Below are 54,689 nucleotides of genomic sequence, written 5' to 3' on the forward strand. Positions count from 1 at the left end.
GAGGTTCGACCCCTGGCGCGGGCGGTTCGGGTTGCGGCGGCCGCCGCCACCGCCGAAGAACTCGTTGAAGATGTCGCCCATGCCGCCCATGCCGCCGCCACCGCCGCCGCCGAACGGGTTGCCGCGCCCGGCACCGCCGGGGCCGCCGGGGCCGCCGTCGAAGCCGCCGCGTTTCTCGGCCTGTTCGAAGCGGTCGTGACCCATCTGGTCGTAGGCCTGCCGCTTCTCGTCGTCCGAGAGCACTTCCTTCGCCTTTTTCACCTTCTTGAACTTCTCCTCGGCGTCCGGTTCGTCGCTCACGTCCGGGTGATACTCGGCGGCTTTCTTTCGATACGCCTTCTTGATTTCGTCCTCGTCGGCGTCTCGACTTACACCGAGTACGTCGTAGAAGTCCTCGCTCATCAGTTATCGTTTCTAATGTAGGATGGTATTTGAATCGTCCGTCTACCGGTCGGCGCGCCCGAAAACGACGAGCGTCCGGGGGGTCGATGCGCTACCTTCAGTCTTCGTCGTCCACGTTCACCAGAACGCATCGCGTTCTGGTTAGCTGACGACGACTATTCGTCGTCGTCAACGTCTTCGAAGTCGGCGTCGACGTACTCGTCGGCGTCGTCAGCACCGCCCTCGGCACCGGCGCCTGCGCCTGGGTTCGCGCCGCCGCCCATGCCGCCGCCCATTCCACCGGGGCCCGCGGCACCGGCCTGCTGGGCTTGCTCCTGTTGCTGGTACATCTGCTTGCCGATCTCCTGCAGCGACTTGCTCAGGCTCTCGGTCGCGTCTTCGAGGTCCTCCTTCGACGCGTCGTCGTCTTCGAGCGTCTCCTGAACGACGTCGATTTCGTCGCGGATGTCCGATTCGAGGTCGTCGTCGATGTTCTCCTCGTTCTCTTCGAGGAGCGTCTCGGCGCGCTGAACGGCGCCTTCGGCGGCGTTGCGCGCCTCGATGAGTTCGCGGCGCTCCTTGTCCTCTTCGGCGTGCTGTTCCGCCTCTTCCTGCATCTGCTCTATCTCCTCGTCCGAGAGACCGGCACCGCCTTCGATGGTGATCTCCTCGCTGTTGCCGGAGCCGTGGTCCTCGGCGGAGACGTTGACGATGCCGTTCTCGTCGATGTTGAACGACACCTCGATCTGCGGGGTTCCGGCGGGCGCGGGCGGGATGCCCGCGAGGTGGAACTCGCCGAGCAGTTCGTTCTGGTTGGCGATTTCGCGCTCACCCTGGAAGACGCGGACCTGCACCGAAGTCTGGTTGTCCGCCGCCGTGGTGAACACCTTCGACTCCTCGGTCGGGATGGTCGTGTTCTTGTCGATGAGGCGCTCGAACAGGCCACCCTTCACCTCGATACCGAGGGAAAGCGGCGTCACGTCGAGCAACACGATGTCGTCCACGTCGCCGGAGAGGACGCCGCCCTGAATCGCCGCGCCGAGCGCGACGGCTTCGTCGGGGTTGACGTTCTTCTTCGGCTCCTGTCCGGTGAGCTCCTCGACCTTCTCGGATACCTGCGGCATGCGGGTGGACCCACCGACGAGGATAACCTCGTCGATGTCGCTCTTCTCGTAGCCCGCGTCCGACAGGGCCTGCTCGGTCGGTTCGACCGTGCGGTCGATGAGGTCGCTCGTCAGGGACTCGAACTTGGCGCGGGTCAGGCTGTTTTCCAAGTGCACCGGGCCGTTGTCGGTCGCCGTGATGAACGGGAGGTTGATGTCCGTCTCCTTGCGGCTCGACAGTTCGATCTTCGCCTCTTCAGCCGCGTCCTTCAGGCGCTGGAGCGCCTGTCGGTCGTCGCGGAGGTCGATGCCGTGGTTCGACTCGAAGTCGTCGGCGAGGTAGTCGATGATGGCGTGGTCCCAGTCGTCGCCACCGAGGTCGTTGTCCCCGTTCGTGGCGACCACTTCGTAGACGCCGCCGCCGAGGTCGAGGATGGAAACGTCGAACGTCCCGCCACCGAGGTCGTAGACGAGGACGGTCTGGTCCGTGTCGTCGTCCAGTCCGTACGCCATTGACGCCGCCGTCGGTTCGTTGACGATGCGTTCCACGTCGAAGCCGGCGATTTCACCGGCGTCCTTCGTCGCCTGTCGCTGCTTGTCGTTGAAGTACGCGGGAACGGTGATGACCGCCTTGGCGATGTCGTCGCCGAGATACTCCTCGGCGTCTCGCTTGATCTTCTGGAGGATCATCGCCGAAATCTGCTCCGGCGTGTACTCTTCGTCCTCGATTTCGACGGTGTAATCGTCGTCGCCCATGTGCCGCTTGATGGACTGAATCGTCTTCTCCGGGTTCTGAACCGCCTGGTTCTTCGCCGGTTTTCCGACCAGACGCTCACCGTCGTCGGAGAACGCGACGATGGACGGCGTGGTCCGGTCGCCCTCGCCGTTGACGATGATTTCCGGGTCGCCACCCTCCATGACCGCGAACGCGCTGTTCGTGGTACCGAGGTCGATGCCCAGTATCTTGTTGCTCGTCATTGTTGGGGCAACCTACCCGTTTGCGCCGGTTAAAGGTTACTAGATGTCACGAGGGGACGTCGAACTCCACCCCTCCGCCGTCTGTCGGTTTCTTTTTTCATCGTTTCTCCGCTTCGAGGGCTTTATATCGAACCGATATACTATCCGCCGTGCACGGTCCGTCGAGTGGTTCGGATCCTCGCCATCCCCGCGCCCGGCGCTCGCGCTCGCCGTTTCGTTTTCGAATCGCAGTTGATATTCGAATCGCGGTCGATAGCGGGAAAATCGGTGGGGCGGGTCGTTACTCGTCGTCTCCGCTGCCGTCGCTGACGGTGACTTGCGCGGCTTGCAGAACCTTATCGGCCATCTCGTAGCCGGGTTGGTACACGTCGGCGATGGTGTCCTCCGGGTGGTCGCTCTCGACGCGAAGCATCACCTCGTGGCGTTGCGGGTCCACTTCCTCGCCGGACTCCGGGTGGATTTGCGAGACGTTCTCGTCCTCGAACACGCGGTCGAGTTCGCGCAGGGTGAGTTCGACGCCCTCGCGCAAGCTTTCGACGTCCTCGTGTTCGTCTTCGACCGCCCGGCGGAGGTTGTCCCGGACGTCGATGAGTCGTTCGATGAGGTCCTCGGTCGCGCGCTTTTCGAGCTGTTTCTGGCGCTTTTTCGCGCGCTTCTTGTAGTTCTTGAAGTCTGCACGGTTGCGCCGCAGGCGCGCTTCGAGGTCGTCTACCTCCTCGTCGAGTTCCCGGCGCTCCGATTCGAGTGCTACGAGGCGGTCTTCCACGTCGGCGGCGAGGCTCTCGTCCTCGACGGCGACGCGCGCGACGAGGCTCGTGGTTTCCGGTCCGAGAACGTCCTCGTCCGGCGTCTCGTCCCCTGTCGCGTCTCCGTCGGCCGGGGATTCCTCGTCGGCTGGCTCTTCGTCTACCGTTTGGGCGGCCTCCTCCTCGGTCATATGCGTCGTAAGTCCTTGCTCGCGTTTAAGGGTTCAGAAACGGGACGCGAGTTCGATGCGGGCGAGCCAATCGAGGAGGACGTTTGCGAGCGTGGAATACGAGGGGCGGCCGACCAACCCGCTCAGCGGGTCGAACTCGACCAAGCCACGGTATGAGAGCGTCGGTAGTCGCGTCTGTGACAAGTCTTCGAGGACCGTCTCGAACGCGTCGTCGGAAACTGACGCGGTGGTTTCGTTCCGTTCCCACGCCGCGACATCCCTGACGAGGACTTCCAGTTCTATCGGCGCGGTTTCGGCGTGGCAGGCGAGCGAGTAGAGGACGTACCGGTTGCGACGCTCGGGCAGGCTGGCGAGTACCGAACCGACTGTTCCCCGAGACATCGAACTCGCTTTCCGTATCGTGACGGACGAATCTCAACCCTGCCAACCGTTTCCATCGTTCACCCGGTGTAACGGGAACACAGTTCGGTGATGGTCGGAGTTCTCCTCGGTTGCTCGCGGTCACGCGACGGGGTGTGAACCTTTCGCCGACCGCGACCCGACGGTAACGACGGCTTCACCGGGATAAGCACTCGTTCGACGCGAGCACCGTGTCTGCTCGCCGAACGGCGGCGGGACCACGCCTCGCCAACAGCCTCTTCCACGGGACACAACCCTTTTCGGTCGTGCGACAGAACGGGAGGGTATGGCAGACGAGGAAGCCAACGACAACGGAGACGAGGAAGAAAAGACGTTCCAAGAGCGCGTCGAGGAAATCCGAGAGAAACGCGCGAAAGAGGGCGATGAAGACCGAGACGAGCGCCTGAAGGAGGCGATGGGCGGCGGCGGTCCCGGTGGTATGGGCGGTAACCCGTTCGCACAGATGATGGGCGGCATGATGGGCGGCGGCCCCGGCGGTATGGGTGCCAGTCGTGGAAGCGAGAGCGGAAGCGACGAAGACCTCGTTCGTGAGGTGCGGCAACTTCGGGACGAAGTTCGGGACGCCACGCGACAGCTCCAGCGCATCGCGGACGCGCTCGAAGAGTAATCGTCGTCTACTCTTTCGGCAATTCACCGAACCAAGGCAGAGATTCTTATACCTCGCCCACTATTTCGATTCGTAACCGTGTCGGGAGAGACGAGTGGCGGGTCGCTCCGCCTGTTTCGAAACCGCGAGTTCATCGCATTGGCGGGCACCGCATTCGCCCGGAGTCAGGCGTATTCGACCATTCTCATCGCACTGGCGCTGTACGCCGACATGTTCCACACGACGAGCACCGTCGAAGGGCTGTTCGGAACCGCGTTCGCGGTGGTACAACTCCTCATCGTGCTCCCGCTCGGGCGGTACATCGACATCCGCGACTCCAAGCGCATCCTGCTCATCGGACTGTTCCTCAACGTCCTCGTCTTCGTTGGCTTCAGCTTCGTCGAGACGGTCGAACACGTCATCCTGATGCGCGTGTTGCAGGGCACCGCCGCGAGCATCCTCTGGCTGACCGGGACGACCGTCGTCGGCGAGATCAGCGACGACGGGTCCCGCGGGCTCTGGATCGGGACGTACAATCAGGTCGGCGCGTTCTCCAGCCTGTTCGGCGATATCTTCGGCGGACTGCTGTTGTACCTGTACGGCTTCGAGACCACCTACGCCGCCCTGAGCCTCATCACCATCGGCGCGTTTCTCGCCGTGTTCTTCTTTCTCCGAGACAACCCCGGCGGGCGGACGGACCCGGAGGATGCGAGCAGTCGGGAAACGTTCGAAACCCTCCTCGGGCGGTCGGCCATCAAGGCGCTCGTGTTCTTCCGCCTCTCGTTCAGCGTCGGGAAGATGGCCGTCATCACCTTCCTCCCCATCTACGCCTACACGCAGTTCGACATCAACCCCTTCGTCGTCGGCGGCATCATGGCGGGCGGAAAGCTAACGAAGTCGCTCACACAGGGCAAGGTCGGCGACTGGACCGACCGCGTCGGGGAGAAGTACAAATTCATTCTCGCGGGCGCGCTCGTGTACGCGCTCGGGACGGCACTCATTCCGTTCGCGGGACTGGCAAAGGACTACATACCGGGAATGACCGTCTCCGCGTTCGGCGCCGAGATGGCGCTTCCGGGGGCGTTTTTCGTCCTCTTTGCGGCCTACGCTGTGCTCGGTGTCGGCGACAGTCTCCGTCTCCCGGCGAGCATGGCACTGTTCGTCGAGGAGGGGGAGCAGTTCGAGGCCGTCGGGTCCAGCCTCTCGCTTCGTTCCATCGCCTGGAAGGTCGGGCAGGTCGGCGGTCCCGTGTTCATCGGCGCGATTTGGGACGCGACGAGCGTTTTCGTCGCGTTCTGGGCGGCGTCGGGGTTCATCATCGTCTCGTCGGCCGTCTTCGCGGTCCTCTACAGCACCGAACCCGCGCCCGGCGAACACGTCGATGCCGTGGGCGGGGACTGAGCCGCTGACGACCACGAAGCCGACGACGATAAAGACGCAACCGTGAAAGCACTGAAGCCCGAACCCACGTGCATGGACGAGCAACCGGGACTTTCCGATCAGTACCGAAAATCCAGTCCGTGGCCGCTGTTCGTCGCGTTCGGTCTCGCGCTGTTCGAGACCGGTATCGTGATGGCGAACTTCCTCTTTCCCATCGCCGTCGGTGGCATGTTGATGTTCGTCGGTAGCATCGTCGGCATTCTCCGCGAGTCGGAGTACATCAGCGACCCGTGGAAGGCGCTCGTCGCCGCATCCGTCGTGTCGTTCGTCATCGGTGGCGTCATCTGGCAGACGACACAGGGGTCAGTCCAGCTTCGTGGGACGGCGATTCTCATCGGCGCGGGCGTCCTCCTCCTCGGGGGCATCGCGGGGTCGCTCTGGCAACCGGAACCCATCTGAGACGGGCCGACGGCCGAACACGAACCACTAACCTATTTTACCTCGTGTTCGCTACGTTCAGGTATCATGGCAGAAAGTGTCTTCGACAAAGAAACACTCCTCGACCTCACCGTCAACATAATCCCGCTCGGGATTCTGGCGTTCTTCCTGATACTCTTCGTCGGATTCAGTGCGTGGGGCGGTAGCACCCTCGTCGGAGCCGTCAGCTTGGGTCTCGTCATCGTCCCGTTCGCGCTCCTCGCCCTGTTAACGTATATCGCGGCACTGAAAATCGAGGCCACGGGCGGAACCTAACCTTTCTTTACCTTGTAGTTCACACGCTCCTCTATGGCAGCTACTGGGCAGATAGCTCTCACCGTAGTCATGGGAGTGTTTTTGCTGGCGGTCGCTTCGTTCCTCGCACGGATCGAGGACTGGCGGTCTTATACACCTCTCAGCAGCGGGGGCTACGGGTACGCAGAATCGACCGGGCAGGCGCATAACGAGAAGCCTGCCGGAATCATTCGTTGGTTTACGACGGTAGACCACAAGGACATCGGCATCCTGTACGGGACCTTCGGCCTCATCTCCTTCGCGTGGGGTGGCATCGCGGTGCTCCTCATGCGGACGGAACTGTTGACGCCGAACGCGGACCTATTCAACGCGAACCTGTACAACAGCCTGCTGACGACGCACGGCATCACGATGCTGTTCCTGTTCGGGACGCCCGTCCTGGCGGCGTTCTCGAACTACTTCATCCCGCTCCTCATCGGAGCGGACGACATGGCGTTCCCGCGCATCAACGCCATCGCCTTCTGGCTGCTACCGCCCGCGGCGATACTCATCTGGATCGGCTTCCCGCTCTTCATGTTCGCCGGTATCGAACCGGCCCAGACGAGCTGGACGATGTACACGCCGCTCTCGTCCTGTGGCCCGTCCGCCGCAGCGGCGGGCGCGAGCTGTCAGGCACAGGTCAGTCCGGCGACGGACATGATGCTGCTCGGCCTGCACCTCTCCGGTGTCAGCGCCACCATGGGTGCCATCAACTTCATCGCCACCATCTTCAGCGAGCGCGGCGAGGACGTCGGATGGCCGGACCTCGACATCTTCTCGTGGACCATCCTCACGCAGTCGGGTCTCATCCTGTTCGCGTTCCCGCTTCTCGGCAGCGCGCTCATCATGCTCCTGCTCGACCGTAACTTCGGAACCACGTTCTTCGCGGCGAACGGTGGCGGACCGGTCATGTGGCAACACCTGTTCTGGTTCTTCGGCCACCCGGAGGTGTACATCCTCATCCTGCCGCCGATGGGACTCGTCAGTCTCATCCTGCCGAAGTTCGCGGGCCGGAAGCTGTTCGGGTTCAAGTTCGTCGTCTACTCGACGCTCGCCATCGGCGTCCTCTCGTTCGGTGTGTGGGCCCACCACATGTTCGCAACGGGTATCGACCCGCGCATTCGTGCGAGCTTCATGGCGGTGACGATGGCAATCGCGATACCGAGCGCAGTCAAGACGTTCAACTGGATAACGACGATGTGGAACGGTCGGCTCCGGTTGACCGCGCCGATGCTGTTCTGTATCGGCTTCGTCTCCAACTTCATCATCGGAGGCGTGACGGGCGTCTTCCTCGGGTCGATTCCGCTCGACCTCGTGCTCCACGACACCTACTACGTCGTCGGTCACTTCCACTACATGGTGATGGGTGCCATCGCCGTGGGAGCCTTCGCAGGCTTCTACTACTGGTTCCCGATTTACACCGGTAAGATGTACCAGAAGTCGCTCGCCCACGCACACTTCTGGCTGACGATGATCGGGACGAACGTGACGTTCTTCGCCATGCTGTTCCTCGGCTACGGCGGCATGCCCCGCCGGTACGCGACCTACCTGCCGCAGTTCACGACGTGGCATCAGGTCGCCACGGCAGGCGCGTTCATCCTCGGTATCGGCCAGTTCATCTTCGTCTGGAACATCGCCCAGTCGTGGCTCGAAGGCCCACCGGCCCCCGCCGACCCGTGGAACCTCGGCGAGGACGGAATGCTCACGAAGGAGTGGGACTGGTTCGCAAAGAAGCAGGAAACCGCTCTCACCGACGGCGGCGAAGAACCCTCTGACGAGTAGACTTCTGACGGCGGTCGGTCGACTTTTTTCGGTCGTAGAAAACGAAGTAGCTACGTCGACGCGAGCACGATACCCATTACGAACATCAGAACGACGATGCCGGAGAGGACGAGCAGGAGCAGTTCTTTTTCGGACATACTCGGACTTAGCGCCTGTGGATGAAAAGGCTAATCCTTGCCCTGTCGAAAGGGTTTCTCGTGCCATCTCGACTTCGCGGTCGCTCGCTCGTGGTCGGCCTGTACGTCCTCATCGTGTCGTTCGCGGGGTTCGTGGGCGTCCTCCTCGGCGCGTTCGGTCCGGAGGACATGCGCCCCGTCAAACTGTTCGGCATCATCCAGTTACAGCCGTCGCCGGTTGACCTCGCTATCTTCGGAATGGTGACCATCGGCCTGTTCCTCGGCATCTTGCTCTCGCTGGTCGTGTTCGTCTCCGAGCGATACGATGAGGCGCACCCCAAGGGATAAGACGGTTGCCTTTGACTTGTTACCATGTATCACGTCCTACTCGCGGTGGACGAGACCGAATCGCGCGCGGTGGCGCAGGCGAATGCTATCATCGACCTCTCCGAGGCGAAGGCCGACGTACGGGTCACGCTTCTCCATTCCTTTACCGACAATCCGAGTGGTGCCTCTGCACCACAGGTAACGGGCGTCCGACGAGCGAAGGATGCCCTCGAAGCCGCCAAGATCGAGACCGACATCGTCGAAGCGAGCGGAAACCCGGCGGACACAATCCTCGACGTCGCCGAAGATCGTAACGTCGATTGTATCTGCGTTGGTGGGCGTAAACGCTCACCAGCAGGAAAAGCCCTGTTCGGCAGCGTCGCTCAGTCGGTCATCCTGACCGCGAAGCGTCCCGTACTCGTCGCAGGTGAGGGTCAGCGGTAGACGGCGAGGGCGAGCCGTTACGAAAACAGGTGAACGGTCGAGCGGATGCGTCGTAGACGACCGGCATTCGGAACAGTGACCTCTCAGTCGTACACTTCCCGAAGCGACTCTACCAACGCGTCGGTTCCGATGGCTCCCGTTACCGTCTCCCGGTACTCACCGTCCCGGAAGCAGAGGAACGATGGGGCCTCCGTCACCTCAAATTCGCGTCGGAACGCCACAACGTCGTCTCCGTCGATACCGGCGAACGCTACGTCGTCGGGGATTCCTGCCCGAAGTTCGGGTAGTTTGGCGGCGACGGCCTCGCACGGTTCGCAGTCTCGTTTCCAGACCGAGACGATACAGGCGGGATGCGTTTCCAGGAAGTCCCGATACGTATCGTCGGAGAGGTGGTTCACGCCGTCGGGAACCGGCGACGACGGGCCGACTTCGGCGACCATTTCGGACATCAGTCCCAGCTCCCCTTCCGTGTACTCCCCGTCCAAATGGGCACGGAGCGCGAGGTAGTAGCTGAATCCAGCACGAGTTACGCCGCTATTGAGAGCCTCGTCACGTGAGATGTGGAACGTCTCGGCGATGCTCTCCGCGAACGCCTCGGGCGTGATGCTCGCGTAGGTGTCGTAATATATCGACCAGCGGTGCTCAAAGTCGTCCGTCAGCGCGACGGTGCCGTTCTCGATAACTACGCCCTCATCGACGAGGATGTCGAACAGCGCATCCGAACTGCTGGTTTCAGACACCAAGGTATCGCTCCCTCGTTTCGTCGTCGCCGCGGAGTTCGGCCGCGGTTCCGTCGAAAACGATCTTCCCTTGGTCTACGACGTAGCATCGGTCGGCGAGTTTGATAGCGGCCGCCGCGTTTTGTTCGACCAGCAGGATGGTCGTTCCTGTCTCGCTGATGCGTCGAATGGCGTCTTCCACGTTGGCGATTATCTGCGGCGCCAACCCCTCGTACGGTTCGTCCAACATCAACAGGTCGGTGTTCTGTTTCAGCGCCCGCGCGATGGCGAGCATCTGCTGTTCGCCGCCGGACAGCGTTCCGGCTTTCTGGGTCTGTCGTTCCCGTAGGCGCTCGAACTCGTCGTACACGTCCTCCGTCGTCATGCCGACGTGTTCGACCTGCGGTATCGACCGTCCGACCGTGTTCGACTTGTTGTGAACGACCTCCGCGAGGTGGAGGTTCTCCTCGACGGAGAGGTTGGGGAAGACGCGACGTTCTTCGGGAACGAGCGAGATGCCTCGTGTGGAGATGTCCTCCGGTTCCATCGTGGTGATGTCCTCGTCCCTGAATCGAACCGCCCCGCCGCGCACGTCCGGCGGACGTGCGCCGGCGATACTTCGGAGCGTCGTCGTCTTGCCCGCGCCGTTACGCCCGAGGAGTGCACACACCTCGCCTTCCTCGACTCGCATGGTCACATCCCGCAAGATGTGGCTTTCCCCGTAGTAGGCGTTCACGTCTTCGAGGCTGAGCAGACTCATAGCTCGACACCTCCGAGATACGCCTCCTGAACCTCCGGATGGCCCTGTACCTCGTCGGGCGTCCCTTGCGTGATGACGCGTCCACGGTTCAGCACGATGATACGGTCGGAGACGTTGAACACGATTTCCATGTCGTGTTCGACCAGCAGGATGGTGAGACCGAGTTCCTCCTTGACGCGCTCGATGAGGTCCACGGTGGCGTGTGTCTCCTCGGGCGACATCCCGGCCGTAGGTTCGTCCATCAACAGGAGGTCGGGTTCGCTCGCCAGCGCGATGCCGATTTCGAGGCGGCGTTTGTCCCCGTACGGCAGGTCCGCGGCGGGAGCCTCCCGTTGACCGAGTAACCCGACCGAATCCAGCGTTCGGCGGGTCAGCTTGTCAACCTCGGAATACCGTCGCTGGTGACGGAGGAAATTGAACCTGAACGCCCCGTGTTCGGCGGCGAGTGCGGCGATACGAGCGTTTTCCTCGACGGTCAGGTCGGGGAAGATGGACGCGGTTTGGAACGATTTACTGATTCCGGACTGAACGACGTCGTGGGGTTCGAGTCCGGTTATCGACTCTCCCTTGAATCGAATATCGCCCGCCGTCGGGTCGAGCATCCGCGTGATGAGGTTGATGAGCGTGGACTTTCCCGCTCCGTTCGGGCCGATGACGCTGACGCTCTCGTTTTCGTGAATCTCTAGGTCAACGTCATCGACGGCCACGAGGCCCCCGAATTCCTTGGTGAGACCCTCGGTATCCAAGAGCGACATCAGTTCTCACCTCCCTGTTCGGCGTCGGTTGACGGTGCCGAGAACGTTTCGCGAACCCGCCCTACGATACCCCAGATTCCCTCGGGGAAGAGAGCGATAACGGCGACGAAGATGAGCCCGAGGATGAGGTGCCAGTACGGTTGAATCGCGGGGTCGCCGCTGACGACGTTCTCCACGTAGAGATAAAGCCCGGCACCGAGCATCGGGCCGACCATCGACCCGACCCCGCCGAGGACGGTCATGACGACGATTTCACCGCTCGTCGTCCAGTACAGCGATTCGACGGGAACGTACGAGCCGTGAACGACGAAGAGACTCCCGGCGACACCGGCGAACGCGCCCGAGAGGATGAACGCCATCAGCTTGTAGCGCCAGACGTTCAATCCGACGAACGATGCGCGTTGCTCGTTCTCCCGAATCGCCTTGAACACAAGTCCGTACGGCGAATGGAGGATTCGAACGACGGCGGCGACGCAGAGGACGGTGATGGCCCCGACGAACACGTAGAGCCAGTCGCCGAGCAGTGGGACCGGCGTACCGAGTGGAATCGACTCGAACGCCGAGAACGCATCGAGGAATCCGAAGAGGTTCCCCACGTCCACGTCGGTGAACCCGTTTTCCCCGTTCGTCAATCCTTGAAGCGGCGAAAGGGCAAGATAGTAGGCCATCTGGCCGAACGCGAGCGTCAGGATGGAGAAGTAGATGCCACCGCGCCGCAGCGAGACGAAGCCGAGTATCCACGCCAGTAGCACGGCGAACAGGGTTCCGAACAGCACCATGAGCACCGGACTGCCGCTTACGCTGGCGCTGAAGATTCCGGCGGCGTACGCCGCACCGCCCCAGAAGGCGGCGTGACCGAACGACAGCAGCCCCGTGTAACCGAGGAGCAGGTTGAACCCGAGCGCGAAGATTCCCCAGATGAGGATGAGCGATGCCAGCGACTGATAGCCCCGAAAGAGGCCGCTGATGACCGGCGCACGGACGAACAGCCACGGGAAAACGGCGACGGCGAGCACGGTGAGGCCGACGATGGAGCGTTCGCTGCTGCCGAATCGGTCCAGCGTCGAAGCGACGTCCGATTCGATCAGCGAGGGGCCATCTTCGGTCGTCGGCTCGGACGTTTCGTCGTTCATGGTGCAACCTCCTCGCTACCGAGCAGACCTTGTGGCCGCGCCAGCAGAATGATGGCGGCGAGCACGTAGATGCCGACCTGCGACCACTGCGGTGCGACCGCGACCAACGACGAAAGGGTGAGTCCGATGAGAATTCCGCCGACGACCGCACCCCGAATACTTCCCACGCCGCCGATGACGACGACGAGGAAAGACGGGACGAGCACTTCCATCCCGATGTTCGGGTTCACCGCGTAGAGCGTCCCACCGACCACACCGGCGATGCCCGCGAGTGCCGCACCGACCCCGAACACCATGAGATATGGACGGGTGATTTTCACGCCGAGGAGGCGAACCATCTCGGCGTCACGGGTCCCCGCGCGCACGACGAGGCCGAAGTCGGTGTACTCGATGAGCAAGTACACGAGCGCGACCAGTACGGCGGTGATGGCGATGACGTAGAGACGCCAGATTCCGATGGTTCCCACCAGCGGTAGGTCGATCGGCCCGCTCAACTGGAGTTCGATGGAACCCAAACTAGTCTGGGCGGGGCGAGCGAAGTTGTAGCTCTGACCGCCGAACAGGATTTTGAACGCTTCTTGGACGACGATGGCAAGGCCGAAGGTAAGCAAGATTTGGTCGGTGTCGGGGCGGTCGTAGAACGGTCTTGCGATGAACCGTTCCATCAGGAGACCGACTCCGAAAACGATTATCGGGACGATAACGAGTGCCGGAAGGAATCCCAAATCGAGGCCCACTTGTCCGTACCCCCACTCGGCCAACTTTCCGTCGGAGATGGTGATGTTGAGCGTGATGAGGAGCCCGAGATACGTCCCGATGAGGTACAACGCCCCGTGAGCGAAGTTAACGAACTTCAGCGTGCCGAGAATTATCGACAGTCCGATGGCGACCAACACGTAAATGGCCCCCTGCTGAAGCCCGTTTAGTAAGATCGTCGCTAGTTGTGAAACGATACTCACGTCTACCCCTCCCCGCCGTGTTCAGATATCATGTGTCTGTAGTTTGTATCATCAATGGTAGTCATTCTCTATCAGTGTGGTCACGCGCTACCGAACGGAAACGTCGGTGTGCATCGTGATCGAATCGATTATTTGTAGGAACCTAGCTCACACTTCGAGGCCGGACCCTGTCCGCACTCGTAACCGAGTTGGTCGCGGGAGGTGATCTGGACGATTTCGAAATACTTCCCCGACTTCTGCTCCGATTTCGGCAGTCCCTTCACGACCGGTACCGCGCGCTGGGCCTGGTGATCACACTTGCGCATCGTCTCCTGTTCCATCCCGAGGTCGCTGTACTCGTAGTCTTCGAGCTGCTTGATGACCTCCGGTGGATAGAACGTCTCGGCTCGCTCCGCCGCCGCCGCGTACTGGAGTGTTTGGGCGTAGGCGAGCTGTGCCGGACCCGACGGAACCCGTCCGTTGTACTCCTCCCCGAAGAACTTCGTGAACGAGTTCGAGGGTTCGTTGTCGATTTGTGAGTCCCACGCGACGGTGCCGTAGATGCCATCGATCGCGCCGCCCGCGGCTTGTGCCATCGGCCGGTTGTAGAGAGGCATCACGATTTCCATGTCCTGGTCCAACCCCGCTTGAATCGCCCCTTTGAGGGAGTTCGCACCGTCCAGTCCGTAGTGATTCAAGAACAGGGCGTCGGCTCCGGAATTGGACGCTTCCGAAAGGTACGAGGAGAAATCCTTGGTTCCCAGTGGCGTAGCAACGCTTTTGACTTGCGACCACCCCTCCTCCTCGAAGAATTTCTTCATCGATGCCTGCTGGGTTTTCCCCCAACTGTAGTCGGCGTACAGTTGATAGAACTTGAGGTCCTTCCCGTACTCTTCTGTCACCACGGGTGCGAGTGCCTGCCCCGTCATGTAGGCGTTGAACATTTCACGAAAGCCGTATCGCGCACAGTCCTTTCCTGTCGTATCGTTGGAGTGAGTTAGACAGGCCATGAACATCACCTTCTCCTTCTGACAAAGGCCTTGGACGGCGATGGCCACCGCGCTCGATGAGCCACCGGAGATCATCATGACGTTGTCGCGGCTTATCATTCGTGAAGCTTGCTTACGGGCTCGGTCGGCGTCGGTCCCGGTGTCGCCGGTCACGTAATCGACTTGTTTGCCGAGAACGCCGTCGCCCGACAGATCGTCCCAGCTATCGACCCAGCCGCCGCCGTTGTTCAGATGCTTTACCGCCAACTTGTACGCCCGAAGTTCGTCCTTCCCCTCCGAAGCATAGGAACCGGACTGCGGAACGTTAAATCCGAACGTCACTTTGTCCCCCTCGACGGGATAGTTACCAAGTGCCGGGTAATCCTCATCACCCCCACCGCCACCGCCGTCACCGCTGCCACCGTCGTCGCTCAAGCAGCCGGTCAGACCCGCGATACCAGTTGTTCCAGCCGCTCCCGCGACCTTAACGACATCTCGACGAGTTAGCCCATCTTTGACGTGTGCCATACTAACACCCACCAATCAGTCCATAATAATAGTTAACGTATTATTTCAGCGCAGATAGAACGCATAATAAATGCCGAAAGGGGAGAGCATATATTTCCACCACTACGGTAACAGTTATGTCTGACTTGTATTAGCATCGAATTAATGTTAAAAAATACACACTTCGCAGAATCGCGCTTCGATGTCTCCCGTTCTCTTAAAAGCGAGCTCGAACGCTCAATCCGCGGGCTGTGTCTGCTGACTCGAGCTCGATCCGATGGGTGTGCTCCCTAGCGGCACGACTTCCCTGTCGTACGCCCAGTTGACCACCTCGGCGAAGCTGACGAACATCGCGTCGAGACCGGTAATGATGCCGACCCAGCCACCGGCGACGCCCAGCCAACCGATGCCGAGGTAGTCGCCGAAGCCGAGCAGGTAGAACGTGACAGATAGCAGGAGGAACACGCTCCAGAGCGCCCAGTTCAGTTTGAACGTGGCGACCCACATGTACGTCGTGAAGACGCCCCAGAGGATGAGCGCCATCCCGAGGGTGGGCACGTTGAGGGGAATCCACCCGGTCTCGGTGAAGATGACGAGCAGACCGAACCACCACCAGAACGCGCCGTAGCTGGTGAACGCGACGGTACCGAACGTGTTCCCCTCGCGGTACTCGAGCATTCCCGCCATCAGCTGAATCGTCCCGCCGAACGCGAACGCGAGCGGAACAACGACGAATTCCCCCTCCGCGGGGAGCAGTTTTGCGTTTATCATGCTCAACAGAACGGTCGTCAGCCCGAAGCCGACGAGTCCGAGCGGTGCCGGGTTTCCGGTTCTCGTATCTCCGGGCATCTATTTTTCCCCCCACAGCGTGTCTACTCTACGTAATCGCTCAGCTATTTCCCCGTAGCCCGTTGCCTGTGTCCCATTTTCAATCGACATTCGTTATACTCTCCTGGTGGTTGTTACCGGCCATCCACACATAATATTTTCCTACGGAGAAAATATTACTAAAAGTTAAAATAAATTAAGAAAAGACATCTATTTTAATCCTTTTGAACTTTCTCCTGAATATCTTCGACGACATCCGGGTTGCGGAGCGTCGACGTATCACCCAGTTCGTCCTCGTTGGCGATGTCCTCCAACAAGCGCCGCATGATTTTGCCCGAGCGCGTCTTCGGCAGTTCGGGTGTGAAGATTATGTCCTCGGGGCGGGCGATGGGTCCGATGCCGTCCTCGACGCCCTCCACGATGCGGTCGTACAGTTCCTCGTCGCCTTCGTAACCTTCCTCGGTGATGACGTAGGCGTAGACCGCCTCGCCTTTCACGTCGTGGTGGCCGCCGACGACGGCCGCTTCGGCGACGCCCTTCACGCCGACGATGGCGCTCTCGATCTCCATCGTCCCGAGGCGGTGCCCGGAGACGTTGAGAACGTCGTCCACGCGGCCGAGAACGGTGATGTACCCGTCCTCGTCCAACTTCGCGCCGTCCTCCGGGAAGTACACCCACTCGTCCGCGTCGGGGTCGGAGTACTCGGTCCAGTACTCGCTGATGTAGCGGTCGTCGTTCTTGTAGACGGTGCGGAGCATTCCCGGCCACGGCTTCTGTACCGTGAGGTAGCCCGCGCGTCCCGCCTCGACCGGTTCGCCCTGCGTGTCCACGATTTGCGCGTCGATGCCCGGAAGCGGCGGCCCGGCGCTGCCGGGTTTCATCGTACCGATGGCCGGAAGCGTCGTTACCATCATGCCGCCCGTCTCGGTCTGCCACCACGTGTCCACGATTGGGCAGTTCTCGTGGCCGATGTGTTTGTAGTACCACTTCCACGCCCGCGGGTTGATGGGTTCGCCGACCGTTCCCATCAGTCGAAGACTGGAGAGGTCGTGTTTGTCGGGATACTCCGACCCCCACTTCATGTACGCCCGAATCGCCGTCGGCGCGGTGTAGTAGATGTCCACCTCGTAATCCTCGACGATCTCCCAGAGGCGGTCCTTCTCGGGATAGTCGGGGGTTCCCTCGTACATCACGCTGGTCGTCCCGAGCGAAAGCGGACCGTAGACGATGTAGGAGTGACCCGTAATCCATCCGATGTCGGCGGCACACCAGTAGGTGTCCTCGGGTTTGATGTCGAGGACGGCGTGCGAAGTCCACGACACGTAGGAGAGATAGCCCGCCGTGGTGTGTTTGACGCCTTTCGGCTCGCCCGTCGTTCCCGAGGTGTACATCAGGAACAGCATGTCCTCGGCGTCGCGCTCGACTGGTTCGACCTCCGCGCCCTCCTGTTCGGCCACGAGGTCACCGTAGTCGTGTTCGTCGGCACCCATCGGGTGGTCGTACTCGTCGCCGAGTCGGTCCACGACGACAGTCTCCACGTCGTGGTCGACTTGCGAGACACCTTTGTCCGCCTTCTCCTTGTGATGGAGCGGGTCGCCGCGCCGATAGTACCCGTCACAGGTGATGAGGTACTCGGACACCGCGCTCTCCATCCGCGTGGCGAGCGCGTCGGCCGAGAACCCGGCGAAAACGACGCTGTGGGGGGCGCCGATGCGCGCACACGCCAGCATGGCGATGGGCAGTTCCGGTATCATCGGCAGGTACATCGTCACCACGTCGTCCTCGCCGACGCCCATCTCGCGGAGTGCGGCCGCGAACTCGTTTACCTTGCGGTGGAGTTCCTCGTACGTGAACGTCCGCGTCTCGCCGAGTTCGCCGATCCATTCGATGGCAACCTCGTCCCCTCGGTCGTCGAGGTGTCGGTCGAGGCAGTTATACGATGCGTTCAGCGACCCGCCGGTGAACCACTTGTAAAACGGCGCGTCGTCGTCTTCCAGCACGGTGTCGTAGTCCTCGTACCAATCGAGCAGGTCGGCCGCGCGCTCCCAGCACTCCGGCCAGTTGTCCTCGAACTCGTCGTAAATCTCGGGGTCCGATACGTTCGCCTGCTCGACGAACGATTCCGGTGGCTCAAACGATTCTGCCTCTTCGAGCCGCGCTTCGAGTTCCACGGTATCGTCTGTCATATATCCATGCTAGCATGCTTTTACGAGGTGCATAAAGATATGCTATGTTCGCCGACCATTTCGAGAATCGAAGTTGAAATCCATCGACAGAATCGGGATGAAAACGGCCCCCTTCGGCCCCCGTCGCTTCGCCCGATTTCACCGCCTATCTCGCGCCCGGTTCGGTCCGCTCACTCGGCGCGTCGTTCGCCCGCCGCATCCGGTGTCACTTCCTCGACGTTATCGCGCAACCACGTCGTCGCGGCGGCGACCGCTTCGGCGTCGGTCGATGTGACCTTCAATCGGCCCGGGTCGTCGTCGCGTCCCGGATAACTTCCGACGGCCACGTCGAAGCGCTCCCTGACCGTTTCGAGAACGTCGCCGAGCGCGCCCTCGGGTGCCGGTGTGTACATCGTCTTCGAGACGACTTCCCCGCCGAACTCGTCCGCGACGAGTTCGAACATGGCCTTCATCTCGCGGGGAATGCCGGGAAGGACGTAGACGCCCTCGACCGCACAACCCGGGGCCCACCCGACGTCCGTGAACAGGGGCCTCCCTCCCGCGGGCAGCGTCGCGGCCTCGTCGAGGTCCAAATCGAGGTCGTACTCGTCGGTCAACTCGGGGTTCTCCTCCGCGAACCGGCGCGCCTTCGCTTCGAGACGCTCCCGGACGTCCGTATCGACGGCCTGTTCCCGGTCGAGCGCGGACGCCACCGCGTCCATCGTCACGTCGTCCGGCGTCCCACCGAGTCCACCGGTCACGATGACCGCATCGAACGACTCGTTCCACTCTCGAACCGTGTTTTCGATTATTCCCTTCTCGTCGGGGACGGTCATGATCCTCCGAACCGACCCGCCCCGGTCGTGGATTTCCGTCGCTAACCACGTCGCGTTCGTGTTCACCGTGTCGCCCGCGAGAATTTCGTCGCCGACGGTGAGAATAGCCACTTCCATGGGTTCGAGCTATCGCACTCGATGAATAAAATCGCTCCGCTGGATGTCTTCGGGACCTATCGCGTGTCGGAGTTCGTCGGCGCTACTGCCCACCCGACGGTGAACAGCGTCCCGACGGCAACGAGGAGGAAGGCGAGGAGTACCCACGGCGTGTGTGGAACGACTATCACGAGAAAGATGGCGAGCAGCGTACACTGTAGTCCGATAATCGGCGCTCGAAGCTCGTCTACGCTCATACTTCTCACACGACGGTTGGGAAAATAAAAACCGTGAATTCGGTCTCATCGACGCTACTCGTCAGGCCAGTCCTATCTTCTCCTGATACGTGCCGTGTTCGGCCTCGAACACGTCCATGATTTCGCCCATGGTCGCATACGCCTTCACCGCGTCCACGATTGCGGGCATGACGTTCTCGTCCTCGTCTATGGCCGTCTGCAGGTCGTCGAGAGCCGCTTCGACCGCTTCGTCGTCGCGTTCCTCCTTGACCTCGGACAGTCGGGCGAGTTGGCGCTCTTGGGTCTCCTCGTCCACCTTCAGGATTTCCGGTTTGGTGTCCTCCTCGATGTCGTACTTGTTGACGCCGACGACGATTTCCTCGCCGTCCTCGACGCGCTCTTGGTACTCGTAGGACGCCTCCTGAATCTCGCGGTGGAAGTAGCCGCGGTCGATGCCTTCGAGCACGCCGTCTCGCACCGAACCGTCGCCCATCTCCTTGATTTCCTCGATGTAGGCCATCGTCTTCTCCTCGACTTCCTCCGTCAGCGATTCGACGGCGAAGCTGCCGCCGAGCGGGTCGATGATGTCCGCCGCACCGCTCTCCTCCGCGATTATCTGCTGGGTTCGCAGGGCGACGCGGACGGACTGCTCGCTCGGGAGCGCGAGCGCCTCGTCGAAGCTGTTCGTGTGGAGGCTCTGGGTGCCGCCCAGGACGCCCGCGAGCGCCTGAATCGTCACGCGGACGATGTTGTTCAGGGGCTGTTGTGCGGTGAGCGACTGCCCGGCCGTCTGCGTGTGGAACTTGAGCTGTTTCGACTTCTCGGATTCCGCGCCGTACCACTCGTCCATCACGGTCGAATAGATGCGGCGACCGGCCCGGAACTTCGCCACCTCCTCGAACAGGGAGTTGTGCGAGTTGAAGAAGAAGGAGAGTTGCGGCGCGAACTCGTCCACCTCGAGGCCGCGCTCCATCGCGTCCTCCACGTACGCGAAGCCGTCGGCGAGCGTGAAGGCGAGTTCCTGCACCGCGGTCGAACCCGCTTCGCGGATGTGGTAGCCCGAAATCGAGATGGGCTTGATGTTCGGCGTCTCGTCCACGGCGAACTCCACCGTGTCGGTAACGATGTCGAGCGACGGTTCGGGCGGGATGACCCACTCCTTCTGCGCGATGAACTCCTTCAGCATGTCGTTCTGGAAGGTACCACGAATTTCGTCGCGGGGGACGCCCTGCTGGTCGGCCAGCGCGACGTACATGGCGAAGATGACGGGCGCGCTCGGGTTGATGGTGAAGCTGGTCGAAACCTCGTCCAAATCGATGCCGTCGAAGAGGATTTCCATGTCGCGGAGGGTGTCCACCGCCACGCCCTCCTTGCCGACCTCCCCGTCGGAAAGCGGGTCGTCCGAGTCCTTACCCATCAGGCTCGGCATGTCGAACGCCGTCGAGAGTCCGGTCTGCCCGTTGTCGATGAGATAATGGAACCGTTCGTTGGTCTCCTCGGCCGTCCCGAACCCGGCGAACTGGCGCATCGTCCACGTTCGTCCGCGGTACATCGTCGGGTAGACCCCGCGCGTGTAGGGGTCTTCACCCGGATAGCCGAGGTCCTCCTCGTAGTCGAGGTCGGACACGTCCGTCGGGTCGTACAGGTCGTCCACTTCCAGATTCGAGACGGTGGCAAAGCGGTCCTTCCGCTCCCCGAATCGCTCCAGAACGGGCGAGTGGGTCTCGTCCTCCCACTCCTCTCTGGCCTGCCGGATTTCCTGCAGGTCGTCCTCGTCGTACATGCAGGTAGTTTCTGCCGGGCAATCCATTAAGGATTCGGTGGCGATTTTTGCGTCGGTTTCCGTCAGCCGAGGATGGCGACGGACACGCGGTGCGGTCCCGCGGCCGTGTCGAGTTCGACCGCTTCGACGAGGTGGTCGCGGACCCGCTCGCGCCACGCCGCGACCGCGGCCGCGTGTCGGTCGTGGTGGACCTCCACGTCGTACTCTCCGTCGGGGTCGGCGACGGTCGGGTCGGTTTCGTCGACCCGCGGATAGCTCGGCGCATCCTCGGCGACGAGTTTTCGCGGCGGAATTCGAATCGGGGCGGGACCGCCGAGACCGTCGTCCACCGGTTCGCTCTCCTGTACCACGTGGAGTCTGGCCCGCACCCGCCCGGCGAACGGGGCCGTGATTCGAAGCACCGCCTCCCGCCCCCGCTCGTTCGCTTTGAGCGCGGTCACCACGTCGTCCGCGTGGATCACCACGACGCGGATGGCCGTCGGGTCCCTGCTCTCGCCCGGCATGCGTTCCGATGGGTCACGGAGCGAGTTGTAGGTACCGCTGAATGACGAAGCGACCGAGAGAATAGCTACTGCAACCGCTTCGTCGTCTCCATCAGCGGGTGGCGGGCGTAGTCAACGACCTGGATGTCGTCGATGCTTTCGAGGCCCTCCTTTCGCGCCGTCTCCGCCATGCCGAGTTCGACCCGGTGGTCGGTGATGATGACGTAGGCGTCCATCCGCTCGATATCGAGCCTGTCGGCGGCTTTCGCGCGGTGGTGCCCGTCCGCAAGCAGGAGGGTGCTGCCGTTCTCGATGACGACCAGCGGTTCGGCCAGTCCGCGCTTCATCTCGTACACGCGACCCTCCAGTTCGTCGGCGTAGACCTTGCCCTGCGTCGGTACGAGGTCGGCGAGTCGAACCTTCCGGCGACTCTGTGTGACCTCGGTATCGTGGATGGATTCGAGGGTGCGCATGAGCTTCCCCACCTTCTCGGGAGTAACGCGCTCGATTTGGCTCCGGATGAAGTCGGTGTTGGTGATGATACCGACGAGGTTGCCCGCGTCGTCCACGACCGGGAGCTTCTGGATGCCCGACCGGAGGATGACCCGGGCGGCGTCGTTGACCACCATGTCCGGGTGGGCGACGATGAGTTCCTGCGTCATCACCTTGAAAATCGGTTCCTTCTCGTCGGCGAGCAGGAGGTCGCGGGCGCTGACGAATCCTTCCACGCGTCGGCCGTCACACACCGGGAATCCGTTGTGTCCGTCGCTCTCGGCGATTCGCCGGGCGACCTCCTCGACGGTCGCATCGGGGGAAACTGTCGCCACGTCGCGGGTCATGTACTCCTTGACTTTCGCTTTGATGCCCTCGGTTCCGCCGTCGGAAGCGATGCGAACGCGAGACGGTGACTTGCGGCCCGCTTCCTCCTCGGCCTCGTCCATGTAGAGTATCGATGCCCCGGTGAGGGAAAAACTTCCCGACCGCCCGTCACTCGTCGTCCGCGAGTTGAATGTCGAACGCCGCGACTCGCTCGCGGTCCGAATCGAAATCGTCGGGTCCCGGACGGGAGCGGACCGTCTCGAAGAACCGGTCGGTGATGATATCTCCCACGATGGTCGAGAGGGACTCCTCCTCGTCGTCCTCGACCTCACCGAGCAGGCCCAACGGAATCTGTGCGCCCGCCATGTCGGCGTGGCCGCCCGCGCTGCCTATCTGCCCGAACGCCGCCCGCATGGTTTCCCCGAGGTCGACGTCGGTGCCGCGTGCGCGCGCGGAAACGTACACGGTTCCGTCCATGAAGCCGAACACGAGCGTGACCGTCACGCCGTCCATGTTGAGCAATCGATCCGCCGCCTGCGCGAGCGCATCGCGGTCGGACAGCGACCCAACACAGCTCGCCAGCACCGTCCCGTCGAGTTCGCGGTTCCGAATCGCCCGGGAGATAGTCTCGAACGTATCGGCGCTGATGGAGGGCGTCTCGACGCGGTCCAAGGTGCTCGTATCGGCGTGCGGGAGCAAAAACGACGCCGCCTCGAAGTCGGCGACGGACACCTCGCGGGTGAAGTCCTTCGTATCGACGCGAATGCCGTACAGTAATCCGGTCGCGACCCGCTCGTCGGGGGAGATACCGAGCTGTTCCAAGTGGTCCGCGAGCAGCGAACTCGTCGCCCCGACGCCGCTTCGAAGGTCGACGAATCGCGCTTCGACGGGGTGGTTCGGCGGGTGGTGGTCGATGACGACATCGACGGGAATCTCCTCCGGCAGTTGGTCGTTGACGCCCGGACTGGAGTGGTCGACCAGCGCGAGTCCGGCGAACTCCGATATGTCGGCACCGACTTCGAGGTTCCTGAGGTCCAAATCGAGCAAGTTGACGAACGCGCGATTCTCCTGATGCGAAATCGCCCCGAAATAGCACGCCTCGGCCTCCGTCCCGACCGATTCGGCCATCCCTTCCAGTGCGACCGCGCTGGCGATGGCGTCCGGGTCGGGGTTGTCGTGCATGAAAATACCGAGCTTGCCGTCGATGTCGCGGAGGGTTCGTTGCAGTTCGTGCGTACGAAACGCGGTATCCCCGTCCGTCAGCGGAAGCAGGTGGTCGACGAGCGCCGCGCCGGGGTCGATGAACTCGTCCGCCAGTTCGTCGAGGTCCGCCCGCATCTCCGTCGATGGGCCGTCACCGGCGTAGACGACGAGATAGGCGTCGGGATGGACGTCGCGCAACGCACGTGCGGCCTGTCGGTTTTGCTCCGGGTCGTCCCCGAAGACGAAGGCGAGGTCGACGGCTGGTCTCTGTGCGACTACCTCCGTGTCCGTCGGGTCGCCGCGGGTCGCCGAAACGCCCTCCGTTCGGAGCGTTTCGACTCTACTTTCGCTCTCGTCGACGACGACGAGGCTTCCGGACCAGTCGGCCACCGATTCAACGATGGCATGCCCGACGGAACCACAGCCGAGCATGAGCCGCGAAACCATCTTACCCCCGATTCATAGTCGGACACCTAAAACTTGTTGGGAATCCGTTTACAGCGTCGAGCTGCAAAAATCGGACGAGAGACGCACTTTACGCGGCGATTCGATCGGCGAAAACGTGTCCGAACGGCATCGATATCATCCGGTCGTTTTGCGCGATACGGATGGCTCACGATTTGTACGATACGGGCGACTCACGACCGAGATCGTCGAATCGAAAAAGGCGGAAAACGCGAACGGAAATCGTGCGGTTCAGGCGAACAGCGTGGCGGCGGCGTTGTACGCCGTGTCCGCCACCGGCCCGAACGCGAACAGCAATGCGACCGTCACGACTGCGGCGGCGACGACCGCAACGTAGAGGCCCGTCGGCGTGCTTCGAATCGTGAAGTCGCCCTCCGGGTCCTCGACCCACATCGCTTTCACGACGCGGCTGTAGTAGAACAGCGACAGCGCGCTGTTTATCGCACCGACCGCGGCAAGCCACCAGAATCCGGCACCGACCGCGGCACCGAACAGGATGTACTTGCTCATGAATCCTGCACCGACCGGGAGACCGGCGAGGTTGAACAGGAACACGGTCATGGCGAGACAGGCGATGGGAGCCTTCTCGGCCAGTCCGTTGTAATCCTCGAACGTCCGGCCGACGCCCCAGTACTCGACCAGCGCGATGAACAGGAACGCACCCGTGTTCATGAAGCCGTAGACGAGCAGGTGGAGCATCGCACCGCTCAGCACACCGCTGTTGTTACCGCCGTAGAGAGCGGCCAGTCCGATGAGCACGTAGCCCGCGTGTCCGATCGAGGAGTACGCGAGCATCCGTTTCACCTTGTCCTGCGTGGCGGCCGCGAAGTTCCCGAGCGTCATCGTGACGACTGCGAGAATCTGGAAGACCAGCACCCAGTCGATGGTTCCCGAAACCAGTGCGAACGGGAACGCGGTGACGAACACGCGGAAGGCGACTGCGAACCCGGCGGCCTTCGAAGCCGACGAGAGGAAGCCCGAAATCGGCGCTGGTGCGCCTTCGTACGCTTCCGGTGCCCAGAAGTGGAACGGGACGGAGGCCGTCTTGAACGCGAAGCCAGCGACCACCATCAGCACGCCGACGCCGAGCACGCCGCCCAGCCCGCTGAACCCTTGGCCGAGCGTGGTGGCGATGAGGTCCAGCTGCAGGTGTCCGGTGACACCGTACACGAGGCTGATACCGTAGGCGAAGATGGCCGACGAGAGTGCGCCGATGAGGAAGTACTTGAGACCCGCCTCGACGCTTCCGCGGTTCTTCTTCAGCATCGCGACCAACGCGTAGGACGGGAGGCTGGCCAGTTCGAGGCTGATGAACACCGTGGCGAGGCTATTCGAGCTCGCCATCAGCGTCATCCCGGTCGCCGCGAGGACGACCAGCGTGTAGTACTCCGCCTGATAGGAGTTACCCTTCAGGTAATCGTAGCTGGCGATGCTCACCAGCGCGGTGACGCTGGCGAAGATGAGCACGAAGAACAGGCTCATCGTGTCGACGACCATCGCGTTCCCGTACAGCGGAATCGGGTTCTCGCCCGTTCCGGAGGTGATGAACCACGCCGCGAGACCGCCTGCAACGACCGCACCGAGCGTCGAGATACCCGCGAGAATCGGGTTGTCCCGCGTGTGCGGGTAGATGCTGTCCACGACCAGCAACAGCAGCGCCGTCAGGCCGAGGACGATGGCGGGCGCGAGTGCGGCCCAGTCGGGCCACGCGAATGCCGCCATCAGGCACCACCTCCGGCGAGGAGCGCCATTTCACCCACGGCATCCTGAATCATGTGGTAGAAGATGTTCGGTTGAACACCCAGCAGGATGACCAGCAGGATGAGGACCACGAGGGGCGCGACGTCGTGGAACGACGCGCGGCCGACCTCGTAGTCGGTTTCGAGCCGGAACGGCCCGAACAGCGTTCTCTGCATGGCGAACAGCAGGTAGCCAGCCACGATGACGATGCCGAACATCGCCGCTCCCGTGAACAGCGCGAGTCCGTTGGTTCCCGCTACTGTCCCTGCAAGCACGGTCGAGTGGAAGGCCCCGACGAAGATGAAGAACTCCGCCGCGAAGCCAGCCATCAGCGGCAGGCCCATGTAGCCGAACGCGCCCGCGACGAACACCGCGACCGTAATCGGCATCTTGTCCGCCAGCCCGGACATGTCCGAGACCATCCGGGTGTGCGTCGTGTTGTAGATGACGCCGACCGCCATGAACATCAGTCCCGAGATGAGACCGTGGGCGACCATCTGGAAGGTCGCACCGCCGACGCCGTACATGTTGAACGCGACGAGTCCGAGGATGACGTACCCCATCGAGGACACCGAGGAGTACGCCACGATACGCTTCAGGTCGGACTGTGCCAACGCGAGGAGCGCACCGTAGATGACGCTCACGACCGCCACGAGGGCGATGATGAACGCGTAGTCCTTCGCCACGCCGGGAAGCATGGTGAAGTTGAATCGGAGCAGCGCGTAGGTACCCATCTTCAGCATGACGCCCGCCAGCATGATGGACACCGGCGTCGGTGCCTCGACGTGGGCGTCCGGCAGCCACGTGTGGAACGGGACAATCGGGACCTTGACGCCGAATCCGATGAACATCGCGAAGAACGCGAGCGCTTTCAGCGTGCCCGCGCCGACGCCACCGAGGCTTCCCAACTGCCCGTCGTTCAACGCTTGCGCGATGACGGGCATATCGAGCGATGTGATGGAATCGCCCAGTCCGAAGACGAGGGCGATGAACCCGATGAACATCAGCAGCGAGGCGACGTTGGTGTACACGAAGAACTTGATCGCCGCGTACTTGCGCCGCGGGCCGCCCCAGATGCCGATGAGGAAGTACATCGGAACCAGCACCATCTCCCAGAAGATGAACCAGATGAAGAAGTCGAGCGCCGAGAAGACGCCGAGGAGGCTCATCTCCATGAAGAGCATCAGACCGAAGAACTGGCTCTGTCGGGACTGAATCGGCGTCCACGCCGCGAGAATCGCGAGCGGCGTGAGCACCGCCGTCAACACCAACAACGGCATGCTGATGCCGTCGAGGCCGACGTGCCAGTTCAGCGCGTAGGGGCCGAACGTGACCCACTTGAACGTCTCTTCGAAGGCGAGCTTCCCGCCCAACAGGGCGTTCCCGCTGCCGTTGAAGTCACTGTACATCCAGATGCTCCCGGCCGCGGGGAGCAGGCTCAGCACGAACGCGAGTTTCCCTGCGATTTTGTCCGGCGCAAGGAACACCGCGAACGCGCTCACCAAGGTTACCGCGAGAAGTGCTTCGACTATCATCTAGAACCAACCTCCCGTGAAGCCGAAGACGAGAAGCAGGACGACGAACGAGAGCACCAACATGAGCGCGTAGTTCGTCACGATGCCGCTCTGAATCCGCTTCACTCGGCTGCCGCCGAACAGACTCACGCTGGAGACGCCGTTGACCACGCCGTCGATGACGCCTTGGTCGAACTTGTCCGCCGCGCGCGAGACGGGGAGCGTGACGCCGGTTGCGAGCCAGACCTGATACTCGTCTTGGTAGTAGTTGTTGAACAGGAGCGTCTTCACGCTGCCCAACTTGTCGGTGTGCTCGACGGGTTGCGGGACGTTGTAGAGCACCCACGCCAGTCCGAGACCGGCAAGTGCGAACGCGAGCGAGATGCCGCTCGAAACGAGTCCCGAGAACTCCGCCGGATCGCCGTAGGCGAACCGGTTGATGAGTTCCTCGTAGTGGTGAGCACCGGTCGCGCCGACCGGTCCGTTGAGCCACGTGTGGAGGAACTCGATGTGGGCACCCGTCAGTTCCGCCACCGGCGTCATGTTGACGAGACCGATGACGGTGGCGAGGATACCGAGAACGACGAGCGGGAACTTCACGTTCCAGCGCACGCCGTGCGGGCTCCGCGCGGTGTCGCTCCGGGGTTCACCGTGGAAGGTCAGGAAGACCATCCGGAAGGTGTAGAATCCGGTGAAGAACACCGCGATGAGACCCATCGCGTACGCTCCGAGGAGGAGCGGGTTGCCGCCGAGACCGTGGACGAGCGCCTCGTAGAGCACTTCGTCTTTCGACCAGAACCCGGCGAACGGGACGATTCCCGCGAGCGCGAGCGACCCGGCGAGGAACGTCCAGTAGGTCACGGGCATGCGTTTTTTCAGGCCGCCCATGTCCCACATGTTCTCGTTGTGGTGCATGGCGATGATGACCGACCCCGCTCCGAGGAACAGGAGCGCCTTGAAGAAGGCGTGGGTCATCAGGTGGAAGGTCGCCGCGACGTAGCCACCCGACCCCAGCGCGAGCATCATGTACCCGTACTGGGAGATGGTGGAGTACGCGAGCACCTGTTTGATTTCGCGTTTGACGACGCCCATCGTCGCCGCGAACAGCGCCGTGAAGCCGCCGATGAACGCGATGATGGCGAGCACCTGCGGGAGCAGGGCGTAGAAGCCGTACATGCGCGCGACGAGGTAGACACCCGCCGCGACCATGGTCGCCGCGTGAATCAGCGCGGAAACGGGCGTCGGGCCTTCCATCGCGTCGGGAAGCCACGTGTGGAGCGGGAACTGCGCCGATTTCCCGACCACGCCGCCCAACACGAGCAGGCCGACGATGTTGAACCACATCTTCGGGTCGAGACCGAAGAGGGTCGTCACCTCTCCGCCCTCGCCCGCAATTGCCTGCTCGGCCATGTGCACGAACGAGTGGTCGCCCGTGAACTGCGCCGTGCCGAAGGTGGCGAACACCGCCACCACGCCGATGAGGAAGAAGTAGTCACCGAAGCGGGTGACGAGGAACGCCTTCTTCGCTGCGCTCGGTGGGCCGGGTTCGCGGAACCAGAACCCGATGAGCAGGTACGAACACAGCCCGACGAGTTCGAAGAACATGAACGCCATCAGCAGGTTGTCCGCGAAGACGAACGCGAGCATGCTGAAGGTGAACAGGCCGAGACCGGCGTAGTAGCGCGGGAGACCGGTTTCGCCCTCGTCGTTCATGTAGCCGAGACTGAAGATGTGCACGAGACACGCGACCAGCGAGACGATGACGAGCATCATCGCCGACAGCGGGTCGAGGAAGATGCCGAAGTGCAGGTTGAAGGTGTCGAGTCCTTCGACCCACACGATGGTCTCGTGGTAGGATTCGCCACCCGACACCGTGAGGAAGACCCACAGCGACAGGAGGAGCGACCCGGCCGTCGCGGCGATGCCCGGAATCGCGCCACCCTTGGGTAGCATCTTGCGGGCGTACTCGCCGCCGAACAGTGCGATCAGGAACGATACGAACGGCAAGAGTGCGATTACCGGTGCCAGTTGGAATGCTGTTGCCGCCATTGTTACCACCTCATAGTCGTCGCTTGGGTCACGTCCACGTCGTTGAAGTTACGATACAGCACGAGGATGATACCGATTCCCACTGCGACTTCCGCGGCGGCGAGCGCCAGCGTGAACAGGCTGAACGTCTGCCCGGTCAGATTGCCGTGATAGCTGGAGAACGCGACGAGGTTGATGTTCGCCGCGTTCAGCATCAGCTCGACGCTGATGAGGAACATCAGCGCGTTCTTCCGGGTCAGGATTCCGAACAGCCCCGAACAGAACACGGCGGCGGAGAGCAACAGGTAGTATTCGACTGGTACCATTACTCCTCGTCACCTCCCGCGTTTCGACCGCCGTCCGCCATGACCGCCGACGGCGTTCCGCTCTCGCTGTCTTCACCGTCGTCACGGCTGGCGAGCATCACTGCACCCACCAGCGCCGCGACGAGCACGAGGTCGATAATCTCGAACGCGACGAGGAATCCCTCGCTCTGGACGAGAGCGTCACCGCCGACGTTTCCGATGTTGAACATCGCGTAGCCGATGCTCGCCGTGATGTTGGCTCCGGCTCCGAAGCCACCTGCGTCGCCGAACGACGCGCCGAGGAACACCACAGCGAGGATGGCGAACAGCGCCACCGCGACGACGCCGGGAAGCATCGTGCTTGGGTCACGCATTCGTGGCCGTGATGTCATGCGTTAGTCACCTCCTCTGTACTTGAACGACGTGTGAGCATGACGGCGAACGTTATCAGGATGAGAACCCCGCCCACGTAGACGAGGATCTGCATCGCCGCAACGAATTCCGCCTGTAACATGACGTAATGGGCGGCGAAGCTCAGCAACGAAGCGCCGAGCAACAACGCCGAATGCCACACGTCCCGCACCAGGACGGCGCCCACGCTACTCGCCACCGTCAGGATGGCGAACAACGCGAACGCGATCATTTCATATGCCATTTCAGTCACCTTTGGGTTTGGGTAAACGCCCTTTTAAGATTTCGAGACGGGCGTGATTACTGGTAATCGACTGCTCCTTCGCCCTCTCCTATCCACGCGCTACGGTCCGGTTCGCGCGATTCGAGTGGGTCGATGTCTTTGTACCAGGGGACGTTCTTCAACTGTTCTTTGTTGTACACCAAGTCGTCCTTCGTGTCACCCGTGAACTCGAAGTTCTGGGTGAGCAGAATGGCGTCGACCGGGCACACTTCCTCACAGAGTCGGCAGTAGATACACTGGCCGACGTGGAGGTTGTACTGTTCGCCGTTGCGCTGGTCGTCCTGAACGATCTGAATCGTGTCGTTCGGACAGACGTTCTCGCACTGGCGACACCAGATGCAGCGCTCTTGGCTGAACTTGTGAATCCCACGGAAGCGTGGGCTTACTTCGGGTGCGACGTCCGGGTATTCGACCGTGAACGTCGTCCCGCCCAGTGCGTGTTTCATCGTCGTTGCCATCGATTTGAGTAGTCCGATCATAGCACCACCCCCACGATGATGGCCGTGAGAACCAGGTTGGCGAACGAGAGCACGAGCATGCCCTTCCAACCGATTTCGATGAGTTGGTCGATGCGCACGCGCGGAAGCGCCGAACGCGCCCACTGCGTGAACAGGAACACCGCCCAGATCTTCACGGTGAACCAGACGAATCCGATGGAGCCCGAAGCGGGACCGGACGGACCGCCGAGGAACAGCGTGGCGATGATCGCACCGCCGAGGAAGATGTGGATGAACTCGCCGAGGTAGAACAGCACGAAGTACACGCTGGAGTACTCCGTCTGGTATCCGGCGACGATTTCGGTGGGTGCCTCGGGGGTGTCGAACGGGTTCCGCCCGACTTCCGCGAGGTTCGCCGCGAGGAACAGCACGAACGCGAACGGGTTCACGAACGCGTACCACGACGGAATCGCGATGCCGCCGATGGTGATGAGCGTCTCCTGCTGTTGGGCGACGATTTGGCTCATCTGGAGCGTCCCCGTGAAGAGGACGACGGACGCCGCCGTCACGACGAGCGGAATCTCGTACGCGATGTTCTGTGCCACCGCGCGAAGGCCACCGAGAAGCGAGTATTTGTTGTTCGACGCGTAGCCACCCATCGTCAGTCCGAGCGTGGCGATGGAGGCGACGGCGAACACGTACGCCAGCCCCGTCTCGGGGTCAGCGAGTTGCAGATTGATGCCGAAAAGGGAACCCATCGGAATGACCGCAAAACCGAGCAGCGCCGAACCCGCCATGACGACGGGCGCGAGGTCGAATGCCGGACGGTCCGCACCTTCCGGGATGATGAGTTCTTTCGACAGCAGCCGCACCGCGTCGGCCACGATGATGAACAGGCCGAACGGCCCGACACGATTGACCGCGATACGATCGGTGAACGCGGCGGTGATTTTCCGTTTCGCCCACGGACCCGCGAACGCCGTCATCGTCAGCATGATGGTGCCGATGACGGCCGCCGCGATGAGCGCCGAGAGCAGCTCTATCGGCGCGCCGGGGTTGTTGCCGCCCAGCGCACGCGCTATCTGTTCGGGGAGAAGGACCGTTCCCGTCCCCTGCAGCGGAACGGGATTCATCGGTCGACCTCCCCGAGAATCACGTCGAGGCTGCCGAGCGTGGCGACGAGGTCGGGGATGTACTCCCCGTTGGACATCTCACCGAGCGCGGAGAGGTTGCAGAAACACGGACTTCGAATCTTGAATCGGCCGGGTTTGTCCGTCCCGTCCGAGCGGATGTAGATGCCGAGTTCTCCTTTCGCGCCCTCGACCGCGCGGTACGTTTCCGTGTCCGCGTCCGGTTTGAGGGTCCGGGGGACGTTCGACTGAATTTCGCGTTCGTCCTCCGGCCAGTCTTCGAGCAGGTCGACACACTGGTCGATGATCTTCGCCGACTCCTCGACTTCGCGCATCCGAACGAGGAGGCGCGCGTAGTTGTCACAGCCGTCCTCGGTCACGACGTCCCAATCGAGTTGGTCGTAGTAGCCGTAGGGGTCGTCGCGGCGCAGGTCGTAGTCGATGCCCGATGCGCGAGCGACGGGACCGGTGACGCCGTACTGTTTGGCGACCTCGGGTTCGAGAACGCCGGTTCCGATGGTCCGAATCTGGAACAGCTCGTTGCTCGTGATGAGGTCGTGGTACTCCTCCAGCGTCGGCGGGAGGTCGTCGAGGAAGTCCCGAATCTTGTCGAAGAAGTCCTGACGCGGTTCCGGGATGTCCCAGACGACGCCGCCGAGGCGGAAGTAGTTGAACATCATGCGCTGGCCGGTCAGGTCCTCCAGGATGTTCTGGACGATTTCGCGGTCGCGCATCGCGTACATGAAGATAGCAGTGAAGTCGCCGTAGATGTCGAGACAGAACGTCCCCAGCGCCAGCATGTGCGATGCGATACGGCAGAGTTCGGCACCCATCGTCCGAATTATCTGCGCGTACTCGGGCACGTCGAGGTCGTTCAAATCTTCGGCCACGCGCGCGTAGGCCCACTCGTTGAGCAGCCCGGCGGACGCGTAGTCCCAGCGGTCGGGGTACGGCATGATCTGGTGCCGGTAGGTCCCGTTCTGGGCCATCTGCTCCTCACAGCGGTGGAGATAGCCGATGTCCGGGTCGACGTCGGCGACTTGCTCGCCGTCGAGCGTCGTCTTCAGGTGCAACACACCGTGGGTTGCCGGGTGGTGCGGCCCGATGTTCAGGAACATCGTGTCCGAATCCGCGTCGTAGTGGTCGTCCTGAATCGGGTTCTTGTGCTCCTCGAACGAGACGATTTGTGGCCGGTCTTGGTCGTAGTTCTGCGCCAGGGGGTGGCCCTGCCACGTCTCGGGGAGGAGGATACGACGAAGGTCCGGATGACCGTCGTAGTCGATGCCCACGAGGTCGTAGGCCTCCCGCTCGTGCCAGTCGGCGGATCGATAGACGGGTTCCGCGGTCTGGCTCGCGGGCGCATCGGTCGGCGTCGGAACGACGACGCTCACCTCTTGGGTCGGGTCGGCGTACTTCTTCAGGTGGTAGACGCTCTCGTAGCGGTCCTCGTAGTCCTGTGCCGTGACCATCGAGAGGTGGTCGAATCCGGCCTCGTCGCGCAGGATTGTCAGTGCGTCCTGCACTTCGTCGGGTCGAACGACGAATCCCGGCGCGTTGAGATGTTCCTCGCGGCCGATAACGTGGTCACCGAGCAGCGCGGCGAGCTGGTCGCCGTCGAGTTCCTGCGCTGCCGGTACTTCTCGTTGCGAACTCATGGTGAATCAGCCCAGTTGTAGCGCATGACGAGCGAGTCCTCGTCGATTCTGTCGGCGAGCGTGTCTACCAGTTCGTCCTGTTCCAGGTCCCCGAACTGTTCGAGTTCGTAGGGCTTGACCGTCACCGGGCTGGTCTCGCCGTTGGCGACGCGCTCTTGGAGCTTGACGACGCCGTAGACGAGTGCCTCGGGTCGCGGCGGGCATCCGGGGACGTGAATGTCGATGGGGATGACCTCTTCTGCGCCCTTGATGACGTTGTATCCTTCCTGGAACGGGCCGCCGCTGATGGCACACGACCCCATGTTCACGACGAACTTGGGTTCGGGCATCTGGTCGTAGACGCGCTTCATCCGCGGCGCGAACTTCGAGACGACCGTCCCGGGGACGATCATCACGTCGGCCTGCCGCGGCGACGCACGCGGGACGCCGGACCCGAAGCGGTCCAAGTCGTGTTTCACCGCGTAGGTGTGCATCATCTCGATACTGCAGCACGCGATACCGAACTGCAGCATGAACATCGACGACCCCCGCACCCAGTTCATGAACTTGTCGAACTTCGTGAGGATGAACGGCGACGCGCCGAAGGCCTCACGGAGTTTCGAGTTAAAGCGGTCATCGACACCCTCGCCCATCCGAGCCTCGCGGGTCTTCGTCTGGGGGGCTGTACTACCGTGTATGTATTCCCGTGGTTCGTTGCTCATTGTTCCATACTCCGTTGCGTTCCGCGGGGGCTACGAACCCACCGCACCGCTCCGTTGCGCCAGGCCCACGCGAGCCCGACGACGAGAACCGCGATGAAAACCAACATCGGGACGAGCACCGTCGCAAGGCTGACGCCGCTGTCGATAGCGTTGCGATAGATGACGGTCCAAGGGAAGATGAGGACCGTCTCGATGTCGAAGACGACGAACAGCAGCGCAACCATGTAGTATTGGATGTTGAACCGAATGCGCGTCGTCCCGGTTGGAATTTCACCGCTCTCGTAGGTGGCGGATTTTCCCTGTTCAGGCACGCTCGGTCTGAGGAGACTCGACACAGCCATCATACTGAATGGTATGGCGAGGCCCACCAGCACTAGCGCGCCAATGGCTACCCATGGATTCATTACCGGTTTTCTCCTAGCAGGCGGTGTTTTGTGAGCGCACCCCTATAAGCGTTGATTCTTGAGATTCTGGCCGGACAGCGCCGCTCCCGCCCGCATTCCGGCAACTGACGCTTTCTATTCAGTAACGCACCCTTTCTTACCGACGAAAGGAATGTACTGAACGATGGTATATGCGGAAAAGATACCCGTTATTCGCCGTCGCGGAACGACGGCGTGCCCTCCTCGTGCAGGCGGCGAGATACCGCACCGACGTCCATCTGTAACTCGTCGTGGTAGGTAACCAGTCGTTTCCGAAGGTCGTCGTGTTCACGCGCGAGGATTTGCACCGCGGAAAGCGCCGCGTTGAACGATTTGCCCGCGTCCACCGCGACGATGGGCGCGCCGGTCGGCATGCCGATAACCGACGAGACGGATTTTTCCTGGACGGGAACGCCGACCACGGGAAGCGGGTACGCGAGCGAGGCCGTCATGTTGGGGAGGTCGGCGGACTTCCCGCCCGCCCCGGCGATGATGACGTCCAATCCGCGTGCTTCGGCCGTCTTCGCGTAACTGTACATCAACTCGGGGGTTCGGTGGGCCGAGACGACGTAGGTTTCGAACGTGAACCGCGATTCGGGCGGGTTCTCGACGTCCGTCACTTCCTCGAAACCGAGTTCGGTGAGCGCGTCGTAGGCGCCCGACATCACGTCCAAGTCGGAGTCGCTCCCCATGATGATGCCGACTTCGGGCGTCTCCTCCGTCGGTCGGTCGCGGTTCGCCTCGGCTTCGAACTGTTCGATGAGCGTCGTAACTGATTCTGCGGTGGTCATTGGAACGTGAGTGAGTCGGTGAGTTCGCGCGCCTCTTCGAGCAGGTCGGTGAGCGTCGATTCGTCGTCCGCATCGAGGTCGTCGCCGACGAGCGTGACGTGTCCCATCTTCCGGAGCGGGCGGACTTGGCGTTTGCCGTACCAGTGGAACGCCGCGCCGTCGCTCGAGAGGACTCCTTCGACCCCGGAGAGGGCGGCGGTTTCGGGTTCGTCGACGTCGCCGAGGATGTTCGAACTCACGACCGGACCGCGGAGGTCCGTCGCGCCGAGCGGATACCCGAGGACGCCGCGGGCGTGCTGTTCGAACTGCGAGGTCAGCGCGCCTTCGATGGTGTAGTGACCGGAATTGTGCGGCCGCGGCGCGATTTCGTTGACCGAAATATCCCCGTCTTCCCCTTCAAATAGCTCGATTCCGTACGTCCCTCTCCCGGAGAGTGCCGAAAGAACCTCGCGGGCGACGTCCTCGGCGCGCTCCCGAACCTCGTCGGAGGTCCGCGCGGGAACGACCGTCTGCCGAAGGATTTCCTCCTCGTGGACGTTCTCCCCGACGGGGAACGTCGCCACCTCGTCGTCGCCCTTGACGGCGATGACCGAGAGTTCGCGCTCGAAGGGGACGAACTCCTCGACCATCAACTCGCCCGAGACTTGCGAGAGCGCGTTGTCCACGTCGTCCTCGTCCTCGACGGGGACGTTTCCGCGCCCGTCGTAGCCGCCGCGCCGCGCTTTCAGCATCATCGGGTAGCCGAACTCCTCGCCCGCTTCGAGGAGGTCCTCGCGGGAATCGACGGGGCGGAAGTCGGGGACCGGAATTCCGCGGTCCTGCAGTGCGCGCTTCTGGACGAGTTTGTCCTGAATGGTTCGAAGCGTGGCCGGGTCGGGGTGGACCGGAACGTCGTACTCCTCGCCGACCGCTTCGAGCACGTCGGGGTCGGCGAGTTCGATTTCGAAGGTCAGCGCGTCGCTTCGCTCCGCCAGTTCTCGAATCGCCTCCTCGTCGTCGAAGTCGCCGACGATTTGGTCCCGAGCGACCAACGACGCGGGACAGTCCGGCGTCGGGTCGAGGACGACCAGTTCGACGCCGAGCGGCGATGCCGCCTCCGCGAGCATCCGACCGAGTTGCCCGCCGCCGACGACGCCGAGGGTGAGCGGTGATGCCGTAACCATGTCGTCCGAAGGCTATCCCTGTGGGTGCATAAGATTTGCCAACTCGGACGGAAAATGAGCACGAACGTGTATCGGTTCGCGGATGGATTACGCGGCCCGGTTCGCTTCCCGAAGCGCGCTTTCCTTGATATAAATCGTCGTCGGCGCGCCCCAGAGCGTGAGTTCGTGGTCGTAGACGCGATAGCCGTCGAGGTACTTCTCGACGTCCTCCTTGCGCGACGCTCGCGTGATGACGACCGGCGGTTGGCGGGTTTGGAGGGATTCGTTGTCCAGCGTGCTGTCCACGTTCGCGTCCACCATCTCGGTGTACCACGGGAGCGGGAGGCGGTTGTACCAACTGCTTGACGGCGGCCATAGGTCGTTGTTCGCCTCGTTCGGGACGTAGAAAACGTACGAACTGTCCTCGTTCAGATAGCCGTAGTACAACACGTCGGTTCCTTCCCGGTTCGCCTGCGAGACGCGCTGTACCTTCTCCATCGTCGGCTTGATTCCGTCAGCGGGTTGACCCCACTGCACGATGTCGTTGTGGTGTTGGCCGCCGAACAGTCCCGGCGCGTTCGCGTCCTGCGGGTGGAGATACACCACCGTTATCGCCGGGAACGCGACCTGCACGACGAGGAAGAGCGCGATGACGCCCGCGGCGGCGGTCGAGAACGTGTCGTCGTCCTCGTACGCCTCCCGACCCCAGTGGTAGATGATGCTCGCGCCGACCGCCGCGGGAATCATCAGCGGGACGATGGCGTGGACGGTCACCCATCCGGCCTGAATGTCAGTCACGAGCGGGTAGCCGAGGACGCTCACAGCGCCCCAATAGAACGCGAACGAAACGAGGTCGCGCGGACGGTCATCGACGTACCGCGCCGTGAGGAAGCCCAGAACCGCGAGGACGACCACCACGAACGCGCCCTGTTCCAGGACGGCGATGAAGTGCTCGAGATACGGGAGGTAGGCGTGGCCCTGACTCTTGACCCACTGGCCGGTGAACTCGTTCCACGACCCGACCGTCGCTTCCGAAATCACCGCGCCGAACATACTCGGGTTGGAGACGGCTTTCCACAGTCCGGGACCGCTGGTGCCGTTCGTCCGCGGGGCGTAGAAGTAGACGATGACGACGAAGAACTCCACCACACACAGGGCGATGTGGGGGGCGAATCGGAGGAGGCCCCGCCCCGTTTCGGTGACGGTATCGACGAACGTCCCCGTCCATTCTCGGTCGTAGTTCCGCGCGAGGAACAACCGATGGTCGAACAACAGGACGGCCGCGCCGAGCCACGAGGCGACGTAGAGCAGGGCGTTTTCCTTCGTCGTGAAGCCGAGCGCCAACGCCAGCGTTCCGGCGTACAGGTACCTCGCCTTCCCCGTCGCCTGCGCACGGAGGTAGAAGCCGAGCGCGAACACCATGAACGCCGCGAGAAGCATGTCGTACCGCATGACCCGAGAGTAGTAGAGCGCGACCGGATTGACCGCGAGCAGGAGCGCGAAGGCGACCAGTTCGGAGTCGCGGAGGTGGTCGCGGTACAACCACGCCGCGAGCGGGAGCAGGCCGGTGACGAGCGCGACGGGCAGCCGCGCCATGAAGTCGCTCGCGCCGAACAGTTCGAAGAGGACGCTGTTCACTTGCGGGAAGAACGGGCCGTGGATGTCGGCGTGGTAGTGCCAGATGCCGGTTTTCTGATACCTGAGAATCCAGTAGCCGACGCGGGCTTCATCCCAATGGGCGAACCGGTCTCCGAGGGCGAACAGTCGGAGCACCAGCGCGACAACCGTGACCGCACAGATGGAAGCGAAACCCCGATTTCGGGCCGTCCACCCGGAAAGCGGGTGTTCGCTCGAACTCATTGTTTTCCCTCAAGACGCAGGGGGGATACAAGCCTTGCGGAGAGCGGTAGTTCTTTTAGCCGTGCTGGCTTCCCGCCACACATGGTAACGCTCGGACTCGTCGTCGCGGAGTTCAACGCGCCGATAACGGAGCAGATGGAGGAGTCGGCGCGCGAGGCTGCCGCCGAGCGAGGTGCAGACATCGTCGAAACGCTACACGTCCCCGGCGCGTACGATTCGCCGCTCGCGGCGGACCGACTCGCCCGCCGGGACGACATCGACGGGGTTGCGGTCCTCGGTGCCGTCATCACCGGCGACACCGACCACGACCACGTTATCACGACCGCAACGACGCAGAAACTCACCGACGTCAGCCTGAACCGGGACACGCCGGTCGCACTCGGCATCACCGGCCCCGGCATGTCCGCGGCGGAGGCCCGAGAGCGTACCGACTACGGTGCACGGGCGGTCGAAGGTGCACTCGACTTAGTGGAGGAACTACAATAATGGACTTTTCCGACAGGATTCAACGTGTCGAACCGAGCGCGACGCTCGCTATCAGCAGCCTCGCGTCGGAACTGGAAGCCGACGGCGTAGACGTCATCGACCTGAGCGTCGGGGAACCGGACTTCCCGACCCCGGCGAACGTCGTTGACGCCGCCGAAACAGCGATGGAGGATGGCCACACGGGCTACCCGCCGTCCAAGGGCGTCCCCGAACTCCGCGAGGCTATCGCGGCGAAACTGCAGGACGACGGTCTGCCGTACGAGGCGGATAACGTCATCGTCACGCCCGGCGCGAAGCAGGCGCTCTACGAGACGGTACAGACGGTCGTGGACGACGGGGACGAGGTCGTCCTCCTCGACCCCGCGTGGGTGTCCTACGAGGCGATGGTGAAACTCGCGGGCGGCGACCTGAACCGCGTGGACCTCGCGCCGCACGACTTCAAACTCGAACCCGCTCTCGACGACCTCTCTGCGGCCGTCTCGGACGACACCGAACTGCTCATCGTCAACTCGCCGTCGAACCCGACCGGCGCGGTCTACTCCGACGCCGCACTGGAAGGCGTCCGCGACTTGGCGGTCGAACACGACATCACGGTCATCAGCGACGAGATTTACGAGCGGATCACCTACGGCGCGGAGTGCACCAGCCTCGCCACGCTCGACGGAATGTACGAGCGCACCATCACGGTCAACGGCTTCTCGAAAGCCTACTCGATGACCGGCTGGCGGCTCGGCTACCTCGCCGCCCCGGAGGAACTCGTCTCGCAAGCGGCGAAACTCCACTCGCACTCCGTCTCGTCGGCGACGAACTTCGTCCAACGCGCGGGCGTCGAAGCCCTCCGGAACACCGAGGACGACGTGAGCGAGATGGTCGAGGCGTTCCACGAGCGCCGCGACCGCCTCGTCGCCCTGTTGAAACAGCACGGCGTGGACGCCGGAACGCCGGACGGTGCGTTCTACCTGATGATTCCCGTCGCCGAAGATGATCAACAGTGGTGCGAGGACGCGCTGGAGCAGGCGCACGTCGCTACCGTTCCGGGCAGCGCATTCGGCGCGCCCGGCTACGCTCGCGTCTCCTACGCGGCGAACTTGGAGCGAATCGAGGAAGCGGTCGAGCGGTTGGTCGAGAGCGACCTGCTCTGAAGGGGTCGGAATAGGATTCGAGGAACGTTTCCGTTCTAAGAACCACGCGGTCATTCTCTGCTATTTCTTTCGACATCCGGGCCGTGCTGTCCCCGGCTTCTGATATAAATCTACGGTCGAAAATGGCGACGATGTGAGTTCCGCCTCAGATTCCCATGCCCATCAGGTGACTGCGGAGCACGTCGTCGTCCTTGTTGCCCTCGCCGGTGTTGAGGATGACGACGGTGTCGTCCTCGCCGAACTCTCCCTGCTGGGCGAGTTCCCACGCCCCGCTCGCGGCGGCGGCGCATGTCGCGCCCATCTCCAGGCCCTCCTTCTGTGCGACCGCGACCGCCGAATCGAGGATGTCCTCGTCGCTGGTCGCCACCGCGCCGCCGTCGCTCTCGCGGAGCGCGTCGAGGATGAGCGGGCTCGCGCCGGGGTCGGGAATCTCGATGCCGCCGCAGATGGTGTCCGGCGTTTCCCACGCCTCGTGAACGTCCTTTCCTTCGTCCCACGCCTTCACGATGGGCGCACACCCGGTCGCTTGGGCGGCGTACATCGACGGGAGGTCGTCGGTCAGTCCCAAGTCGCGGAACTCCGTCGCGGCCTTGTGCATTCCGACGAGACCGACGCCGCCGCCGGTCGGGTAGACGATGGCGTCCGGGACCTCCCAGTCCATCTGTTCGGCGATTTCGTAGAACATCGTCTTCTTTCCCTCGTGGCGATAGGGCGTGACGAACGTCTTGACGGAGTACCAGTCGTCTTCCTCCTCCATCGCGTCGGCGTAGGCCGCTCCCGCGTCGCCGATGCGCCCCTCGACGACGGTCATGTCGCCGCCGTGGACGTTGACCATCGCCTTGTTCGTGAACCCGGCGCGCGTCGGGAGGAAGACGTGCGATTCGAGGTCGGCGCGGGCGGCGTACGCCGCGGCGGATTGCCCGGCGTTTCCGGCCGAAGCGAGCGCGATGTCCGTCGCGCCGTGTTGGGCCGCCGCGGTCACGGCCATCGTCTGGCCGCGGTCCTTGAACGTCCCCGTCGGGTTGCGCCCCTCGTCCTTGAACAGGACGCGCCCGACGCCCATCTCCTCGGCGAGGTTCGGACACTCGACGAGCGGCGTGGCTCCCTCGTCCATCGTCACCGCCGACTCGCGGGTGAACGGTAGCAGTTCCGCGTACTTCCACATCGTCTCGAACGGCCGGGATTCGAGGTCCGCACGCGACACGTCGATTTCGTCGTAGTCGTAGTCCGGGTCGAGGATGCCGCCGCAGTCGGGACAGCGGTGTGTCCCCTCGTCGGCGTCGAACGTCTCCCCGCAGTCTACGCACGTCAGTCCGATGAATGCGTCCGTCGTCTCCATGCCCGAAGGTGGGAAGGCGGACCACTAAGCCCTGTTCATCCCCCGTCCCTTTTGCCCCTGCACCGCAACTGTCGGATATGAAACCGGAAGCCGTCCGGTCCGTGCTCGCCGACCGCGCCGAAACCCGCCGCGAAGCCCTGTCGGAACGGTGGGGCGACGCTCCACACCGGGTTCGTCCCGTCACCGGCGTCGCGGAGTACGACTTCCCGGCGACGCCGGACGAGATATTTCCGTGGGTCGCGGTCTGTTTCGTCGTCGAGGACGGACGCGTTTTGTTGGTACAGGACTCCGGCCACTCGTCGGTGTGGGAACCGCCGGGAGGGAAAGGCGAGGTGCGTAGCACCTCGAAGAAAGCGAACGGTGAAAATCGTGAGCAGGGCGAAGCGCTCCGCGCTTCGGAAAAAGCGAGCGGCGGACGCCGCGAACCCGTCGAATCGGTCGCCGAAACCGCCGAGCGGGAAACCCGCGAGGAGACCGGCATCGAGTGCGACGTCACCGACCTGCTGTTCACCGAAACGCTCCGGTTCGACTACGGGAACGGCGTCCACGTGCCGGTGTTGCAGGCCGGATTCGTCGCCCGTCGGGTCGGCGGGGCGATTCGACCAACTGCGGCGGCCATCGAGAACGTGTCGTGGTACCCGTGTTCCGACCTCCCGGACGGAACGCAGTTCGCCGCGGAAATCGAATCGGTGCGGACGTCACGGTAGCGGCCCTCGGTTCGGCTCCCTAACCAGGTCGGCCGAGAGACGTTTATTACGGACGACCGACCATCCTCCATGACCACTGTCATCGTCGCCGGGGCGGGTCTCGCGGGACTCGTCGCCGCCCGACATCTCGCTCGGTTAGGACTCGACGTACAGGTGTTCGAACGCGGGCCGGACGTCGGCGGTCGAGTGCGGACGCGATACGAAAACGGATTCGTCCTCGACCGCGGATTTCAGGTGCTCTTTACGGCCTATCCCGCCGCGCGGCGGGAACTCGACTACGGCGACCTCGATTTGCGGTACTTCGCACCCGGCGCGGTGCTCGCCCGTCCCGGTCGTCGGTCGGTACTGGCGGACCCGATTCGTGACCCGGGAGCGCTGTTCGGGTCGGCGACGAACCGGGAGGTCCGCTTCCGCGACAAACTCCGAACCCTTCGACTTCGACGGGAGCTGGCCCGCAAGCCGACGGGCGAGATTTTTTCGGGCGAGGATCAGTCCATCGAGGAGTACCTCCACGCGCGCGGTTTTTCCGACTCCTTCCGCGAGAACTTCGCCGGGCCGTTCTACGGCGGCATCACCCTCGACAGGTCGCTTGCGACCTCGAAGAAGGTGTTCGAATTCACGTTCAAGATGCTCTCGACGGGTAAAATCGCCGTTCCCGCCGACGGCATGGGTGCGATTTCCAACCAATTGGCCGAGTCGGCGCGGCTCGCTGGCGCGACGATTCACCTCGGAGAGGGAGTGTCGGCGGTCGAATCGACGGACGACGAGGTGAGCGTCGAGGTCGGCGGCGAAACCGTCACCGCCGACGCGGCCATCGTCGCCACCGACCCGAAATCCGCCCGCGAACTGACGGGTGTCGAGTCGATTCCGACCGACGCACGCGGCTGTGTCACCCAGTATTTCGCCCACGACGAACCGCTCCCCGGCGGGAACAGAATCGTGCTCAACGTCGGGGACGACGCGCCGAACGAAATCGTGCCGTTGTCCGCTGTCGCGCCCGAGTTCGCGCCCGGCGATTGGGAGCTGTTCTCCGCGACGTTCCTCGGGACGCCCGCGGAGTCGGACGACGAACTCGCGGCGACGGTCCGGAAGACGCTCCGACAGTGGTTCCCGGACCGGCAGTTCCCGAACCTCGAACGCCTGCACACGGACCGCATCGAGTTCGCACAGTTCGCCCAGCCGCCGGGAGTGTTCGACGGTCTCCCCGGCAACCGAACCGGCGACGAATCGGTGTACCTCGCCGGGGACTACACGGAGGCCTCGTCGCTCAACGCCGCGATGGAGAGCGGGCGAAAGGCCGCGCTGGCCGTGTACGACGATATGCGATAACGCGCCACCGCGAAGGTATCGGCGGCGACGGCAGACCACAGGCTACAGCCACCCACCGACTACAACAGCTTCCGAAACTCTCCGAGCGGCGGGAAGCGATAGGTCTCGTCGGCGTCCTCGTCGCGGACGATGGGACGGAGCGGGTCCGTGCCGGCGACGAGCGGGGACTGGAAACCGGATCCGCGAACGTCGTTTACCACCAGTCCGCTGGCGAGGCGGGTGAACGCGGGGAGGACGAGGACGTCCGAATCGCGGTACGTTTCCGATCCCGAGAGGTAGCACGGTCGGCGCTTTCCCTCGATTTCGATCGCCGGATGGTCGTGTCCCGCGACGTACCGCGGTGCCTCCCCGTCGGGTTCCTCGTGGCCGTGACAGACCAGCGTGTCGTCCGCGAGTCGGTACTCGTCGTTCGGGGACGCGAGTTCGTCCAGCCGCGTATCGTGGTTTCCGCGCACGGCGACGAGGGTCGCGTCCGCGTCCGCCGCGAGCGCTTCGAGGTCCGCGAACGTCTCGGAGACGCCGTTCGGCAGTCGGTCGAACGCGTGGAGAACGTCTCCGGCGAGAACGACTTCGGCGGGTGAAAATCGGTCGAGGAGGGCGTCGAATCGCGCCGTCAAATCGGTCCGTTCGCCGAGCGGCAGCGAGACGTTCGATGCCGAGTCCCGGCCGATGTGGAGGTCGGCGAGGACGAGCGCGTCGGCGTCCGCGAGGTAGGCCGCTCGGTCCGCGAACTCAACGGCCGCCATCGGCCCGGATGCTCCGGTGAAGGTCGTACTCTCGCCCGGAGACGAGGTAGATGACGTCCTCGATGACCGTCAGCAGTTCCGGGAGGTCGCGGACGACCAACCAGAGGATGAAGACGAGCGCGACGACGGCGAGCAGTTGGCTGAGCACCCTGTCCGCGATGAAAAACGAGACCATCCGAGGGTCGGTGTAACCCGTGATCGTGGTGACGGGACCGACGAAGAACTGGAACCATTGGTTGCCGAACGCCACCGCGATGAAGACGTTGCGGACGACGTTCAACACCCAGATGATGACGATGGCGAGCGTGAATCCGCGGAGCTTTCGTCGGAGGGGTGCCCGGACGGCGGCGATGAGGCCGCCGAAGATGCTCATGCTGCCGATACCCGTGCAGGCGAGGACGAGGTAGGTGTAGTACTCGTGGCCCGTGCTGTCGGTGAAGATGAAGGCGCTGTGGTAGCCGTTTTCCTTCGCAATGGTGAACGCGGGGTCGTATCCGAGCAGTTGGATGACGGCGTTGGTCTGGACGCTCACCAGTTCGACGAGCCACTCGCGGAGCGGTTCGACCGTCAGGAAGGGGACGTAGATGAGTCCCATCGCGGCGACGCCGCGGGACAGGACGAACAGCGAATCCCGTCCCGAGTAGAGCTGATACCCCGCGTAGACGCACAGAGGGACCGCGACGAGGCTGAGGGTCCCCTCGATGAAACTCCGCATCTCGAACGCAAAACGGGGAAAGAGGACGCCCCAGAACACCCCGAACAGAACCCACGCGCCCGCGCCGACGGTCCGCGCCAGCTCGCGGTCGTATCGTTCGAGCGCGGCGGTGGCGACGAAGGCGGCGATGACGACCCAAACGAGGTAGTCGGGAAAGGTCGTTGTCAGCCACGGGAGCGGGCCGGGGAGGGCGGCGGGGACGACTCCAATCACGATTCGTCCGTTGTTCTCAGAAAATATAGAGTTGACGCTCTCCGAATCCGCCGTCCGCGGGGACGTACCACCGGAACGTCGGGGAGTGGACGGTTCCGCCATCCGTCGGCAAATGGACGGTTCCGCCATCCGTTACCGTTCGTGCGTCTCACGGGACGCGGTTTTCACTCGCCGACCGCTGGTATTTTTATCGTCCCGCCCGAGGATTCGGGTATGGCCGACGTGTTGGAGGACAAACGAACCGCGACCCGGTTTCGCATCCTCGCCGAAATCGCTGACCGACAACCGGCGGTGAGCCAAGGCGAGATCGCCGATGCCGTCGGCGTGACGAGTCAGGCCGTCAGCGAGTACACCCGCGGCCTCGTGGAGGACGGACTCGTGGAGAAGGAAGGTCGCTCACGCTATCGGGTGACGAAGGAGGGTGTCGATTGGCTCCTCCAGTCCGCGACGGACGTTCGCCGGTTCGCGGACCACGTGACCGACGACATCCTCGGCAACGTCGGAGAGGACGCGGCGATTGCTCGCACCGATATCGAAGCGGGGACGACCGTCTCGCTCTCGCTCGAAGACGGCCTGCTCCACGCGACGCCGAACGACGAGGGACCCGCGACGGGCATCGCCACGACTGACGCCGAAGCGGGCGAGGACGTCGGCGTCACCGAGTTCGAGGGCATCATCGACCTCGAACCGGGACGGGTGACGGTGTATCAGGTGCCGCCGGTTCGCTCCGGTGGCAGTCGAACGGTGGACGGAGGGTCGCTCGCGGCCGCGTGTGAGGACGCTCCGGTGCTCGCCGCGACCGGCGTCGAAGCCGTCGTCGCCCTCCGATCCGCCGGTATCGAACCGGATACGACGTTCGCTCCGGGTGAAGTCGCTGCCGAGGCCGCCGAACGCGGCTTGAACGTCGTTATCGTCGCCACCGCCGACAGCGTGGGGCGCGTCACCGACGCCCTTCGAGACGTTGGCGTCGCCTACGAAGTGGCGAATCTGGATTGAGACAAAAGCGGTGGACGACGGGGGAATCAGGTGCAGTGATTTTTCGCGGTCGTGTACGCCTCCCGAACCCGTTGGAACTCCTCGCGCGAGCCGCCGTGGTCGGGATGCACGTCCTTTACCTTCTCCCGGTAGGCCGATTTGACCTCCGAGAGCGTCGCGCCCGAGGGGACGCCGAGGATGGCAAATGCGGCCTGTTTCGTGTCCACGTCCGCCTCCTGTTCCAAGGTCGGGGTTTCGAAGGGAAGTCGGTCGCCGAGGTGGTGGCCCGGCATCTCGTGTTCGACGAGTACGGCGTACGTCGGCGACTTTTCGATGCGGAAGAAGGCTCGCGCGTCGAAGGTGATGGCGACGTCCCGCTCGGGAAGGTAAAACGCGACGTGTTGGCCCTCCACGAAGTGGTCCTCGGCGAAGTTCTCGTCGATGGCGCGGAGATACTGACGGATTTCGATCCGTCGCCGACCCTCCCCGAAGATGTAGGTGGCGTTCGTGGACTGGTGCGTCGGAAACAGCCGAACGCCGACGACGAAGATTCCGGCGATGACGACAGCGGCCGCTAGCGTGAGCCACAAGCCGAGGACCAGCCAGTCTGGCATGCTATGCGTGTAGGACTCGAACGGTAATCAAATCCTCGCCAAGCGAGACGCTCGGTGAGGCGTTCGTAGGGAAGAAACGGAGACTCCCCCCGGTGGAACGGTGTCCGCACCGATAGACCAATAACCGGACGAGGACAGCACATTGCGAAAAAAACATTCATGAAATAAATACTAGACGGGTGGCAAAGTTAATACCCTTGGTTATAATATATGTGCGTGTATCGGACCCAGAGATAATATCATGTTTGCCTCCAAGCCATGAAACTCACCGAACCGGAGACGAAAGGGGAACTCAACGAGAGTCAGATCCATAACGTCTTGCGGAACGAGCGACGGCGCGAAACGATTCGCTATCTCCGGGAGACAGGAGATTCACTGGCTGTCGATGACCTCGCCGAACACATCGCCACGCTGGAAACCGGCGAGTCACCGCCACCACGAAACGTCAGAAAGAGCGTCTACGTCTCGCTCCACCAGACGCACCTCCCGAAGCTCGATGACCTCGGTATCGTGGAGTACGACCAGCAGTCGAAGGAGCTAACGCTCGAAGACCAAGCGCGACAGGTCGAGGTGTATATGGAAGTCGTCCCCGAACACGACGTCTCCTGGGCGACCTACTATCTCGGCCTCGGTCTACTGGAGTTCGTCGTTTTGTTCGCGGCGAAACTCGACCTCTTCTCGATACGAATGCTCGACTTCGAGTTCTGGACGTGGTTCTTTCTCACGTTCTTCCTCGTTTCCGCAGTGTATCACATCTACAACGGACAGGAGCGCTCGCTATTTTAACCGGCGAAATCGGCGGTCCGCTTAGCCGATGTACCGGAGGTCGTCGTCGGACGCGATAGGAGCCTGTTGAGACTCCATCTCCTCGATTTTGTTGACGACCTCTTCCATCTCCTCCGCACGGTCTTCGAGCGAGCTGAAATCGACTTCGAAGTCGAGCATCGTCTGGAGGACTTCGAGCACCGCCTGTGCGCTCTTTGGGTCGACCAGATAGCCGCTCGTCTCGCCCATCAGGCACGTCGCTTCGAGACCCCGCCGTCCGCCGAGGCCGAGCAGGAGACCGCTCGTCCCGACGATGCCGCCCGCGGGTTCGTCCTCGCGGAACTCGACGCCCGCGTCTTCGAGTTCGTCCACGAAGTCCGTGGTCGCGGCCGCGCCGAGCACGGCGTACTCCTCGATGAGTTCGCCGGTCGGCACGCCGCCGAGCGCGAAGATTCGTTCGACGCCGAATTCGTCGGCGATGTCGAGAAACGCGTTCGTCAAGCGATAGTGGCCGACGGAATCCTGTGCTTGATAGTCGCCGGTGAGGACGAGGACGTCCTGTTCGTCGAGGGTCAGGGCGTAGAGTTCGATACAGACCAACGAGGCGGTACCGTCGTCACCGACGCCAACCTGTGGGGGGAGGTGTTCGGAGTACACCCGTCGAACGAGCTCGCTCTCTTTCTCTTCGAGTAGATGCTCGACGACGAGTTTGCCGACGTGACCGACGCCCGGCAGTCCTTCGATGAGGACGGGGGCTTCCAAATCGGGATTGGCGACGATTTCGATGTCGATTTCGTCCATGTACCTTATTCGTGGGCGCGCCGCTTAAGTGCGCGTCGGTACTCCCCGTACGGGTCGTCGGGGTCGAACGGTGCGGGTGCGCTGTTTACGGCCTCGGCTCCGCACTTCGGACACGTCGCAGAAAGGGTGTACACCGGGCGGTCGTGTTCGGCGTTCCACGCGGAACACACCCGGATGTTCGATTTCATTCGTCGTCGGTGTGACGTTCGCGGTGGAAGTCGGCGGTGCCGGAAATGCCTTCCATCACGACCTCGGCACGACGGACGCTCTCTTCGAGCTGGGACTCCGCCGTCTTGTAGTTCGGTGCCTTGACGCGAACCCGGTATTCGGGCGCACCGACGTAGGTCACGTCGAGTTCCACTTCGTCGGGAATGTCGCCGTTGCCTTCAGCGGCCTTGAGCGCTTCCTTGATGCCGTCAACGCCGTCCTTCCCCGGATTGCGGAGGTCGACGTAGCCGGTGACGGTGACGTAGGGAACCGAGACGTTTTCCCGGGCGGTTTCGACCAGTCGCTCGACGTCCTCGTCCGCGAGGTCGGTGTCGTCGAGCGCTTCAGGACCGTGGATTGCCGCCTGTTCGAAGCCGTCGTAGATGCTGCCGAACTCGGCGAGGAGCTCGTTTGCGACGTGCGTGTACTGCTCGTCGCCCATGTCCTCGCCGAATGCGAGCGACATCCACTTATCGGCCTTCTGCTCGTTCTTCCAGTCCTGAATCTTATCGCTGTGCTGATGTTCGTTGACGTCCTTGATGGAGAGGTCTATCTGCTGTGACCCCTCGTCCACGTCGAGCACCTTGCAGACGACGGTCTGTCCGGTGTTCACGTGATCGCGGACGTTTTTGATCCAGCCACTGGCGACCTCGCTGACGTGAACGAGACCACGCTTGTCCTCGTACTCTTCGAGGTCAACGAAGACTCCGAAGTCCTCTATCTCGTCGACCTTACCGACGACGAGTTCGCCAGTGTCGGGCCAGCCACTGTATTTCATCGGGATGCTATGGTTTCCACAACGTCGCCGTCGATTTCGGCCTTGCCGCCGGTCGGCGTGGCGAGCTTGTGACCGCAGACGACGCAGTTGATTTCGCTTGCCGCCTTTCCGAAGACGGTCTGTTCGTTCTCACAGTCCGGGCACTGCACTTTGTAGAAGTTTCCTGCCATTGTTTTACTCCTGGAATTCGAGTCGGCCAGCACGCCATCCGGGACGGAGGTGTGCTTTGCCACACTCGCTGCAACGGTACTTCAAGTCGGTCTTCTTCGTCGGTTTGTCCCCACCGGGTACCTTCGAGAAACCACCGGCGTTACCGATGACGGCTTTGCCGCGCTTCTGCTGGCGAGCGTCCCACTTCATGCCGGTTCGTCGGCCGGAGCGGACCTTCTCGACTTCGTGTTCGTGGTGCGAGTGGCAGTGCGGACAGTACGTGTTAAATCGACGTGGCATCTGCATAGATATCGACCTTACGGAGAAATTGCGCGTCGGGACTTAAAACCCGTTTGGTTTCCGCTTCGGGAGAGCGAGAACACGGATATATAGTTCTCCCCGTGAGTCAGTTTTATTCTATTATAGAAATAAAAATTTTGAAGTCGAGAGGTGGTGAAAGAGCGTGTGGACATCGATGACAAACATCAATCGACGACGATTTCTCAAGCGAACAGGCGTGACGGCGACCGGACTCGCGGTGCTCGGGGCGGGGACCGCGAGCGCTGAACGGTACGGCATCCCCATCGTCTCGACGCGGGGTCACTTCGACGACGACGGCAACCTCACCGCGGGCCACACGCAGACGGGGTACGACACGACGGGCGACGTGCCGGGCGTCGATACCGGCTGTGTGGACGAACTGACCGTCTTCATCCACGGCTGGCACAAATCCGGCGATACGCCCGAGCAGAACGCGAAGGACAAGTTCCTCTCGGCGAAGAACAACCTCGAAGCCGCGGGCTACGGCGGCGCACTCGTCGGCTATTCGTGGGACAACGACGCCGGCGGCGGTGTCGACTTCGGCTGGGGCGAAGCTCAAACCGTCGCGCAGAAAAACGGCGTCAAACTCGCGCAGTTCGCCGTGGACCTCAAATACTACTGTCCGAACGTGACGCTCCGCTTTTCCAGTCACTCGCTCGGCGCGCAGGTGCTCTTGAGTTCGCTTCGCTCGCTTGACGTGACCTCGTGGTGGACCGACAGGGGTTACGAGGTGGACTCCGTTCACATGCTCGGCGCGGCACAGGACAACGAAGCGCCGACCACGGAGTGGATGGACACCTACAACGCCATCACGAACCAGACGACGGCGACGTTCAACTACCACAACGAGGCCGACGACGTGCTCCAGTGGGTGTACAACACCATCGAGTTCGACCAAGCGCTCGGCGAGACGGGTTACGAGGACGGCAACACCCCCGCCCCGAACTACGTCGAGTACGACGCGACCTCGCAGGTCGGCGACGACCACTCGAACTATCTCGACACCCTCGGCGACGAGATGGTTTACCACATGAACAACGTCTCGTCCTACGTCTGAGGTGACTCGACATGAAAGAATTCACCCGCAGACGATACGTGCAAAGCGCGACGGCGGCGACCGCGGGCCTCGGCGTCCTCGGCGCGGCCGGGGTTGCGTCGGCCAGCGGCTATTCGGTCATCTCGACCCGCGGTCACTACAACGGCGATGGCGACCTCAACTCGGGCTACTCGGTGTTGGACTACGAGACGGACGGAAGCGTTCCCGGCGAGGACACCGAATGCGTGAGCGAACTCACCGTCCACGTCCACGGCTACGACAACGACGAGCAGGCCGCGCTGACCAACTTCCAAGAGGCCTACGACAACCTCACCGGCGCGGGGTACGGCGGCGAAATCGCGGGCTTCACGTGGGATTCGAACGCTCCCAACAAGTACGACCCGCTCGACTGGGGCGGCTTCGGCACCGGACAGGAGATCGCCCAACAGAACGGCTACGCGCTCGCGCAGTTCGCGCTCAACTACAAGTACTGGTGTCCGAACAGCGACCTCCGGCTCACCTGTCACTCCCTCGGCGCACAAGTGGTCTTGAACGCGCTCCGAATCCTGAACGTGAACGACGATTGGAACGGTGGGAACTACCGATTCGCCAGCGTTCACATGCTCGGCGCGGCACAGGACAACGAAGCGCCGACCACGGAGTGGATGGACACCTACAACGCCATCAGCGACGAAACCGTCGCCACCTTCGGCTATCACAGCGAGGACGACAGCACGCTCCAGAACCTCTACTGGCCCCGCGAACTCGACCGCGCGCTCGGCGAGACGGGCTACGAGGACGGCAACACCCCCGCCCCGAACTACGTCGAGAACGACGTGACATCGCAGGTCGGGTCGGACCACTCGAGCTACATGGTCAACTGCGCCGACGAAATCGTGTATCACATGGCCAACGACTCCTACTACGGCTAACGGAACGCGGACGAGGAAGAAACGAGGACGAAGGGGCGACGCGGAAAGGCGGTTGCGAAGCGCTTAATTGACCGCCTTACAAATCGCCTCGTATGAAGCGGCTCATCATCCACGGGGACCCCGGTATCCGCAAGAACGCCATCATCGACTACGACGACGAAGAGCAGGTCTGTTTCTCCATCAGCCGTCAGGGCGACTGGCACGGCCCGAACGAACCCCAGTTGTGGTGCGTCATCGGTGCCGAAGAGGAACGCGGCGATTTCGAACGCCGAAACTACGTCCCCCACTGGCTCGACACCGAATCCATCGACGCCGGTGCCGTCGAAGTCGTCAAACACGCCGACGAACTCGCGGTCGAATAGTTCGACTCGATTTCGGCTTCTCCCTCTCTCCTCCCCGCACAGTCACTTCACCCACGGGACCGAACCGCTCGGTTCCCCTCGCTGACCCACGAGCGACTAGCGAGTCTCCCGCTCGGAAGCCGTGCTAACACCGCGAAAAGTGCACGACGGTACCGGTGTGCACGCCGGACGATTCCCGCGACGGTTCACGAACTGTCGATTTCCCGCCGAATCGGTTGGTTTCGAAAATTAATTACGAATTCGTCGGCACCAAACTGCCCATTCGTGCAGAAGTTCGATGGACAACCGGCTGAAATTTCTGCCATTCGCCCGGAAATCGAAAGGAGTGGCTTTCTTAACCGCGCCGCTCGTACGTTCTCCCATGACAGGCGTTCGGATTGCGGGAGTCGGATTGACTCACTTCGGGAAGCATCCCGAGCGGACCGGCAGAGACCTCTTCGCCGAAGCGAGCGACAGCGCGTTCGCCGACGCCGAGGTTTCCCGGGACGACATCGAGGCACTCTACTACGGGAACTTCATGGGCGAACTGGCCGAGCATCAGGGTCACCAAGGGCCGCTGATGGCCGAGGCCGCGGGCGTTCGCGCCCCGGCGACGCGCTACGAGAGCGCGTGTGCGTCGAGCGGCGTCGCCATACGACAGGCCGTCAAGGACGTTCGGAACGGGGAAGCCGACGCCATCCTCGTCGGCGGTGCGGAGCGGATGAACAACCTCGGAACGGCGAAGACGACGGAAGCCCTCGCCATCGCGGCCGACGACCTCTACGAGGTGCGGGCCGGGATGACGTTCCCCGGCGCGTACGCGCTGATGGCGCGGGCCTACTTCGAGCAGTACGGCGGTTCGCGCGAGGATTTGGCCCACATCGCGGTCAAAAACCACGAGAACGCCGTGCCGAACGAACACGCCCAGTTTCAGCGAGAGATAGAACTCGAAGAGGCGCTCGACGCGCCGATGATCGCCGAACCGCTCGGCCTGTTCGACGCCTGCCCCATCACGGACGGGGCGGCCGCCGTCGTCCTCGTCAGCGACGAGTACGCCGAGGAACACGACCTGTACGCGCCGGTTTCCGTCACCGGAACCGGACAGGGCGGCGACCGGATGGCGCTACAGGGGCGCGACCACCTCGCTCGCTCGCCCGCGGCGGAGGAGGCCGCCGAGGAAGCCTACGCGGAGGCGGGAATCGACGGCGGTGACGTGGACGTAGCCGAGGTCCACGACTGTTTCACCATCGCGGAAGTGCTGGCGCTCGAAGCCCTCGACTTCTACGCGCCCGGCGAGGGAATCGGTGCGGCGCGGCGCGGCGAGACGACCCGCGACGGCGACCGACCGGTCAACCTCTCCGGCGGCCTGAAGGCGAAGGGTCACCCGGTCGGCGCGACGGGTGCCAGCCAACTGGTCGAGATGACGCGCATCCTGCGCGGCGACCACCCCAACAGCGACGCCGTACCGGACGCGACGGTCGGCGTCACCCACAACGCGGGTGGCACGGTCGCCAGTGCGACGGTTCACGTTTTGGAGGTCGAACAATGAGCGAGAACGAACACGGAAACAGCGGCTACGACGAGTGGTTGGACGCAATCGACGAGGGCGACGCGTACTACCTCGAATGTCCGAATGGACACGGGTCGCTCCCGCCGCGTCGAATCTGCCCCGAGTGTGGCGAAACGAACCTCGAAGACACGCCGCTCCCCGAAACGGGCGACATCGACACGTACACCGTCGTCCACGTCGCAACGCCGTCGTTCGCGGACGACGCGCCGTACACGACGGCCATCGCCGACTTCGGACCGGTCCGCGTCACCGCGATGGCACCCGACGACGTGGACGTCGGGGAGTCGGTGTCGCTGACGGTCGGCGAATCGAAAACGAACGGCGACCGCCTACTGCAGTTCGAGCGGTTCTAGTTCGTCGAACAGCACGTCCAAGAACGGACCGGGGTGTTCGACGTGCGGAAGCAGTCGCGCCTCGTCGAACACGATGAGGCGCGTATCCCCTTCGTCGGCGAGTTCTTGCCCGTCTTCGAGCGGCGTGACTTTCGCGTCCCGTCCCCAGACGAGCGTCACCGGAACGTCCACCCGCGGGAGTTCGTCGCCGAGGTCGGCGTCGGGGTTGAGGTAGCCAGAGACGAACGACGCCGGAGCGAACCGCGCGCCCGGTTGGTGGGCGGTCTGCCACTCGAACTCCACGTCCTTCTCCGTGTACGACACCTCGGTGAAGTAGCCGTCACGGTCGTTGAACCGACGAATAGAGCGTTTGCTTGCGAGCGCGTTGAACAGGGCGGTCCCGACGAGCGGCGAGCGAACGAGCGTTCGAAGCCATCCGCGACGTGACCCGGCATCGTCGGTCGGACAAATCAGCTCCAGTTGGGAGAACGCCCCCGTCTCGACCTGTGCGAGCACGGCGTAGGCCCCGGAGAGCGACGACGCGAGACAGATGGCGTCGTCCGTCATGTCGTCCGCGAAGTCCACGACGAACGAGGAGTAGAGCGAGGCGGTGTAGTCCACCGGCGGGCGCGACGACCGGCCGAATCCCGGCAGGTCGGGCGCGATGACGTGATATTTCCGCGCGAGTTGCTTGAATATCTGGTCGAACTCCTTGTTCGACGCGGCGGCGTGGATGCCGTGGAGCAGGAGGACGTCGGGGGCCTCCGGGTCGCCCGCCTCGGTGTAGGCGACGTCGAATCCGCGCCAGCGGTAGGTTCCCTGATACCCTTCC

The 54,689-nt window shown here is 62.8% G+C and carries 60 protein-coding genes (2 of these 60 running past the window's edge); 18 read left to right on the top strand and 42 right to left on the bottom strand.

Annotation, left to right across the window (positions count from 1 at the left end; all coding sequences use genetic code 11):
* From dnaJ to OPC11_RS08750, 4 genes are all read right to left on the bottom strand, one after another.
* Nucleotides 1-402, bottom strand: the 5' portion of a protein-coding gene (gene dnaJ / locus OPC11_RS08735; RefSeq protein WP_264781636.1) for a molecular chaperone DnaJ. Its footprint begins 762 nt before the window's first position; the window shows 402 of its 1,164 coding nt (coding positions 1-402); its start codon is at nt 400-402; its stop codon lies off the left edge, out of view.
* Between the two features lie 155 nt (nt 403-557).
* Nucleotides 558-2,462: a molecular chaperone DnaK gene (gene dnaK, locus OPC11_RS08740; RefSeq protein WP_007978336.1), complete on the bottom strand. Its 1,905-nt coding sequence runs from the start codon at nt 2,460-2,462 to the stop codon at nt 558-560.
* A gap of 280 nt (nt 2,463-2,742) precedes the next feature.
* Entirely contained in the window at nt 2,743-3,399 is a 657-nt protein-coding gene (locus tag OPC11_RS08745; RefSeq protein WP_007978335.1) for a nucleotide exchange factor GrpE, read from the bottom strand.
* Between the two features lie 33 nt (nt 3,400-3,432).
* Nucleotides 3,433-3,780 (bottom strand): hypothetical protein, encoded by a 348-nt coding sequence (locus tag OPC11_RS08750; protein ID WP_007978334.1) that lies wholly within the window; start codon nt 3,778-3,780, stop codon nt 3,433-3,435.
* A 304-nt stretch (nt 3,781-4,084) separates the two neighbouring features.
* Between OPC11_RS08750 and OPC11_RS08755 the strand changes: the two genes are divergently transcribed.
* The 7 genes from OPC11_RS08755 to OPC11_RS08785 all read left to right on the top strand — a co-directional run bounded on the left by OPC11_RS08755 (nt 4,085) and on the right by OPC11_RS08785 (nt 9,225).
* Complete coding sequence (locus OPC11_RS08755; protein ID WP_007978333.1) at nt 4,085-4,426, top strand: hypothetical protein; 342 nt, start codon at nt 4,085-4,087, stop codon at nt 4,424-4,426.
* Nucleotides 4,427-4,504: 78 nt separating this feature from the next.
* Nucleotides 4,505-5,806, top strand: a complete 1,302-nt coding sequence (locus OPC11_RS08760; protein ID WP_264781637.1) for an MFS transporter — start codon at nt 4,505-4,507, stop codon at nt 5,804-5,806.
* A gap of 72 nt (nt 5,807-5,878) precedes the next feature.
* Nucleotides 5,879-6,244, top strand: a complete 366-nt coding sequence (locus OPC11_RS08765) for a hypothetical protein (protein ID WP_264781638.1) — start codon at nt 5,879-5,881, stop codon at nt 6,242-6,244.
* Nucleotides 6,245-6,310: 66 nt separating this feature from the next.
* The gene (locus OPC11_RS08770; RefSeq protein WP_007978330.1) at nt 6,311-6,538 is read left to right on the top strand and encodes a DUF6684 family protein; all 228 of its coding nucleotides are present in this window, start codon (nt 6,311-6,313) and stop codon (nt 6,536-6,538) included.
* Between the two features lie 33 nt (nt 6,539-6,571).
* A complete protein-coding gene (locus OPC11_RS08775) occupies nt 6,572-8,338 on the top strand; it encodes a cbb3-type cytochrome c oxidase subunit I (RefSeq protein ID WP_069452626.1) in 1,767 nt (588 codons plus the stop codon).
* Nucleotides 8,339-8,565: 227 nt separating this feature from the next.
* Nucleotides 8,566-8,802 carry a cox cluster protein gene (locus OPC11_RS08780; protein WP_264781675.1) on the top strand — a complete coding sequence of 79 codons (237 nt, stop codon included), beginning with the start codon at nt 8,566-8,568 and terminating at the stop codon, nt 8,800-8,802.
* A 24-nt stretch (nt 8,803-8,826) separates the two neighbouring features.
* Nucleotides 8,827-9,225, top strand: coding sequence for a universal stress protein (locus OPC11_RS08785; protein WP_264781639.1), 399 nt, complete (start codon nt 8,827-8,829; stop codon nt 9,223-9,225).
* Nucleotides 9,226-9,308: 83 nt separating this feature from the next.
* On the opposite strand, the gene OPC11_RS08790 is transcribed toward OPC11_RS08785, so the two are convergent.
* The 28 genes from OPC11_RS08790 to OPC11_RS08925 form a co-directional block, all read right to left on the bottom strand.
* Nucleotides 9,309-9,965, bottom strand: a complete 657-nt coding sequence (locus OPC11_RS08790) for a thioredoxin family protein (RefSeq protein WP_007978326.1) — start codon at nt 9,963-9,965, stop codon at nt 9,309-9,311.
* Nucleotides 9,958-10,704: an ABC transporter ATP-binding protein gene (locus OPC11_RS08795; protein WP_007978324.1), complete on the bottom strand. Its 747-nt coding sequence runs from the start codon at nt 10,702-10,704 to the stop codon at nt 9,958-9,960. Before OPC11_RS08795 ends, OPC11_RS08790 begins: the two co-directional genes overlap by 8 nt.
* Nucleotides 10,701-11,459, bottom strand: coding sequence for an ABC transporter ATP-binding protein (locus OPC11_RS08800; protein WP_007978322.1), 759 nt, complete (start codon nt 11,457-11,459; stop codon nt 10,701-10,703). The genes OPC11_RS08795 and OPC11_RS08800 overlap by 4 nt, the downstream gene beginning before the upstream one ends.
* A complete protein-coding gene (locus OPC11_RS08805; protein WP_007978320.1) occupies nt 11,459-12,592 on the bottom strand; it encodes a branched-chain amino acid ABC transporter permease in 1,134 nt (377 codons plus the stop codon). The genes OPC11_RS08800 and OPC11_RS08805 overlap by 1 nt, the downstream gene beginning before the upstream one ends.
* Nucleotides 12,589-13,551 (bottom strand): branched-chain amino acid ABC transporter permease, encoded by a 963-nt coding sequence (locus tag OPC11_RS08810; protein ID WP_026177676.1) that lies wholly within the window; start codon nt 13,549-13,551, stop codon nt 12,589-12,591. Before OPC11_RS08810 ends, OPC11_RS08805 begins: the two co-directional genes overlap by 4 nt.
* A 128-nt stretch (nt 13,552-13,679) precedes the next feature.
* Nucleotides 13,680-15,047: a substrate-binding protein gene (locus OPC11_RS08815; protein WP_026177675.1), complete on the bottom strand. Its 1,368-nt coding sequence runs from the start codon at nt 15,045-15,047 to the stop codon at nt 13,680-13,682.
* Between the two features lie 216 nt (nt 15,048-15,263).
* Nucleotides 15,264-15,875 carry an acetate uptake transporter gene (locus OPC11_RS08820; protein ID WP_264781640.1) on the bottom strand — a complete coding sequence of 204 codons (612 nt, stop codon included), beginning with the start codon at nt 15,873-15,875 and terminating at the stop codon, nt 15,264-15,266.
* Between the two features lie 194 nt (nt 15,876-16,069).
* A complete protein-coding gene (acs, locus tag OPC11_RS08825; RefSeq protein WP_007978312.1) occupies nt 16,070-18,040 on the bottom strand; it encodes an acetate--CoA ligase in 1,971 nt (656 codons plus the stop codon).
* Nucleotides 18,041-18,210: 170 nt separating this feature from the next.
* Nucleotides 18,211-18,972 carry a molybdopterin-binding protein gene (locus OPC11_RS08830; protein WP_264781641.1) on the bottom strand — a complete coding sequence of 254 codons (762 nt, stop codon included), beginning with the start codon at nt 18,970-18,972 and terminating at the stop codon, nt 18,211-18,213.
* A 56-nt stretch (nt 18,973-19,028) separates the two neighbouring features.
* Entirely contained in the window at nt 19,029-19,208 is a 180-nt protein-coding gene (locus OPC11_RS08835; protein ID WP_264781642.1) for a hypothetical protein, read from the bottom strand.
* Nucleotides 19,209-19,269: 61 nt separating this feature from the next.
* Nucleotides 19,270-20,970: a methylmalonyl-CoA mutase family protein gene (locus OPC11_RS08840; protein ID WP_264781643.1), complete on the bottom strand. Its 1,701-nt coding sequence runs from the start codon at nt 20,968-20,970 to the stop codon at nt 19,270-19,272.
* A gap of 62 nt (nt 20,971-21,032) precedes the next feature.
* Entirely contained in the window at nt 21,033-21,473 is a 441-nt protein-coding gene (locus OPC11_RS08845; protein WP_264781644.1) for a hypothetical protein, read from the bottom strand.
* Between the two features lie 65 nt (nt 21,474-21,538).
* On the bottom strand, nt 21,539-22,393 hold the full coding sequence (locus OPC11_RS08850) for a CBS domain-containing protein (RefSeq protein ID WP_007978303.1): 855 nt from the start codon (nt 22,391-22,393) through the stop codon (nt 21,539-21,541).
* A gap of 46 nt (nt 22,394-22,439) precedes the next feature.
* Nucleotides 22,440-23,921 carry a DHH family phosphoesterase gene (locus tag OPC11_RS08855; protein WP_007978302.1) on the bottom strand — a complete coding sequence of 494 codons (1,482 nt, stop codon included), beginning with the start codon at nt 23,919-23,921 and terminating at the stop codon, nt 22,440-22,442.
* Between the two features lie 249 nt (nt 23,922-24,170).
* Nucleotides 24,171-25,661: an NADH-quinone oxidoreductase subunit N gene (locus OPC11_RS08860; protein WP_264781645.1), complete on the bottom strand. Its 1,491-nt coding sequence runs from the start codon at nt 25,659-25,661 to the stop codon at nt 24,171-24,173.
* The gene (locus OPC11_RS08865) at nt 25,661-27,214 is read right to left on the bottom strand and encodes a NuoM family protein (protein WP_264781646.1); all 1,554 of its coding nucleotides are present in this window, start codon (nt 27,212-27,214) and stop codon (nt 25,661-25,663) included. Before OPC11_RS08865 ends, OPC11_RS08860 begins: the two co-directional genes overlap by 1 nt.
* The gene (nuoL, locus tag OPC11_RS08870; protein WP_018128642.1) at nt 27,215-29,242 is read right to left on the bottom strand and encodes an NADH-quinone oxidoreductase subunit L; all 2,028 of its coding nucleotides are present in this window, start codon (nt 29,240-29,242) and stop codon (nt 27,215-27,217) included.
* A 2-nt stretch (nt 29,243-29,244) separates the two neighbouring features.
* Nucleotides 29,245-29,547 (bottom strand): NADH-quinone oxidoreductase subunit NuoK, encoded by a 303-nt coding sequence (gene nuoK / locus OPC11_RS08875; RefSeq protein ID WP_007978296.1) that lies wholly within the window; start codon nt 29,545-29,547, stop codon nt 29,245-29,247.
* The gene (locus OPC11_RS08880; RefSeq protein WP_026177673.1) at nt 29,547-29,918 is read right to left on the bottom strand and encodes an NADH-quinone oxidoreductase subunit J; all 372 of its coding nucleotides are present in this window, start codon (nt 29,916-29,918) and stop codon (nt 29,547-29,549) included. The genes nuoK and OPC11_RS08880 overlap by 1 nt, the downstream gene beginning before the upstream one ends.
* Entirely contained in the window at nt 29,915-30,181 is a 267-nt protein-coding gene (locus OPC11_RS08885) for an NADH-quinone oxidoreductase subunit J (RefSeq protein WP_007978292.1), read from the bottom strand. Before OPC11_RS08885 ends, OPC11_RS08880 begins: the two co-directional genes overlap by 4 nt.
* A gap of 56 nt (nt 30,182-30,237) precedes the next feature.
* Nucleotides 30,238-30,699: an NADH-quinone oxidoreductase subunit I gene (locus OPC11_RS08890; protein WP_007978289.1), complete on the bottom strand. Its 462-nt coding sequence runs from the start codon at nt 30,697-30,699 to the stop codon at nt 30,238-30,240.
* On the bottom strand, nt 30,696-31,790 hold the full coding sequence (locus OPC11_RS08895; RefSeq protein ID WP_007978287.1) for a complex I subunit 1 family protein: 1,095 nt from the start codon (nt 31,788-31,790) through the stop codon (nt 30,696-30,698). The genes OPC11_RS08890 and OPC11_RS08895 overlap by 4 nt, the downstream gene beginning before the upstream one ends.
* The gene (locus OPC11_RS08900) at nt 31,787-33,442 is read right to left on the bottom strand and encodes an NADH-quinone oxidoreductase subunit D (protein WP_007978285.1); all 1,656 of its coding nucleotides are present in this window, start codon (nt 33,440-33,442) and stop codon (nt 31,787-31,789) included. Before OPC11_RS08900 ends, OPC11_RS08895 begins: the two co-directional genes overlap by 4 nt.
* Complete coding sequence (locus OPC11_RS08905; RefSeq protein ID WP_026177672.1) at nt 33,439-34,143, bottom strand: NADH-quinone oxidoreductase subunit B; 705 nt, start codon at nt 34,141-34,143, stop codon at nt 33,439-33,441. Before OPC11_RS08905 ends, OPC11_RS08900 begins: the two co-directional genes overlap by 4 nt.
* Nucleotides 34,140-34,547 (bottom strand): NADH-quinone oxidoreductase subunit A, encoded by a 408-nt coding sequence (locus OPC11_RS08910; protein ID WP_007978281.1) that lies wholly within the window; start codon nt 34,545-34,547, stop codon nt 34,140-34,142. Before OPC11_RS08910 ends, OPC11_RS08905 begins: the two co-directional genes overlap by 4 nt.
* A gap of 188 nt (nt 34,548-34,735) precedes the next feature.
* The gene (gene purE, locus OPC11_RS08915) at nt 34,736-35,356 is read right to left on the bottom strand and encodes a 5-(carboxyamino)imidazole ribonucleotide mutase (protein WP_007978279.1); all 621 of its coding nucleotides are present in this window, start codon (nt 35,354-35,356) and stop codon (nt 34,736-34,738) included.
* Nucleotides 35,353-36,519 (bottom strand): 5-(carboxyamino)imidazole ribonucleotide synthase, encoded by a 1,167-nt coding sequence (locus OPC11_RS08920; RefSeq protein ID WP_007978276.1) that lies wholly within the window; start codon nt 36,517-36,519, stop codon nt 35,353-35,355. The genes purE and OPC11_RS08920 overlap by 4 nt, the downstream gene beginning before the upstream one ends.
* An 87-nt stretch (nt 36,520-36,606) precedes the next feature.
* Nucleotides 36,607-38,358, bottom strand: coding sequence for a flippase activity-associated protein Agl23 (locus tag OPC11_RS08925; RefSeq protein WP_264781647.1), 1,752 nt, complete (start codon nt 38,356-38,358; stop codon nt 36,607-36,609).
* Between the two features lie 81 nt (nt 38,359-38,439).
* On the opposite strand from OPC11_RS08925, the gene ribH reads away from it, so the two are divergent.
* Complete coding sequence (ribH, locus tag OPC11_RS08930) at nt 38,440-38,844, top strand: 6,7-dimethyl-8-ribityllumazine synthase (protein ID WP_264781648.1); 405 nt, start codon at nt 38,440-38,442, stop codon at nt 38,842-38,844.
* Entirely contained in the window at nt 38,844-39,986 is a 1,143-nt protein-coding gene (locus OPC11_RS08935; RefSeq protein WP_264781649.1) for a pyridoxal phosphate-dependent aminotransferase, read from the top strand. The genes ribH and OPC11_RS08935 overlap by 1 nt, the downstream gene beginning before the upstream one ends.
* Before the next feature lie 145 nt (nt 39,987-40,131).
* Here the strand turns inward: OPC11_RS08935 and OPC11_RS08940 are convergent, their stop codons facing one another.
* A complete protein-coding gene (locus OPC11_RS08940) occupies nt 40,132-41,325 on the bottom strand; it encodes a threonine synthase (protein WP_007978268.1) in 1,194 nt (397 codons plus the stop codon).
* Between the two features lie 77 nt (nt 41,326-41,402).
* Here OPC11_RS08940 and OPC11_RS08945 point away from each other — a divergent pair, with 77 nt between their 5' ends.
* Together OPC11_RS08945 and OPC11_RS08950 are read left to right on the top strand one after the other, a co-directional pair.
* The gene (locus OPC11_RS08945; protein WP_264781650.1) at nt 41,403-42,032 is read left to right on the top strand and encodes an NUDIX domain-containing protein; all 630 of its coding nucleotides are present in this window, start codon (nt 41,403-41,405) and stop codon (nt 42,030-42,032) included.
* A gap of 69 nt (nt 42,033-42,101) precedes the next feature.
* A complete protein-coding gene (locus tag OPC11_RS08950) occupies nt 42,102-43,361 on the top strand; it encodes an NAD(P)/FAD-dependent oxidoreductase (protein WP_264781651.1) in 1,260 nt (419 codons plus the stop codon).
* A gap of 59 nt (nt 43,362-43,420) precedes the next feature.
* On the opposite strand, the gene OPC11_RS08955 is transcribed toward OPC11_RS08950, so the two are convergent.
* Nucleotides 43,421-44,107 (bottom strand): metallophosphoesterase, encoded by a 687-nt coding sequence (locus tag OPC11_RS08955; RefSeq protein WP_264781652.1) that lies wholly within the window; start codon nt 44,105-44,107, stop codon nt 43,421-43,423.
* Entirely contained in the window at nt 44,094-45,035 is a 942-nt protein-coding gene (gene artA / locus OPC11_RS08960; protein WP_007978260.1) for an archaeosortase A, read from the bottom strand. The genes OPC11_RS08955 and artA overlap by 14 nt, the downstream gene beginning before the upstream one ends.
* A 213-nt stretch (nt 45,036-45,248) precedes the next feature.
* Here artA and OPC11_RS08965 point away from each other — a divergent pair, with 213 nt between their 5' ends.
* Entirely contained in the window at nt 45,249-46,031 is a 783-nt protein-coding gene (locus OPC11_RS08965; protein ID WP_264781653.1) for a MarR family transcriptional regulator, read from the top strand.
* Nucleotides 46,032-46,057: 26 nt separating this feature from the next.
* On the opposite strand, the gene OPC11_RS08970 is transcribed toward OPC11_RS08965, so the two are convergent.
* The gene (locus tag OPC11_RS08970; RefSeq protein WP_007978256.1) at nt 46,058-46,624 is read right to left on the bottom strand and encodes a J domain-containing protein; all 567 of its coding nucleotides are present in this window, start codon (nt 46,622-46,624) and stop codon (nt 46,058-46,060) included.
* 258 nt (nt 46,625-46,882) lie between these two features.
* Between OPC11_RS08970 and OPC11_RS08975 the strand changes: the two genes are divergently transcribed.
* Entirely contained in the window at nt 46,883-47,410 is a 528-nt protein-coding gene (locus tag OPC11_RS08975) for a hypothetical protein (RefSeq protein ID WP_264781654.1), read from the top strand.
* Nucleotides 47,411-47,431: 21 nt separating this feature from the next.
* On the opposite strand, the gene OPC11_RS08980 is transcribed toward OPC11_RS08975, so the two are convergent.
* Genes OPC11_RS08980 through OPC11_RS09000 form a run of 5 tightly spaced genes read right to left on the bottom strand, consistent with a single transcriptional unit; the run spans nt 47,432 to nt 49,631 of the window.
* Nucleotides 47,432-48,190, bottom strand: a complete 759-nt coding sequence (locus OPC11_RS08980; protein WP_007978252.1) for a proteasome assembly chaperone family protein — start codon at nt 48,188-48,190, stop codon at nt 47,432-47,434.
* 5 nt (nt 48,191-48,195) lie between these two features.
* Nucleotides 48,196-48,378, bottom strand: a complete 183-nt coding sequence (locus OPC11_RS08985) for an RNA-protein complex protein Nop10 (protein WP_007978250.1) — start codon at nt 48,376-48,378, stop codon at nt 48,196-48,198.
* A complete protein-coding gene (locus tag OPC11_RS08990) occupies nt 48,375-49,175 on the bottom strand; it encodes a translation initiation factor IF-2 subunit alpha (RefSeq protein WP_007978248.1) in 801 nt (266 codons plus the stop codon). The genes OPC11_RS08985 and OPC11_RS08990 overlap by 4 nt, the downstream gene beginning before the upstream one ends.
* Nucleotides 49,172-49,345, bottom strand: coding sequence for a 30S ribosomal protein S27e (locus tag OPC11_RS08995; protein ID WP_007978247.1), 174 nt, complete (start codon nt 49,343-49,345; stop codon nt 49,172-49,174). The genes OPC11_RS08990 and OPC11_RS08995 overlap by 4 nt, the downstream gene beginning before the upstream one ends.
* Before the next feature lie 4 nt (nt 49,346-49,349).
* Nucleotides 49,350-49,631, bottom strand: coding sequence for a 50S ribosomal protein L44e (locus tag OPC11_RS09000; protein ID WP_007978245.1), 282 nt, complete (start codon nt 49,629-49,631; stop codon nt 49,350-49,352).
* A 169-nt stretch (nt 49,632-49,800) separates the two neighbouring features.
* On the opposite strand from OPC11_RS09000, the gene OPC11_RS09005 reads away from it, so the two are divergent.
* From OPC11_RS09005 to OPC11_RS09025, 5 genes are all read left to right on the top strand, one after another.
* The gene (locus tag OPC11_RS09005; protein ID WP_264781655.1) at nt 49,801-50,703 is read left to right on the top strand and encodes a hypothetical protein; all 903 of its coding nucleotides are present in this window, start codon (nt 49,801-49,803) and stop codon (nt 50,701-50,703) included.
* Nucleotides 50,704-50,714: 11 nt separating this feature from the next.
* Complete coding sequence (locus OPC11_RS09010; protein ID WP_264781656.1) at nt 50,715-51,614, top strand: alpha/beta hydrolase; 900 nt, start codon at nt 50,715-50,717, stop codon at nt 51,612-51,614.
* A 92-nt stretch (nt 51,615-51,706) separates the two neighbouring features.
* Nucleotides 51,707-51,976 carry an HAH_0734 family protein gene (locus OPC11_RS09015; protein WP_007978239.1) on the top strand — a complete coding sequence of 90 codons (270 nt, stop codon included), beginning with the start codon at nt 51,707-51,709 and terminating at the stop codon, nt 51,974-51,976.
* A 361-nt stretch (nt 51,977-52,337) separates the two neighbouring features.
* Nucleotides 52,338-53,504, top strand: coding sequence for a thiolase domain-containing protein (locus tag OPC11_RS09020; protein ID WP_007978238.1), 1,167 nt, complete (start codon nt 52,338-52,340; stop codon nt 53,502-53,504).
* On the top strand, nt 53,501-53,878 hold the full coding sequence (locus OPC11_RS09025) for a Zn-ribbon domain-containing OB-fold protein (RefSeq protein WP_007978236.1): 378 nt from the start codon (nt 53,501-53,503) through the stop codon (nt 53,876-53,878). The genes OPC11_RS09020 and OPC11_RS09025 overlap by 4 nt, the downstream gene beginning before the upstream one ends.
* Here OPC11_RS09025 and OPC11_RS09030 read toward each other — a convergent pair.
* Nucleotides 53,855-54,689 carry the 3' portion of an alpha/beta hydrolase gene (locus OPC11_RS09030; RefSeq protein ID WP_264781657.1) on the bottom strand. The gene runs 104 nt beyond the window's last position, so the window shows 835 of its 939 coding nt (coding positions 105-939); its start codon lies beyond the right edge, outside the window; it ends in the stop codon at nt 53,855-53,857. The genes OPC11_RS09025 and OPC11_RS09030 overlap by 24 nt on opposite strands.

This window comes from Haladaptatus sp. T7, from assembly GCF_026008575.1.
In the GTDB taxonomy this organism is placed as follows: domain Archaea; phylum Halobacteriota; class Halobacteria; order Halobacteriales; family Haladaptataceae; genus Haladaptatus; species Haladaptatus paucihalophilus.

What these genes read in the sequence shown, in the direction of transcription:
- OPC11_RS08835 (WP_264781642.1), bottom strand. Translation starts at nt 19,208, where the DNA reads ATGAGCGTAGACGAGCTTCGAGCGCCGATTATCGGACTACAGTGTACG.
- OPC11_RS08745 (WP_007978335.1), bottom strand. Translation starts at nt 3,399, where the DNA reads ATGACCGAGGAGGAGGCCGCCCAAACGGTAGACGAAGAGCCAGCCGAC.
- OPC11_RS08850 (WP_007978303.1), bottom strand. Translation starts at nt 22,393, where the DNA reads ATGGACGAGGCCGAGGAGGAAGCGGGCCGCAAGTCACCGTCTCGCGTT.
- OPC11_RS08770 (WP_007978330.1), top strand. Translation starts at nt 6,311, where the DNA reads ATGGCAGAAAGTGTCTTCGACAAAGAAACACTCCTCGACCTCACCGTC.
- nuoL (WP_018128642.1), bottom strand. Translation starts at nt 29,242, where the DNA reads ATGGCGGCAACAGCATTCCAACTGGCACCGGTAATCGCACTCTTGCCG.
- OPC11_RS09000 (WP_007978245.1), bottom strand. Translation starts at nt 49,631, where the DNA reads ATGCAGATGCCACGTCGATTTAACACGTACTGTCCGCACTGCCACTCG.
- OPC11_RS08890 (WP_007978289.1), bottom strand. Translation starts at nt 30,699, where the DNA reads ATGATCGGACTACTCAAATCGATGGCAACGACGATGAAACACGCACTG.
- acs (WP_007978312.1), bottom strand. Translation starts at nt 18,040, where the DNA reads ATGACAGACGATACCGTGGAACTCGAAGCGCGGCTCGAAGAGGCAGAA.
- OPC11_RS08965 (WP_264781653.1), top strand. Translation starts at nt 45,249, where the DNA reads ATGGCCGACGTGTTGGAGGACAAACGAACCGCGACCCGGTTTCGCATC.
- OPC11_RS08860 (WP_264781645.1), bottom strand. Translation starts at nt 25,661, where the DNA reads ATGGCGGCATTCGCGTGGCCCGACTGGGCCGCACTCGCGCCCGCCATC.
- OPC11_RS09010 (WP_264781656.1), top strand. Translation starts at nt 50,715, where the DNA reads ATGAAAGAATTCACCCGCAGACGATACGTGCAAAGCGCGACGGCGGCG.
- OPC11_RS08815 (WP_026177675.1), bottom strand. Translation starts at nt 15,047, where the DNA reads ATGGCACACGTCAAAGATGGGCTAACTCGTCGAGATGTCGTTAAGGTC.
- OPC11_RS08805 (WP_007978320.1), bottom strand. Translation starts at nt 12,592, where the DNA reads ATGAACGACGAAACGTCCGAGCCGACGACCGAAGATGGCCCCTCGCTG.
- OPC11_RS08900 (WP_007978285.1), bottom strand. Translation starts at nt 33,442, where the DNA reads ATGAGTTCGCAACGAGAAGTACCGGCAGCGCAGGAACTCGACGGCGAC.
- OPC11_RS09005 (WP_264781655.1), top strand. Translation starts at nt 49,801, where the DNA reads ATGACAAACATCAATCGACGACGATTTCTCAAGCGAACAGGCGTGACG.
- OPC11_RS08775 (WP_069452626.1), top strand. Translation starts at nt 6,572, where the DNA reads ATGGCAGCTACTGGGCAGATAGCTCTCACCGTAGTCATGGGAGTGTTT.
- OPC11_RS08990 (WP_007978248.1), bottom strand. Translation starts at nt 49,175, where the DNA reads ATGAAATACAGTGGCTGGCCCGACACTGGCGAACTCGTCGTCGGTAAG.
- OPC11_RS08995 (WP_007978247.1), bottom strand. Translation starts at nt 49,345, where the DNA reads ATGGCAGGAAACTTCTACAAAGTGCAGTGCCCGGACTGTGAGAACGAA.
- OPC11_RS09025 (WP_007978236.1), top strand. Translation starts at nt 53,501, where the DNA reads ATGAGCGAGAACGAACACGGAAACAGCGGCTACGACGAGTGGTTGGAC.
- OPC11_RS09020 (WP_007978238.1), top strand. Translation starts at nt 52,338, where the DNA reads ATGACAGGCGTTCGGATTGCGGGAGTCGGATTGACTCACTTCGGGAAG.
- OPC11_RS08945 (WP_264781650.1), top strand. Translation starts at nt 41,403, where the DNA reads ATGAAACCGGAAGCCGTCCGGTCCGTGCTCGCCGACCGCGCCGAAACC.
- OPC11_RS08800 (WP_007978322.1), bottom strand. Translation starts at nt 11,459, where the DNA reads ATGTCGCTCTTGGATACCGAGGGTCTCACCAAGGAATTCGGGGGCCTC.
- OPC11_RS08795 (WP_007978324.1), bottom strand. Translation starts at nt 10,704, where the DNA reads ATGAGTCTGCTCAGCCTCGAAGACGTGAACGCCTACTACGGGGAAAGC.
- dnaK (WP_007978336.1), bottom strand. Translation starts at nt 2,462, where the DNA reads ATGACGAGCAACAAGATACTGGGCATCGACCTCGGTACCACGAACAGC.
- OPC11_RS08830 (WP_264781641.1), bottom strand. Translation starts at nt 18,972, where the DNA reads ATGGAAGTGGCTATTCTCACCGTCGGCGACGAAATTCTCGCGGGCGAC.
- OPC11_RS08845 (WP_264781644.1), bottom strand. Translation starts at nt 21,473, where the DNA reads ATGCCGGGCGAGAGCAGGGACCCGACGGCCATCCGCGTCGTGGTGATC.
- OPC11_RS08885 (WP_007978292.1), bottom strand. Translation starts at nt 30,181, where the DNA reads ATGGCATATGAAATGATCGCGTTCGCGTTGTTCGCCATCCTGACGGTG.
- OPC11_RS08985 (WP_007978250.1), bottom strand. Translation starts at nt 48,378, where the DNA reads ATGAAATCGAACATCCGGGTGTGTTCCGCGTGGAACGCCGAACACGAC.
- OPC11_RS08955 (WP_264781652.1), bottom strand. Translation starts at nt 44,107, where the DNA reads ATGGCGGCCGTTGAGTTCGCGGACCGAGCGGCCTACCTCGCGGACGCC.
- OPC11_RS08925 (WP_264781647.1), bottom strand. Translation starts at nt 38,358, where the DNA reads ATGAGTTCGAGCGAACACCCGCTTTCCGGGTGGACGGCCCGAAATCGG.
- OPC11_RS08750 (WP_007978334.1), bottom strand. Translation starts at nt 3,780, where the DNA reads ATGTCTCGGGGAACAGTCGGTTCGGTACTCGCCAGCCTGCCCGAGCGT.
- OPC11_RS08950 (WP_264781651.1), top strand. Translation starts at nt 42,102, where the DNA reads ATGACCACTGTCATCGTCGCCGGGGCGGGTCTCGCGGGACTCGTCGCC.
- OPC11_RS08920 (WP_007978276.1), bottom strand. Translation starts at nt 36,519, where the DNA reads ATGGTTACGGCATCACCGCTCACCCTCGGCGTCGTCGGCGGCGGGCAA.
- OPC11_RS08905 (WP_026177672.1), bottom strand. Translation starts at nt 34,143, where the DNA reads ATGAGCAACGAACCACGGGAATACATACACGGTAGTACAGCCCCCCAG.
- purE (WP_007978279.1), bottom strand. Translation starts at nt 35,356, where the DNA reads ATGACCACCGCAGAATCAGTTACGACGCTCATCGAACAGTTCGAAGCC.
- OPC11_RS08765 (WP_264781638.1), top strand. Translation starts at nt 5,879, where the DNA reads ATGGACGAGCAACCGGGACTTTCCGATCAGTACCGAAAATCCAGTCCG.
- OPC11_RS08895 (WP_007978287.1), bottom strand. Translation starts at nt 31,790, where the DNA reads ATGAATCCCGTTCCGCTGCAGGGGACGGGAACGGTCCTTCTCCCCGAA.
- OPC11_RS09015 (WP_007978239.1), top strand. Translation starts at nt 51,707, where the DNA reads ATGAAGCGGCTCATCATCCACGGGGACCCCGGTATCCGCAAGAACGCC.
- OPC11_RS08785 (WP_264781639.1), top strand. Translation starts at nt 8,827, where the DNA reads ATGTATCACGTCCTACTCGCGGTGGACGAGACCGAATCGCGCGCGGTG.
- OPC11_RS08880 (WP_026177673.1), bottom strand. Translation starts at nt 29,918, where the DNA reads ATGACATCACGGCCACGAATGCGTGACCCAAGCACGATGCTTCCCGGC.
- OPC11_RS08975 (WP_264781654.1), top strand. Translation starts at nt 46,883, where the DNA reads ATGAAACTCACCGAACCGGAGACGAAAGGGGAACTCAACGAGAGTCAG.
- ribH (WP_264781648.1), top strand. Translation starts at nt 38,440, where the DNA reads ATGGTAACGCTCGGACTCGTCGTCGCGGAGTTCAACGCGCCGATAACG.
- OPC11_RS08980 (WP_007978252.1), bottom strand. Translation starts at nt 48,190, where the DNA reads ATGGACGAAATCGACATCGAAATCGTCGCCAATCCCGATTTGGAAGCC.
- OPC11_RS08755 (WP_007978333.1), top strand. Translation starts at nt 4,085, where the DNA reads ATGGCAGACGAGGAAGCCAACGACAACGGAGACGAGGAAGAAAAGACG.
- nuoK (WP_007978296.1), bottom strand. Translation starts at nt 29,547, where the DNA reads ATGGTACCAGTCGAATACTACCTGTTGCTCTCCGCCGCCGTGTTCTGT.
- OPC11_RS08910 (WP_007978281.1), bottom strand. Translation starts at nt 34,547, where the DNA reads ATGAATCCATGGGTAGCCATTGGCGCGCTAGTGCTGGTGGGCCTCGCC.
- OPC11_RS08855 (WP_007978302.1), bottom strand. Translation starts at nt 23,921, where the DNA reads ATGGTTTCGCGGCTCATGCTCGGCTGTGGTTCCGTCGGGCATGCCATC.
- OPC11_RS08840 (WP_264781643.1), bottom strand. Translation starts at nt 20,970, where the DNA reads ATGTACGACGAGGACGACCTGCAGGAAATCCGGCAGGCCAGAGAGGAG.
- OPC11_RS08970 (WP_007978256.1), bottom strand. Translation starts at nt 46,624, where the DNA reads ATGCCAGACTGGCTGGTCCTCGGCTTGTGGCTCACGCTAGCGGCCGCT.
- OPC11_RS08865 (WP_264781646.1), bottom strand. Translation starts at nt 27,214, where the DNA reads ATGATAGTCGAAGCACTTCTCGCGGTAACCTTGGTGAGCGCGTTCGCG.
- OPC11_RS08820 (WP_264781640.1), bottom strand. Translation starts at nt 15,875, where the DNA reads ATGCCCGGAGATACGAGAACCGGAAACCCGGCACCGCTCGGACTCGTC.
- OPC11_RS08940 (WP_007978268.1), bottom strand. Translation starts at nt 41,325, where the DNA reads ATGGAGACGACGGACGCATTCATCGGACTGACGTGCGTAGACTGCGGG.
- OPC11_RS08935 (WP_264781649.1), top strand. Translation starts at nt 38,844, where the DNA reads ATGGACTTTTCCGACAGGATTCAACGTGTCGAACCGAGCGCGACGCTC.